Origin of the sequence: Sphingomonas sp. 2R-10, from assembly GCF_030062225.1 — a bacterium.
Classification (GTDB): domain Bacteria; phylum Pseudomonadota; class Alphaproteobacteria; order Sphingomonadales; family Sphingomonadaceae; genus Sphingomonas.
The window spans coordinates 1-55,679 of sequence record NZ_JASCXF010000018.1 but is presented as its reverse complement, the minus strand read 5'-3'; the positions used below and the strand labels follow the sequence as shown (position 1 = coordinate 55,679).

Sequence of the window (55,679 nt, the reverse complement as noted above, 5' to 3'; positions counted from 1 at the left end):
TGCGGACCGGACAGCCCATGTTGATGTCGATGATCGCCGCGCCCTTGTCCTCGGCAAGTTTCGCGGCTTCGCCCATCTCGACCGGCGTGCAACCGACGAGCTGCATCGACACCGGTTCCTCCGCCGGGTCCCACATCGCCTTCTGGATCGACTGGCGCGTCTCGCGGATCGCGGCCTGGCTGGCGATCATCTCGGTGACGTTCAGTCCCGATCCGTGCCGCCGTACCATCTTGCGGAACGGCAGGTCGGTGACGCCGGTCATCGGCGCGAGGATAACCGGCGTGTCGATCACGACGCCGCCGATGCGGATGGGAGCTAGGGTCATGGAATGTGCCTGAAAATCGGGCAGCCTCTACCGCAAAGCGGCGTGCAGGGCAAGGCTGGCGGGGGCAGTCGGCTTAGGCTAGGCGAGCGGCCATGCAGACCGGACCCACAGTCGCGCTGATCGTCGCCGCCGGCCAAGGCACGCGATCGGGCAGCGCCACCCCGAAGCAGTTCACGCCCGTCGCCGGGCGGCCGATGATCGCCCACGCCCATGCCGCGCTGGCCGCGCATCCCGGCATCGACCGGGTGGTCGTCGTGATCGGCGACACCCAGGCGGACGCGCTGCACGCGGCGGTCGGTGAGGTCGATCACGTGTTCGGCGGCGCGACGCGGCGCGAGAGCGTGGCGGCGGGTCTCGCCGCGATCGGCGACGCGGCACGGGTGCTGATCCACGATGCCGCGCGGCCGTTCGTGCCGGTCGCGGTGGTCGAGCGGCTGCTTGCCGCGCTCGACGGGACACCGGGTGCGGTGCCGGCCTTGCCGGTGGCGGATACGCTGGCGCGCAGCGGCGCGGCGCTTGGCGATATTGTGCCCCGCGACGCGCTGGTCCGCGTCCAGACGCCGCAGGCGTTCGACGTGGCGGCGATCCGCCGGGCCCATGCCGACTGGGACAACAGCGTCGAAGCGACCGACGACGCGCAGATGCTGCGCGCGATCGGGCTGGACGTGGCGATGGTCGAAGGAGACCCGATGCTCGACAAGATCACCTATCCCGCCGACTTCGCGCTGGCGGAGGCGCGTGCCCTGCCCGCGCTCGTATCGCGCAGCGCCACCGGCTACGACGTCCACCGGCTGGAAGCGGGCGAGGAATTATGGCTGGGCGGCGTGCTGATCCCGCACGACCGCGGCCTGTCCGGGCATAGCGATGCCGATGTGGCGCTGCATGCGATCACCGACGCGCTGCTCGGCACGATCGGCGCCGGCGATATCGGCACCCACTTCCCGCCCAGCGACCCGCAGTGGCGCGGGGCCGAATCGGGACAGTTCCTTGCCCATGCCGCGACGCTGGTGCGCGCGGAGGGCGGCATCATCGATTTCGTCGACCTGACGCTGATCTGCGAGGCGCCCAGGATCGGCCCGCACCGCGCGGCGATGCGCAGCCGGATCGCCGCGCTGCTGACGATCGCGGAACGGCAGGTCAGCATCAAGGCGACAACCAGCGAGCGGCTGGGCTTTACCGGGCGTCAGGAAGGGATCGCGGCACAGGCGATCGCGACGATCCGGGTGCCGGCATGAAGCGCTTCGCCCCGCTGCTAGCGCTGCTGGCCTGTGCCAATGCCCCGGCGCAGACCACGCAGCCGTGCGTGACGCCGGCCGAGGCGGAGGCGCTGGTGCTGTTCGTCGCGCCCGAGCTGATCCGGCAGGCGGGCGCGCGCTGTGCCAATGCCCTGCCCCCGTCGGCGCTGCTGCGGCGGACGGGTGGATCGTTCCTCGCCCGCTACGAAGCAGAGACCGACGCGGCATGGCCGCAGGCGAAGGCGGCGCTGTCGCGACTGACCGCGCCGCAGGCGATCCAGCTGCTCGATTCGTCGTTCGCGGCACCGATCGTCGCATCGCTGATCGCACCGATGGTCGTCGGCAACATCGATGCCGCCGACTGCCCGCGGATCGAGCGTGCCGCCAACCTCGTCCAGCCGCTGCCCCCGCGCAACGTCGCCGGCCTGATCGTGCTGTTCGCGCAGGTTGATGCCGACCGTCCCAACCCCCAGATGCGGTTGCCGCTATGCCGGCAAGCACCCCGGAATTGATGTAATGGATCACCTGCTCCCCCCCGAACTGGTCGATGCCGCGCGCCGCGTGGTCGAGGCCAACCGCACCGCCGGACGCCGGATCGCGCTGGCCGAAAGCTGCACCGGCGGGCTCGTCGCCGCGGCGATCACCGAGATTCCCGGCTGTTCCGATGTGTTCGAGGCAGGGTTCGTGACCTATTCGAACGATGCCAAGGTCGAGCTGGTCAAGGTAAGCTCCGACGTGATCGAGACGTTCGGCGCGGTATCAATCGCGACGGCGTGGAGCATGGCGCAAGGCGCGCTGGAAGCGACGCAGGCCGATGTCGCGGTCGCGATCACCGGTGTCGCCGGACCCGGCGGCGGGAGCGAGAAGAAGCCGGTCGGCACCGTCGTATTCGCACGCGCCGAAAGGGGTGGCGACCCGGCGAAGGTCGTCGCCGACCTGCGCCAATTCGGCGACCGTGGGCGCGGCGCGATCCGCCTTCAGGCGGCGTTGTGCGCGCTCGAACTGCTGCTGCCGCCCGAGGCGTCGGCGGACGAACCGGTCGCCGAATCGCCGTAGAGCCGGGCGGCGCGATCCTCGAACGCGCCGATCATCTTGCGCAGCGCCCGGTCGAACACCTGCCCGGCGAGCATTTCGAACACGCGGTTCTTGAACTGGAAATCGACGACGAAGTCGACATAGGCGCCGCCTTGCCCATCGGGGCGGAAGCGCCAGTCGTTGTTGAGATATTTGAGCGGCCCGTCGAGATAGTCGACGCGGATATGGTCCGGGCGCTCCTTCTGCACCTTCGACGTGAAGCTCTCGCGCAGGCCCTTGAACCCGACGATCATGTCGGCGACCATTTCGGTATCGCTGTTCGAGCGCACCCGGATCGCGCTGACCCACGGCAGGAATTCGCCATAGCGGCCGACATCGGCGACCAGATCGAACATCTGTTCGGGGGTGTAGGGCAGATGGCGGGTTTCGGTATGCTTTGGCATCAGGCGCGGACAACGCCCAGCTTCGCATCGCGGTTCGCCCGCATCCGTTCGAAATCGTCGCCGGCGTGGTAGCTCGAACGCGTCAGCGGAGACGATGCGACCAGCAGGAACCCCTTGGCACGGGCGATCGCGGCGAAGCCGTCGAACGCCTTGGGCGTCACGAAGTCGATGACCCTGGCGTGTTTCGGAGTCGGCTGCAGATACTGGCCCATCGTCAGGAAATCGATGTCGGCGGAGCGCATGTCGTCCATCACCTGATGCACTTCCAGCCGCTCCTCGCCCAGGCCGAGCATGATGCCCGACTTGGTGAAGATCGACGGGTCGAGCTTCTTGACGCTCTCCAGCAGCCGCAGCGAGGCGTAGTAGCGCGCACCCGGACGGATCGTCGGATAGAGCCGCGGGACGGTTTCGAGATTGTGGTTGTAGACGTCGGGGCGCGCCGCCACGATCATCTCGACCGCCGCCTCGTGCTTGTTGCGGAAATCGGGGGTGAGTATCTCGATCGTCGTCGTCGGGTTCGCAGCGCGGATCGCCTCGATCACCTTCACGAACTGCTTCGCGCCGCCATCGGGCAGGTCGTCGCGGTCGACCGAGGTGATGACGATGTGGTTCAGCCCCATCGCCGCCGCCGCTTCGGCGACATGCTGCGGCTCCAGCGGGTCGACCGCGCGCGGCATGCCGGTCTTCACGTTGCAGAAGGCGCAGGCGCGGGTGCAGGTGTCGCCGAGGATCATGACGGTCGCATGCTTCTTCGACCAGCATTCGCCGATGTTCGGACAGGCCGCTTCCTCGCACACCGTCGTGAGGCTTTTCGAGCGCATCAGCGCGCGGGTCTCGGCGACGACCTTGCCGGTCGGGGCCTTTACGCGAATCCAGTCGGGCTTGCGGGTACGCTCTGGGCGGGGCAGCGGCGTCATCTCGTTCATGGGCGTCAGATAGCGATGCGCGGGCAAACGAACAACCGCTTGCAACATTCCCCCCGGTCGTGCGTCCTGTCGCGCGAGGGAAAAGTATAATCTTGTGATGGAGAATCTTCGATGCACTTCAGCGACCTCAAGGAAGGCTATTACCGCTTCCGGGGCACCGAATGGCAGCAGGAGCGCGAGCGCTGGAACGAGCTAGCCACCGGTCAGAGCCCCAAGGTGATGGTGATCGCCTGTTCCGACAGCCGCGTCGATCCGGCGACGATCTTCGGTGCGGGGCCCGGCGAGATCTTCGTGGTGCGCAACGTCGCGAACCTCGTGCCCCCGTTCGAGGATGACGGCGGCCGCCACGGCGTGTCGGCGGCGCTGGAATTCGCGGTGACCAAGCTGGAGGTCGAGGAAGTCCTCGTCCTCGGCCACGGTGCCTGCGGTGGCGTGAATGCGTGCCTGACGCAGGCGCTGGCCAATACCAGTCCGGGCGAAGGCGGGTTCGTCGCCCATTGGATCGATCTGCTCGACGAGGCGCGCGAGAAGGTCGTGGCGACGCACGGCACCGGTCCCGAGGGGCAGAAGGCGCTGGAGCAGGAGGGCGTGAAGGTCTCGCTCAGGAACCTGATGACCTTCCCGTTCGTCAGGGAACGCGTCGAGGCCGGCAAGCTGAAGCTCCACGGCGCGGTGTTCGCGATCGACGACGGGCGGCTGCGCGTGCTCGAAGGCGAGACGTTCGAGAACGCCTGACGGCATGAGCGGTGGTGGAGCCGTCGGGCTCCACCATCGTGTCGTGCGGGGCCACGCCCCTCCCCCAGCCTGCGGCTGGTTTCCCTCCCCGCCTTGTGGAGTGGGCTTATTCCTTCGGGCCGTCGGCGGTCACGCGGATGTTGAGTTCGCGGAGTTGCCTGGGCGTCGCGTAGTTCGGCGCGCCCATCATCAGGTCTTCAGCCTTCTGCGTCATCGGGAAGGTGATGACCTCACGGATGTTCGGCTCGTCGGCCAGCAGCATGACGATGCGGTCGACACCTGGTGCCGAGCCGCCGTGCGGCGGGGCACCGAACTTGAAAGCGTTGATCATGCCGGCGAAGTTCGTGTCGACGTCTTCCTGCGTATAGCCCGCGATCTCGAACGCCTTGTACATGATCTCCGGACGATGGTTCCGGATCGCGCCCGACGACAGCTCCACGCCGTTGCAGACGATGTCGTACTGATAGGCGAGGATATCGAGCGGGTTCATCGTCTCCAGCGCTTCCATCTCGCCCTGCGGCATCGAGAAGGGGTTGTGGCTGAAATCGACCTTCTTCGCGTCCTCGTCATATTCGAACATCGGGAAGTCGACGATCCAGCAGAATTCGAACCGCTTGTCATCAATCAGGCCCAGCGTTTCCGCGACGCGGGTGCGGGCGAGGCCGGCGAGCTTGGCCGCCTGCGCTTCCTTGCCCGCGGCGAAGAACACGCCGTCGTCGGGGCCGAGGCCAAGGGCTTCGGCGATCTTCGCCATGCCGTCCTCGCCATGGTTCTTGGCAATCGGCCCGCCCCATTCGCCGCCCTTGCGCGTCGCATAGCCGAGGCCGGCGAACCCTTCGGACTGGGCCCAGGCGTTCATGTCGTCGAAGAACTTGCGGCTCCTGTCGGCGGTCTTCGGTGCCGGCATCGCGCGGACGACGTCGCCCGCCTCGACGATCGAGGCGAAGCGGCCGAAGCCCGACCCGACGAACAGACCCGACACGTCGGTGATGACCAGCGGGTTGCGCAGGTCGGGCTTGTCGTTGCCGTATTTCAGCATCGATTCGCGGTAGGGAATGCGCTGGAACGGCAGCGGCGACACGGTGCGGCCCTTACCCTGCCAGTTGGCATATTCCTCGAACACGCCGTGCAATACGGGTTCGATCGCGGCGAAGACGTCCTCCTGCGTGACGAAGCTCATTTCGAAGTCGAGCTGGTAGAATTCGCCGGGCGAGCGGTCGGCGCGGGCGTCCTCGTCGCGGAAGCAGGGCGCGATCTGGAAATAGCGGTCGAAGCCGGCGACCATCAGCAGCTGCTTGAACATCTGCGGCGCCTGCGGCAGCGCGTAGAACTTGCCGGGATGGACGCGGCTGGGGACCAGATAGTCGCGCGCACCCTCGGGCGACGACGCGGTCAGGATCGGGGTCTGGAACTCGGTAAAGCCCTGGTCGATCATCCGGCGGCGCAGCGACGCGATGACGTTCGAGCGCAGCAGGATGTTCGCGTGCAGCCGCTCGCGACGCAGGTCGAGGAAGCGATAGCGCAGGCGGATGTCCTCGGGATACTCGGCCTCGCCGGCGACCGGCATCGGCAGTTCCTGCGCCGCCGACTGGAGCGTCGCGGCGCGGGCATAAATCTCGATCGCGCCGGTCGCGAGGTTCGGGTTCTTCGTCGCCTCGCTGCGCAGCTTCACGCTGCCGTCGATCGTCAACACCGATTCGGTGCGGGCCGAATCGAGCAGCGCGAGTGCCGGCGAATCGCCGTCGGCGACGATCTGGGTAATGCCGTAATGGTCACGCAGGTCGATGAACAACACGCCGCCATGGTCGCGCTTGCGATGCACCCAGCCCGACAGGCGGACGGTATCGCCGTCGTTCGCGTCCGTGAGCTGGCCGCAGTTATGGGTGCGATAGGCGTGCATCGTTCAGACCTTATTTGCCTCGTCGATCCCCGCGGGTGCGGGGGAGCCGGTGCTCGATCGCGCAGGACGCTATTCCATAGGCTTTCATCGCCGCAGCTGCGCTAGAGCGCCGAAGCGATCCCCGCGGGTGCGGGGGAGCCTAAAGTCGTTCCACGCTAATCAGTTCGCATCGCCCCCCGCGAATGCAGAGACGACGGATTAATCCGTAGCCGCGCGCTTCCCCTTCCATCCCCCTTTTGTCAAGGCGCGGAACCTTGCTATGCGGGCGTAATGCACATCCATCCGTTGATCGAGGACAGCGCGACGCTCGCCGCCCTCTGTACCCGCCTCGCCAAGTCCGACTTCGTCGTCGTCGACACCGAGTTCATGCGCGAGAACAGCTATTGGCCCGAGCTGTGCCTGATCCAGATCGCCAACGCCGAGGAAGCGGCGGCGATCGATCCGATGGCGCCGGGGATCGACCTGACCCCGCTGCTCGAGCTGATGACCGACAACGAGGACGTGCTGAAGGTCTTCCATGCCGGCGGGCAGGATATCGAGATCGTCTACAACCTGACTGGCAAGACCCCCTTTCCCCTGTTCGATACGCAGGTCGCGGCGATGGCGCTGGGCCAGGGCGAGCAGGTCGGCTATTCGAACCTCGTCGACGCCTATCTGGGGATCACGGTCGACAAGGGCGCGCGGTTCACCGACTGGTCGCGACGGCCGCTGGACGACCGGCAGATCGACTATGCGATCGCCGACGTCACCCATTTGTCGGTGATCTTCCCCAAGATGCTGGGCAAGCTGCGCAAGACCGGGCGCGGGCTGTGGCTGGACGAGGAGATGGAGCGGATCGCCGATCCGGCCAACTACTTCAACGATCCCGAGACGGTGTGGCAGCGCGTCCGCGTCAACAGCCGCAAGCCCGAGGTGCTGGGGCGGCTGAAGGCGCTGGGCAAGTGGCGCGAGATCGAGGCGCAGGGCAAGAACCTGCCGCGCGGGCGGATCGTCAAGGACGAGACGATCGCCGACCTGGCGGGCAACCCGCCGCGCAGGCAGGGCGATCTGGCGAAGGTGCGCGGGCTGTCGGCGGCTTGGGCGCACAACGATATCGGCGGCCGGATGATGGAGGCGCTGGCGGGCGCCACGCCGCTGACCGGCGACGACCTGCCCGGGCGCGACGATCGCAAGCCGTCGCTGGGCAAGGAGGGCGCGCTGGTCGCCGACCTGCTCAAGCTGCTGCTCAAGATCCGGGCGAACGAGATCAAGGTCGCCTCACGGCTGCTGGCGCGATCGGACGATCTGGAGGCGCTGGCGGCCGGGCAGCGCGACGGGCTGGCGATCCTGTCGGGATGGCGGTTCGAACAGTTCGGGCGCGACGCGCTGGCGCTGGTCGAGGGTCAGCTGGGGTTTACCGTGCTGGGTGGAAAGCTGAAGATGACCCGAGCGGAGGTAATCGAATGAAGTTCCTGTCGATCATCGTGACGACGCTGGCGCTGGGCGCCTGCACCACGCCGCAGCAGGCGCAGTCGGAGGCGGGCGCTCCGCCCGAGCTTCCGGGCGATTGCGGTGCGGGCGCGGTGGCGGGGCTGGTCGGCAAGCCGTTCAGTGCGGCGCTGGAGGCCGAGGCGAAGCGCCGGACGAGCGCGCGGACGATCCGGGCGATCCGGCCGGGCACGGCGGTGACGATGGATTTCCAGCCCAACCGGCTGAACATCGACATCGACGAGAAGAACGTCGTGACCGGATTCCGCTGCGGCTGAGGCGCGGAAGTTGGCGAAGTTTGCGGGGCGTTATCGTTCCGCGGCGGACAATGTTCCGGCATTGCAGTAGCTTGATCGGTCCTTGCGCTTCGGAAGTTGGCGCGGGGCTGGCGTTTCGTTTCGTAACGGCGAGATACCGGGCTTCGCCGGGATGACGTCCGGCGGTGTTCGGCGGGTCGGCGAAATCAAAGAACGCCGCGAGCTTCGCAGATCGTCGCCCAGCAGGAAAGCAATCGGTCAGCGGCTGACGAGCGACGCTTCCATGCCCAGTGCCGTCGCCAGCGCGCGGTGGCGTTTCTGGACCGCCTCGCCATAGAGCGCGGCGTCAGCCGGCGGGACGACCAGTTCGACCTGCGCACGCTTGCGGCGCAGGTCGGTACGTTGCAGCGGGGTAGCGACGCCGCCGCTCAGCCGCTGCCCCAGACGCATGGCGAGCCCCCAGCGATGCGCGGCGTGGAGCGCGGCGGCGGGCGCGAGCTTCGCCAGCGGATCGGGACTGTCGCCATTGCCGCCGCACAGGCAACTGTGCAGCGCCTGCGCCACGATCGCGCGGCCGGTCGCGTCGATCGCCACCCAGTTGCCGTGCAGCGCGATCTCGACGCCGCGTTCGGCGCGGAATTCGGGATTGGCGTGCCATCCGACATCGGCGAGCAGGCACGCGGCATGGCGCAGCCGGACGGCGGCGGGAGCCTCGTCGGGAAAGAGCGGCGCGATCCATTTGTGGAGCAGGTCGCCATGTTCGACGAAGCGGCCCTGCCGGACGCCCTCGTCATGCGCCGCGACCAGCAACGGGTCCTGGCTGCGTACCGCGGGGGGAAGTGCGGCGTAGAGCAGCCCTTCGCGCAGGCCATAGGCGGAGATCATCGTCGTAGCGCTGTCCAGCTGCCGCGCCATGGCGGCGAGCAGCGCGGTGGCGTTGTCGAGCGTCGGCACGCGCCCGCCCGACAGGTTCGGCACCGCCTTCAGATCGGCGCGCGGGGTTTCGGCGATGATCCGCCGCAACTGCGCGATCCGGTCGAGCGACATGGTGTAGCCGTGCGCGATCGGCAGCGGATAGCCGGTCAGGTGCATGTCGAGCCGGGCCAGCGTCCGCCACGATCCGCCGACGAGGTAGAAGGGCAGCCCCCTTCCCCGCCCGGTCCAGCCGGCATCGGCGACCAGCCGCTGCACGACGCGGTCGAGTTCGCCCGGACGGCGGTCGCGGATCGCACCGATGCGCAGCACGCCCAGCGGGAACGAGACGCGATCGCCGATCTTGCCGTTCCGGACGCGCACCAGTTCGAGGCTGCCCCCGCCCAGATCGCCGACGATGCCGTCGGCGTCGGGAATGGCGGACAGGACGCCATAGCCGGCGGCCTGCGCCTCTTCCTCGCCGGTCAGCGTCTCGACCGTCAGGCCGAGCGATTCGGCCAGCGCGACCAGTTCGTGGCCGTTGGCGGCGTCGCGGACGGCGGCGGTGGCGACGGTGCGGATCACATCGGCCTGCATCTCGCGCGCCAGCCATGCGAAGCGGCGCAGCGCGGTGCCGGCGACCGCCATCGCCTCCGCATCGATCGTGCCCGTATCGGCCAGCGAGCGGCCGAGCCCTGCCAGCACCTTCTCATTGAACAGCGTCGCCGGCATCCGGTCCGGACCGCCATAGACGACCAGCCGGATCGAGTTCGATCCGATGTCGATGATCGCACTATGCGCGGCGGTGACCGGCCGGCTGCCCCATGGCAGGCGGATCAAGCCGCGCCGTCCCGGGCCGCGCGCCATGCGCGCAGCGACAGTTTCTGCGGCACGGTGGCCGATCCGCCCTCCATCGCCGCACCGCGCCCGGACAGCGACGGATTGGTCATGAAATAGCGGTGGAGGTTGAACGGCTTGTCGCCCTTCGCCATGCGGCGATAGCTGCCGTCGGGACCGAGGTCCCAGCTTTGTTCGGTATCGAGGAGATTTGCGACCATCACCTGGTCCAACACCTGATCGTGGACGGTCGGGTTCGTGATGGGCAAAAGATATTCAACGCGGCGGTCGAAATTGCGCGGCATCCAGTCGGCGGACGACACGTAGACCAGCGCATCGTCGTTGGGCAGCGCCTGTCCGTTGCCGAAGCAATAGATACGGCTGTGTTCAAGGAAGCGGCCGACGACCGACTTCACGCGGATGTTGTCCGACATGCCGGGAACGCCGGGACGCAGGCAGCAGATGCCGCGGACGATCAGGTCGATCTGCACGCCAGCCGCCGACGCTTCGTAGAGCTTGTCGATCAGCGCCGGGTCGACCAGCGAGTTCATCTTTAGCCAGATCGAGCCTTCGCCGCCCGACCGCGCGCTCTGGATTTCGCCCTCGATCAGCGCCTCCAGCCGGTCGCGCAGGTCGCGGGGCGAAATGGCGAGCTGTTGCAGCGACTGCGGTTCGACATAGCCGGTGATGTAGTTGAACACCTGCGCCGCGTCGCGCCCGATCACCGGATCGGCGGTGAAGAAGCTGAGGTCGGTATAGATGCGCGCGGTGATCGGATGATAGTTGCCGGTGCCGAAGTGGCAATAGGTGCGATAGCCCTGTTCCTCGCGCCGGACGACCATCGAAATCTTCGCGTGCGTCTTCCATTCGATGAAGCCGTAGACGACCTGCACGCCGGCACGTTCGAGGACCGAGGCGAGGTTGAGATTCTGTTCCTCGTCGAAACGGGCCTTCAATTCGACGACGGCGGTGACCGACTTGCCCGCCTCGGCCGCGGCGACCAGCGCGGCGACGACCGCCGACTGTTTCCCGGCGCGGTACAGCGTCTGCTTGATCGCGACCACGTCGGGGTCGGCGGCGGCCTGTTTGAGGAAGGCGAGCACCACGTCGAAGGTTTCGTAGGGGTGGTGGACGACGATGTCCTTGGCCCGGATCGCCGCGAAACAGTCCCCGCCATATTCGCGGATGCGTTCGGGAAAGCGCGGGCTGAACGGCGGGAATTTCAGGTCGGGGCGATCCTCCGCCACCAGCATCGACAGGTCGCCGATGCCGAGGAACCCGCCGGTTTCGGTGATGAGCGCGTCGCTGCCGCCCATTTCGTCGCGCAGCAGCTGGACCAGTTCGTCCGAAATGCCCGATTCGATCTCCAGCCGGATGATCCGGCCGCGGCGGCGGCGCTTGATGGCGGTGCGGAAATAGAGGACGAGATCCTCGGCCTCTTCCTCCAGTTCGATGTCGCTGTCGCGGATCACGCGGAACGCGGCCGAGGCGCGCACGGTGTAGCCGGGAAAGAACAGGTCGGAGAAATGGCGCAGGATCGTCTCGATCGCGACGTAGCGCGCGGCCTTGCCCGGCAGGCGGACGAAGCGCGGCATCGCCGGCGGAAGCAGCACGACCTCGCGCACCTCGACCTCGTCCGAACGGCGGATCAGGTCGAACAGCATCGCCGAGCCGAGGTTGGGGATGAAGGGGAACGGGTGTGCCGGGTCGAGCGCCTGCGGCGTCAGGACCGGAAAGACCTGTTCGCGGAAATGGCGGGCAAGCCATGTCTCGGTCTCGCCATGGATTTCGTCCGCGCCCAGCACGAAGACGTCGGCGGTGGCAAGGTCGGCGGCGATGTCGCGCCAGATGCGCTGCTGGCTGTCGACCAGCCCGGCGGCATCGACGGTGATCGCGGCAAGCTGTTGTGAGGGCGTCAGGCCGTCGACCGATTCATGGCCGACGCCCTGGTTCTGCTGCCCCTTCAGCCCCGCCACGCGGACCATGAAGAATTCGTCGATGTTGGTCGCCGAGATCGACAGGAAGCGCAGCCGTTCGAGCAGCGGATGATCGGGATTGCAGGCTTCGTCCAGCACGCGGCGGTTGAACGCCAGCCACGACAGTTCGCGGTTGAAATAGCGGGCCTCCGGCGCGGCGGCGACGGTGGTGCGGGCGGAAGGGACGGGATCGTTCACAGCAGGCGGTCCAGCAACAACGGGCTGTCGGAAAGCGCGGCGCGCGCGGTCGGGATCGTCAAACGGCGCGTCGAGCGCAACATCGCATCTTCCTCCAGAGCTTCGACGATGCGAAGCACCGCAAGGTGGCTCCGTTCGACGCGGCGGGCAAGCCAGCGCACCAGATCGGGCGCGGCGACAAGCTCCTTCCTGTCGAACAGATATTGCAGCAGCGTGTCGATGAGCAGGTCGTCGGGCGCCTCCAGCCGCAAAACCGGCGTCGCGCCGATGCGCGAGCGCAGGTCGGGCAGCCCGATCCGCCACAGCGGCGGCGGCGCGTCGGCGACGATCAGCAGCGGGCGTTCCTCCGCTTGCGCACGGTTCCATGCGTGGAACAGGTCGGTCTCGCCCCAGCGTTCGGCGTCGTCGGCGATCATCCCCCCGCTGCGCGCGGCGAACGACCGGGCGAGCAGCGTGCGGCCCGACTTGCGTGGGCCGACCAGCAACGCCGCCCGGACCGGCCATGTCGGCCAGTGATCGAGATGGTGGACGGCGGCTTCGTTCGACGGCCCGACGAGGAACAGGTCCTGCCGGGCACCGGCGGGAAGTTCGAGGGGAAGGGCAAGCTGAACCGAACCGCGGGATGGCAAGGTCATTCGCCGGGCGCACTCGCAGGCGGCGGCGTGGCAGGCGCGCGGCGGCGGATGCGCAGCACGCCGTCGGCCTGCTGCACCTGCCACCCGCGCGCCTCCAGCGCGGCGGCGAGGATCGCGGCGTCGCCGTCGAAGGTCACGCGCAGCACCGATACGCCGCCCAGCGCCAGGCTGGACGTCGCGGCCGAGCGGACGCCGGGGACGCCGCGCAGCGCCGCTTCGGTGGATTCGACGGCGGCGGCGGTCGGCGTATCGGCCTGCACCGACACGGTGACGCTTTCGGCCACCGCGCCGGGCGGCGGCGTGGCGGCGGGGTCGAGCGTGGCGGGATCGAGCACCAGTTCCTCGACCGGCGCGACCGGCGTGCCGGGCGGCGGCGCGGCGAGGACGGTGTCGGGACGGAGCTGTCCGGTGCGCAGCGCCTGCTGGTACAGGGCGTCGATCCGGCGGACGCCTTCGTCGAGGAGCGCGGGCACGGCATCACCCTGTTCGACGCGGAGCGAGAAACTACCGAGCAGGCGGTTGTCGGGGCCATAGCCGGCGGTGAAGGTGCCGATCACCGGTCCGCCGGGCCATTGGCGGTACAGTCGGACCTGCGGGATCAGCACGTCGGACGCGCCATACTGGTTCAGGACGGTGCGCCACCAGCCGCGCCCGCGCCGCGTCACCTGTCCGGCGTTGAGCAGCAGCCCGTCGGCGCCGGTCCCGCTGGGGCGGACATAGTCCATCACGCTGCCGCCGGTGCGGAAGCGGGCCCATGCCGCCTGCCACGGCGTCGCGCGTTCGAACACGGTGCCGGTGCCGCCGTCCCAGATCAGCGGCACGACCAGCATCGCGGGCGAGCGTTCGGACACCCCGGCGATGCCGAGGATCGACGCCGCACGTCCGCGATTGAACAGGACGCCCAGCCGGGCGATGTAGCGTTTTGGCCCGATCTGTTCGCTTTCAACGACGATGCCGGTCACCAGCGAATCGAGCGTGCCGTCGGGCAGCGAGCGGGCCTGCCCCGTCAGTCGCTGCGACAGCATCTGCCAGCCCCTGCGCTGGGCGATGCGCCAGCCGGCGGTGCGCGCGGCGTCGGCCGAGGGGCCGGCGACGTCGACCCGGACGCCGTTCACCTCGAAACTGCCCGATCCGTCGACCGCGGCGACACCGCCCTGTTGCGCCACGACCGCACCGGCGGCGACCGCGCCGAGAGCGACGGCGGCAAGGATGCGGCGGGGGCGGGAAAAGGTCATGCGCGCCTTTTGACGAAGCAGGCGTGGAAATCCAAGCGCGATGTGGCTAACCGGGCATCCATGAGCAACGAAGCGGACCGCGGCGGCGGCTATACCTACGCACAGGCAGGCGTATCGATCGCGGCGGGCAACGCCCTGGTCCGCGCCATCGGGCCGCTGGCGAAGTCGACGCGGCGGCCGGGGGCGGATGCCGAACTGGGCGGGTTCGGCGGGGTGTTCGACCCCAAGGCCGCCGGGTTCAGGGATCCGTTGCTGGTCGCCGCCAATGACGGCGTCGGCACCAAGCTGAAGCTGGCGATCGAGCATGACGCGCATGACGGGGTCGGCATCGACCTGGTCGCGATGTGCGCCAACGACCTGATCGTGCAGGGTGCCGAGCCGCTGTTCTTCCTCGATTATTACGCTTCGGGCAAGCTGGTCGCCGACACCGCCGAGCGGGTCGTCGCGTCGATCGCCGAGGGGTGCCGGCAGGCGGGCTGCGCGCTGATCGGCGGCGAGACGGCGGAAATGCCGGGCATGTATGCCGATGGCGATTACGACCTCGCCGGCTTCTGCGTGGGCGCGGTCGAGCGCGAACAGTTGCTGACCGGCGACAAGGTGGCGGTGGGCGACGTCATCCTCGGCCTGGCGTCGTCGGGGGTGCATTCAAACGGTTTCTCGCTCGTACGGCGGCTGGCGGCGGACAAGGGGTGGAAGATGGCGCGCCCCGCCCTGTTCGATCAGGACGTGCTGCTGATCGATGCGCTGATGGCGCCGACGAGAATCTATGTGAAATCGCTGCTGCCGCTGTTGCGCGAGGGGCGAATCCATGGGCTGGCGCATATCACCGGCGGCGGATTGCTGGAGAATATCCCGCGCGTGCTGCCCGAGGGTGCCCATGCGCAGGTCGATGCCGATGCGTGGGAGCAGTCGCGGTTGATGGCGTTCCTGCAGGCGCAGGGCAATATCGAGCCGGGCGAGATGGCACGGACGTTCAATTGCGGGATCGGCATGGCGGTGCTGGTCGCCGCCAATGAAGCCGATGCCGTCGCCGCCGCACTGATGGAGGCGGGCGAGACGGTGGTGCGGATCGGCACGGTCGAGACGGGCGAGAAGGGCTGCACCGTCCGGGGCAGCGCGGAGACGTGGAGCGCGCGGGCCGAGTGGAGCGCGACGCATCTTGGCTAGGCACCGCGTCGGCGTCCTGATTTCGGGGCGGGGTTCGAACATGGCGGCGCTGGTCGCGGCGGCGCGGGCGGCCGATTGTCCGTACGAGGTCGCGCTGGTCGCGTCGGACAAGCCCGATGCCGCCGGGCTGGTCCATGCGGCCGGACAGGGCATCGCGACCTTCGCCCATTCGCCGAGGGGAATCCCCAAGGCGGAATATGAGGCGGCGATCGACGGCGCGCTGCGCGAAGCCGGGGTCGAGACGATCGCGCTGGCCGGCTATATGCGGTTGCTGTCGGGGGACTTCGTCGCGCGGTGGCGCGACCGGATCGTCAACATCCATCCCTCGCTGCTGCCGGCGTACAAGGGGCTCGATACCCATGCGCGGGCGATCGCGGCGGGGGACCGGGAGGCCGGCTGTTCGGTGCATGTCGTCACCGAGGAACTTGACGCCGGGAGCGTATTGGCGCAGGCGCGCGTTCCGATCCTGCCCGACGATACCGCCGACAGCCTGGCGGCGCGGGTGCTGGTGGAGGAACATCGCCTCTACCCGCAAACGCTGGCGGAGTATGTGACGCGAAGACCGAGATGCTCGACCTGATCCGTGAAGCCGTGAAGGTGTTGCCGGCAACCGAGGAGCGCGACGCGGGCGAGGCGACGGTCTTCGCGGTCGAGGGCAATGATTTCGTGCGGATCGTCGGCGACGGCGCGACCGTGCGCAGTGACGATGGCTGGCAGGAGATCGACGCCGATGGCGATCCCGTCGGAATCGAGGACGCGGTCGCCCACGCATGGGAACTGGCGGCGCCGCGCGCGCTGCTGGAGGCCGGCGGGCGGTGAGCGAGGCGGAGGAAGCGCGGGCCGAGCGGCGGCGCTGGATCACGCTGGCCGAAGGCGTGGCGGTGGCCGGGGTCGTGATCGGCGGACTGACGCTTTGGAACAACGTGTCCGAACGGCGCAGCGCCGAGGCGGAACGGATCGCCGAGCGCGCATCGTCGGCGCAGGCGAAGACGGCGCTGGCGATCGTCGCGACGCCGGAGGGCGGTGGCGAACGGCTGGTGCTGAGCGCGCCCGACCGGCGGATCGAGCGGATCGAGGTGACGTTCCCGCCGGTGCTGAAGGTCGCGCCGAAATCGGCGGTCGGCGACGTGGCGATCGCGGCGGACTGGGTTCGTGCGCCGGTGCTGGCGATTACCGACGGCGGGGCGGACGCGCTGGAAGGACGGCTGCCGGTCGCGATCACCGCGACGTGGTGGGACGGCGACCGGCAGCTTCGGTCGAGCGCGATCTACGACCTGGTGTTCGCGACGCACGGGCGGCTGGTCGGCGGGCGGGCGCTGGAACTCAAGGCGCTGGCGCGACGGGAAGCGGCGACCGGCGGCGTCGCGCGGCGGCTGGATACGCTGTGGGGGCAGGAACTGGGGCGGCTGGCGGGGTAGGGTCTGCTACCCTCCCCCTCCGTTTGCTTCGAGCGCAGGTTCGAGCCTGTCGAGAACCGTAGTCGAGAAGGGGTTGCCCCGGACGACCCGTTCTCGACGGACGCTTCTCGACAAGCTCGAAGCTGCTCGAACCGAACGGGTAGACGGATAGGAAAAAGGCCCGCCTCCTTGTCGGAAACGGGCCTCTTCACATCGGGCTATTCGATCAGCCGACGATCTCTTCCGGCTTGAAGAAGAAGTCGATCTCGATCTTCGCATTCTCTTCCGAATCCGAACCGTGGACCGAGTTCGCCTCGATCGATTCGGCCAGTTCCTTGCGGATCGTGCCGGCATCGGCGTTCGCCGGGTTGGTAGCGCCCATGATGTCGCGGTTGGCCTGGACGGCGTTCTCGCCTTCCAGCACCTGCACGACCACGGGGCCCGAGATCATGAACGACACCAGGTCGTTGAAGAACGGACGCTCGCGGTGGACGCCGTAGAAGCCTTCGGCCTGTTCGCGGGTCATCTGGATGCGCTTCGAGGCGACGACGCGCAGGCCGGCTTCCTCCAGCATCTTCGTGACGGCGCCGGTCAGGTTGCGACGGGTCGCGTCGGGCTTGATGATCGAAAAGGTACGGGTAGCGGCCATGGCGGTCGCGGCTCCTGCGTTTCAAGGTTGTTGGAAGGATTGTCGCCGGTCCCCCTAGTCGGGCGCCGCGCGACAGGCAAGCGCTACGCCGCCTGCTCCCAGCCGCCATCCCCCTGCCGCCAGTAGCGCCGCTCGACGTCGTCGCGCTCGGCCAGCCCTTTCCACGCGGCGCGGGCGGCGGCGATGTGGTCCTCGCCGAAGAAATGGAACGCGCGGTCGAAGGCCAGCGCCGCGTCGCGCCAGCGGCCGTCGACGATCGCGACGTTGCGCGCGGCGTTCGCGTCGGTCGGTTCGGGGGCGATCAGCACCGATTGCAGCGCATCGTCGCCCGCCCCCGCCTCTGCATGGGGCAGGAAGCTGTCGGGCGCATAGGTCCATAGCAGCATGTCGAGTTGTCGACGCTGTTCGGCATCGTCGGACAACAGCAACAGCCGCTCGCCATCGTCGTGAAGCCGCTGCGCGATGCGCGGCAGGACGCGGTCGAGCGGGCTGCGGGTCAGGTGATAGAAGTCGACTTTCATGCGCATTCGCCTTCGTCATCCCGGCGCAGGCCGGGATGACGGGTGAGGGACGTCTCCGTCAGCCTTCGAAATTATCCGCGACGAACCGGTCGAGCAGGCGCACGCCGAAGCCGGTTGCGCCCTTGTCGTGATGGATGCCGGGCTTGTCGGCCCAGACCATGCCGGCGATGTCGAGATGCGCCCAGCGGACGCCGTCCTCGATATAGCGCTTGAGGAACTGCGCCGCGGTGATCGATCCGGCGCCGCGCGGGCCGATGTTCTTCATGTCGGCGATCGGGCTGTCGAGCAGCTTGTCGTACGCGGGCGACAGCGGGAAGCGCCACAGCAGGTCGCCCGATTCGCGCGACGCGGCGAGCAGCTGGTCGGCCAGCGAATCGTCGTTGGCGAACAGGCCGCCATGTTCGCTGCCAAGCGAGATTATCATCGCGCCGGTCAGCGTCGCCAGATCGACGATCGTCTTCGGGCCATGCGTCTTCTGCACCCAGGTCAGCACGTCGCACAGGACGAGACGTCCTTCGGCATCGGTGTTGAGCACCTCGATCGTCTGGCCCGACATGCTGGTGACGACGTCACCGGGGCGCATCGCCTTGCCATCGGGCATGTTCTCGACCAGCCCGACCACGCCGACCACGTTCGCCTTCGCCTTGCGCGTGGCGAGCGCCTTCATCGCGCCGGCGACCGCGCCGGCACCGCCCATGTCCCACTTCATGTCCTCCATGCCGGGTCCGGGCTTGAGCGAGATGCCGCCGGTGTCGAAGGTCACGCCCTTGCCGACCAGCGCGAGGTCGACATCGCCCTCCCCCTTGCCGTTCCAGCGCATGGCGAGCAGCCGCGCTTCCTTTTCGGAGCCGAGGCTGACGCCCAGCAGCGCGCCCATGCCGAGTTCGGCCATCTGGCGATCGTCGAGCACCGTCAGCTCGACGCCGAGCGATTCCAGTTCGCGGCACTTCTCGACGAAGCTGACCGGATAGAGGATGTTCGGCGGATCGGTGACGAGCGTGCGGGTCAGGTCGAGCCCCCGGGTCAGCGCATCGGCCGCGACGAAGGCGTCGTCGATCCCGTCGGGCGCGCCGACGATGGTCAGGCCGGTCAGCGTCGGCTTCGACTTTTCGGGCAGTTTCGTGCGATAGCCGTCCTGCCGCCATGCCCGCTGCGCGGCGGTCGCGGCGAAGCGGGCGACCGATGCCGCCGACACCGCCGTGCCGGTGAAGTCGACGGTCAGTTCGGTCAGGCCCGAGAGCAGGAAGCGGCCGGTCAGCGCGCCGCCAGCCTTCTCCAGCGCCGGCCCCGCGCCGTCGCCGATGCCGAGCAGGATCACGCGATCGGCGCTGTCGCCTTCGCCCGCGACGAAGATTTCCGCCATCGACCCGGCCTCGCCATCGAAGCGGCCGGCCCTTGCCGCGCCCGCGACCAGCGTGGCGACCGCCCCGTCGAGGCCCGCACCGCCGATCCGGTCGAGCCCGCCGGTGGCGATGGGCAGCACGAGGGCGTTGGCGGTTCCCCGGTCGGGGGCGAAACGGATCGAGATCGACATGAGCATCCTTTGGTGTTGCCGCGCGCGGCGCGGACGTCTTCTAGGCCCGGCGTGACGGGCAGGTAAAGCGGCCCGAGGGCGATTGCGGTTCCCGCCGCGCGGTGCAATAGCGCGAAGCGAACGTCCGGCAGCGGGCGGCAACGGTTTGGGGAAGCGAAACTAGTGAAGCGTTCGTTCGGGTCGCTTGCCCTTGGCCTGACGCTGGCGGTCGCGGGCCCTGCCCTGGCGCAGGACCTGCAGGATCGTGTCGCCCCGCCCCCGCCGCCGGAAAGCGCGCTGCCGACGCCCGCGACCGGGGACCAGATCGATTTCTCGTCCGACCTGCTGGAATATGACAGCCGGGGCGAGGTCGTGACCGCGTCGGGCGAGGTGCGGCTGCTGCGCGACGGCAACCGCCTGCGCGCCGACCGGGTGACATGGAACCGCAAGACCGGACAGGTCGTCGCCGACGGCAATATCGCGGTCACCAACCCGCAGGGCGACATCGCCTATGGCGACCGCATCGAGCTGACCGACAGCCTGAAGGACGGCGTGGTCGACAACATGCTGGTCGTGCTGGACGAGGGCGGGCGGATCGCGGCGAAGCGCGGCACGCGATCGGACAATGGCGTCGTCACGGTCGAGAGCGCGGCCTACACGCCGTGTTCGGTCACCAATTCGGCCGGGTGCCCCAAGGAACCGTCGTGGAAGATCACCGCGCTGCGCGTCCGCTACGACCCGACGCGCAAGCGCATCCGCTATACCGGTGCGGGCCTGACCATCTTCGGCCTGCCGACGATCCCGCTGCCGTCCTTTTCGCATTCGATCGGCGACGGCAGCGATTCGGGGTTGCTGGCGCCGTCGATCCGGCTCGACCGGGTCAACGGGCTGGAAGTCGCCGTCCCCTATTACGTCAGCCTCGCGCCCAATCGCGACCTGACGATCACGCCGCACGTCTTCACCGCAGTACTGCCGATGTTGCAGGCGGATTACCGGTCGCTGTCGAGCAAGGGCGCGTACCGGGTACAGGGCTATGCCACGGTCAGCCGGCGCAGCGACGACCTGGTGCTCGGCGCGTCGCCGACCGGCACCGAACAGTCGTTTCGCGGCTATATCGACACGGTCGGCCGGTTCCAGCTGAACCCCAACTGGGCCGTGTCGGGATCGCTGCGCTACGCCACCGACCAGACGTTCCTGCGCCGCTACGACATTTCGCGCGACGACCGGTTGCGCAACAATGTGACGGTCGAGCGGATCGACCGGGATTCGATGCTGACGATCAGCGGCTGGGCGGTGCAGACGCTGCGGGTCGGCGACGATCAGGGGATGCAGCCGATCGCGCTGCCCGAGATCGACTATCGCCGTCGCTTCAACGGGTTGCTGGGCGGCGTGGCGCAGGTGCAGCTCAACACGCTGGCGATCAGCCGGAGCGAGGGGCAGGATACGCAGCGCGCCTTTGCCGCCGCGCGATGGGACCTGACACGCTACACGCCGCTGGGGCAGGAAGTGACGTTCACCGGCTATGCCCGCGCCGACGCCTATAACGCGCGCGATACGATCGATACGGCGGTGCTGAGCTATCGCGGCGACGAAGGCTTCACCCCACGCGGGATCGCGGCGGTGGCGGTCGATGTGCGCTGGCCCTTCGTCGGTGCGATCGGGCGCGGCACGCAACGGATCAGCCCGCGGGTGCAGCTCGTCGCGTCACCGAAGATCGCCAATCTGGCTGTCCCGAACGAGGATGCGCGCGCGGTCGACCTGGAGGATTCGAACCTGTTCGCGCTCAACCGCTTCGCCGGATACGACCGGTTCGAGGATTCGTCGCGCGTCACCTATGGCCTCGACTATGCGCTCGACCTGCCGGGCGTGGCGGTGCTGGCGACGGTCGGGCAGAGCTACCGCGCGAGCCAGCGCGCCAGCATCCTGCCGAGCGGCACCGGGCTGGACGACCGGTTTTCCGACATCGTCGGGCGCACCGACATCCGGTTCCGCGAATTCGTGACCTTCACCCACCGCTACCGGCTGGACAAGGACGGGGCGAAGCTGCGCCTCAACGAGCTGGACGCGACGGTCGGCAGCCGGCGGACCTATGTCCAGGTCGGCTATCTGCGTCTCAACCGCGATATCGCCGAGCTGGAGGATTTGCAGGACCGCGAGGAAGTGCGCGTCGCCGGTCGGGCGGCGTTCGGGCCGTTCTGGTCCGCCTTCGCCTCCGCCACGGTCGACCTGACCGACAAGTCGGAGGATTCGCTGTCGATTTCGGACGGGTTCGATCCGATACGCCACCGGGTGGGTTTCCAGTATGAGGACGACTGCCTGCGGCTGGGCCTGACGTGGAAGCGCGATTACCAGCGCATCGGCGACGCGCGCAACGGCAGCAGTTATCTGGTAACGCTGGCATTGAAGAACCTGGGGCGATAAGGCTCTGTTCAGGCGCGGCGGGCCATGAATTTGCCCGAATGATGCGGCACCGCCCCGATCACGCGCGCATGGGATATGACGACCAAGTGACCAAGAACATCGTGACTATCGGCCGCATCGGCCGTTCGATCGCCGGTTTCGCCGCCGTTGCCGCCGCCGCCACGCTGGCGGCCCAGACGGTCGGCGATGCGCAGGAGGTGCCGGGCGCCAACCTGAACCTGCCGGGCAACCCGACGATCTTCGGCAAGCTGGACCCCAATATCCGCAAGCCGACGGCGATCGTGAACGACACGGTGCTGACTGGCACCGACGTCGACCAGCGCATGGCGCTGATCGTCGCGCTGAACGATTTCAAGCTGAGCGACGCCGATCGCGAAGTGCTGCGCGCGCAGGTCGTGCGGCAGCTGATCGACGAGACGCTGCAGATCCAGCAGGCCAAGGCCAAGGACATCACCGTGACCACCGCCGAGTTGGGGCAGAGCTTCAACCGCCTGGCCAAGCAGCGCTTCAACCAGACGCCGGAGCAGCTGCGCGCCTATCTGCGCACGGTCGGGTCGTCGGACCGTTCGCTGCGCCGCCAGATCGAGGGCGAACTGGCGTGGAGCCGATTGCTGCGCAAGCAGGTCGAGCCGTTCGTCAACGTCGGCGAGGAGGAAGTCGCCGCGGTGATCGCGCGCATGGAAGCGTCGAAGGGCACCGAGGAATACAGCCTTCGCGAAATCTACATGGCGGCAACGCCCGATCGCGCGCCCGAGGTGCAGGCGGGCATGCAGAAGATGATCGAACAGATCCGCCAGGGTGCGCCGTTCGAATATTTCGCACGCAATTTCTCCGAAGCGTCGACCCGCGCGGTCGGTGGCGACCTGGGCTTCGTGCGGCTGAACATGCTGCCCGACCAGTTGCAGCGTGCCGCGACGCAGATGCAGGTCGGCCAGATCGCCGGACCGATCGAGGTGCCGGGCGGCTATTCGATCCTGTACCTCGCCGACAAGCGGCAGGTGCTGATGGCCGATCCGCGCGACGCCAAGCTGGCGTTGCGCCAGCTGTTCCTGCCCTTCCCCGCCGGCACGACCGAGGCGCAGGCGAGCGCCAAGGTCGCCGCCTTCACCGAAGCGACGCAGGGGATTCGCGGCTGCGGCGACGCGACCAAGATCGCGCAGGCGCAGAAGGCGGAGATCGTCGACAATGACGCGGTAGTGCTGCGCAGCCTGCCGCCGGCATTGCAGGATATCGTCCTGAAGCTGAACGTCGGACAGGCGACCCCGCCCTTCGGATCGCCCAAGGACGGCGTGCGCGTGCTGGTGCTGTGCGGTCGCGAGGACCCGCGCACCGCGGGCATCCCGTCGGCGCAGCAGATCCAGCAGGGGCTGGAGCAGGAGCGCGTCAACCTGCGGGCGCAGCGGATGATGCGCGATCTGCGGCGTGATGCGGTGATCGAGTATCGTTGAGGCAGCGGGCGCGGTGCGGCCGATCGCTCCCCTCGCCCTGTCGATGGGCGATCCCGCCGGGATCGGGCCCGAGATCATCGCCAAGGCATGGGCGCGGCGCGACAGCGACTCGCTGCCCTGTTTCTTCGCGGTCGGCGACGTGCGCGCGGTCTCGGCAGTGTGGAACGGCCCGGTCGAGCGGATCGACGACCCGCGCGACGCGATGCGCGTGTTCGGGCGGGCGCTGCCGGTGGTGGCGGTGGTCGACGGCGACCCGATCGTGCCGGGGCGGCCCGATATCGGCGGGGCGCGCTGTGCGTTGCAGTCGCTCGAACTCGCCGCCGGGCTGGCGCGGTCGGATGCCGCATCGGGGCTGGTGACGGCGCCCGTGTCCAAGGCGGAACTGTACCGCATCGGCTTCGACTATCCCGGGCAGACCGAGTTCGTGGCCGAACGCTGCGGCGTGGCACGCGAGAATGCGGTGATGATGCTGGCCGGGCCGACGCTGCGCGTGGTGCCGATCACGATCCACGAACCGCTGGCGCGGGTGCCGATGGCGCTGACCACCGACCTGATCGTGTCGCGCGGCCGGGCGACGGCGCGCGGGCTGACGCGCGACTTCGGGATCGACGCCCCGCGCCTCGCGCTGGCGGGGATCAACCCCCATGCTGGCGAAGGCGGCGCGATCGGGCGCGAGGAGATCGAGGTGATGCTGCCCGCGGTCGAACTGTTGCGGGCCGAGGGGATCGATATCGTCGGGCCGCTGGCGGCCGACACGATGTTCCACCCGCGCGCGCGGGCGCGCTATGACGCCGCGCTGTGCGCCTATCACGACCAGGCGCTGATCCCGATCAAGACGCTGCATTTCGACGACGGGGTCAACATCACGCTGGGGCTGCCGATCGTGCGGACCTCGCCCGATCATGGCACCGCGTTCGATATCGCCGGGCAGGACAGCGCCGAACCGGGCGCGATGATCGCCGCGATCCGCATGGCCGGGGCCGCCGCCGCGCGTCGCGCCGCGGCATGAGCGTCGCGCCCGTCACCGACCTGCCGCCACTGCGCGAGGTCATCAAGCGCCACGACCTGTCGGCGAACAAGGCGCTGGGACAGAATTTCCTGTTCGACCAGCAACTGCTCGACCGGATCGCGCGGGTGCCGGGCGACCTGCACGACCAGGACGTGCTTGAGGTCGGGCCGGGTCCGGGCGGGCTGACGCGTGCGCTGTTGCTGGCGGGGGCGAAGGTCACCGCGATCGAGCGCGACCGGCGGTGCATCCCGGCGCTGGAGGAACTGGGCGCGGCGTTTCCGGGCCGGCTGCGCGTGATCGAGGGCGATGCGCTGGAGATCGATGCGCCGTCGCTGTTCGACGGGCGGCCGCATATCGCGTCGAACCTGCCGTACAATGTCGGCACCGCGCTGTTCGTCGGGTGGCTGTCCGCCGACTGGCGGCCATGGTGGCAGAGCCTGACGCTGATGTTCCAGCGCGAGGTCGCCGACCGGATCGTGGCGCAGGCGAACGACGACGCCTATGGCCGGCTGGCGGTGCTGGCCCAGTGGCGCAGCAGCGCGCGGATCGCGATGCCGGTACATCGCAGCGCGTTCACCCCACCGCCCAAGGTCATGTCGGCGGTGGTCCATGTCGTGCCGACCGGCGCGCCGGAGGGCGCTCCGCTCAAGGTGCTGGAGCGGCTGACCGCGGCGGCATTCGGGCAGCGGCGCAAGATGCTGCGGCAGAGCCTGAAGGCGGTGCCCGGCGCAATCGAGGCGGCCGGAACGATCGGGATCGACGTGACGCGGCGGGCGGAAACGGTGTCCGTCGCCGAGTTCGTGGCGCTGGCGCGGATGCTGGGGTAGGCGCGCCGATCAGCGCGCGATGGCGAAGCGGGCGTTGACGCGGGCCTGGGTCTGGATCGGGCGCGGCGTCACGGCGATCGGAACAGCCGTCGCCAGCATCGCGGGCGGCGCCGCGAGGTCGTTCATGATGCGGCGTCGCACGCCCGCGTCGTTGACTTCGTCATTCGAGGCGTTCGGATCGTTCAGGGCGATCAGTTCGCCGAGCCGGACGCCCGCGCCGGTCGCAAGCGCTTCGGCCCGGGCACGCGCATCGGCCACGGCCGCCGCCGTTGCGCGACGCAACGCCGCGCTGCGGTCGCCCAGTTCATATGCCTGTATCCGCGCGTCACGCGCGCCCAGCCGGGCGACGAGGCCGACGGCCGTGGCGGCCTTGTCGACGACGGCGGTCCTTATGTGGCCCTGCAAGGTTGCAACATGGCCGATGACCGCACACGGCCCCTCGCTCAGTCGGGGCGTATAGCCGCCCTGCCGGTCGCAGTCGGGACCACGAACCTGGGTCACGCTGACTTCGCTCGCGGTAACCTCGGCACCGCGCCCCAGCAAGGTGCGGACACCATCGACGACGGCCGTGTTCCGGGCAGCGAGGGCGGCGCTGGCCGCGTCGGCGGTCTTGCCCTCGCCATTCACCCAATAGCTGATGCGGGCGCGATCGGGTGGCGTCTCGACGGTGGCGGTACCAAGCACCTGGATCGTCGGCGCACGTTCGGCAGCGTCCTGCGCCGGGGCGGATATGGCGAACAACGTGGCGATCGGCAGCATCGACATCGACATTCGTGGCGCTCCCTGATGAAATTATTGCGGCGTGGCAGGTTTCGGGGCGCCAGGGACGACGGCCGGGGTCTGTTGCGCGGTCGCGGTGACCGGCGGCCCCCTGGCGATGACGGCCGCGAGTTCGTTCGCCGCCGGACAGGTCGCGCCGCAGACGGTCTTCAGCTTGGCCAGCGTGTCGCGGGCGCGGGTCACGGCGCCTTTCTGCACCAGTGCCTCGCCCTCGCCCTTCAGCGCGACGACGTCGTTCGGCTCGAGGCTCAGCGCCTCGCGGTACAGGCGGATCGACTTGCCGGGCAGGCCCTGCGTGCGGGCGATGTCGGCCAGCGTGATATAGGCGGCGCGGTTGCGCGGATCGACGACCAGCGCGCTTTCGATGAAGCCGGTCGCGGCCGTGGTGTCGCCAGCGGCCTGTGCGGCGCGACCCTGTTGCAGCAGCGCCATCGAGCGCGGATCGACCTGGTTATCGGGACGCTGGCCGCTGAGCGAGGTCGACGCGCATACCAGCGCGAGCGCGCCCGCGACCGAAACCGAGGTGAACCGCATCAACTTCTCCGACCAGGCGACAGGCGTGCTCATCCCCGGCCGAGGCGTGCGACGAAGAAACCGTCGGTGGAATCGGATGCCGGGGTCAGGCGCATGCCCGGACCGTGGACGCGCCCGCGCGGCAATGCAAGCGGCAGCGCATGCCAGCCCGCGTTGCGCGCCAGAAACGCATCGACCTGTTCCCGGCCCTCGGCATCGAGTAGCGAACACACGACATAGGTGATCGTGCCTGTCGCCGACGTCAGGCCGGCGGCGATGTCGAGCAGCCGCGCCTGCGTCGCCACCACCCGGTCGAGCCGGTCGGGGGTCAGCCGCCAGCGCGCCTCCGGATTGCGGCGCCACGTGCCGGTGCCCGAACAGGGGGCATCGACCATCACCCAGTCGGCCTGTCCCGCGACATCCGCCAGCATCGCCGATTCCTTGCCGGGATCGAGCAGACGCGGTTCGGCGATGGTCACGCCGGCGCGCGCGGCGCGCGGCGCGAGGCGCGACAGGCGCGGGCGGTCGGTATCGGTGGCGAGGATGCGCCCCTCCCCCGCCATCTGCGCCGCGATCGCCAGCGTCTTGCCACCGCCGCCCGCGCACAGGTCGACCGCGAAACCGCCGGGTTCGGCGCAGGTGGCGAGCGACACGATCTGGCTGCCGAAATCCTGCACCTCAGCCCGGCCGTCGCGCAGCACCTCGCTGTCGGGCAGTGTATCGGCGGGCAGGCGGATCGCGTCGGGCAAGTCGGGCGCGGGATCGCCGCCCAGTTCGGCCAGCACCGCCGCCCGGTCGGCGCGCAGCGGGTTGACCCGCAGGTCGAGCGGCGCGCGGTCGAGCAGCGCGGCCAGTTCGCCGTCGTCGAGGCCCGAGGCGTGGAACGCCTCCACCAGCCATGCCGGGGCCAGCCCCGGTTCGGCGCGCGGTTCGTCGGCAAGGATCGGTGCCGGACCATAGGACGATCCGTCGAAGGTCGCGGCAAGATCGGCATCGGCGTCCGCCAGCGCGACGATCGCCGAGCGCGCCGTCGCGGGCACCGGACCGAAGCGACGGACCGCTTCATAGGCCAGCGTGCGGATCGCGCGGCGGTCCTTCGACCCGGCATAGCGGCGCGCCGCGAAAAACCGCTTCGCGATCTGGTCCGCCGCCGCCCCGCCGGTACGGGCGCCATCGAGGATCGCATCGACCAGATCGATCGCTGCCTGGGTACGCGCAGCCGGATTCATGCACACATCTTCCGAAAAACCATGCGCGACGCTAGCAACATAACGTAGATCAATCCAGCGGTGCAGAAATACCCGTCCGCCATGGTCCAGCACCGCATCCGGCAAGGATGACGGCGCGGACACGTCGGCGCGCCGGCCGGATGCCGGGCCGCGCCAGCGCCTTGCCCGGTCAACGGGTCGGGTAGTTCGGCGCCTCGCGCGTGATCGTCACGTCGTGGACGTGGCTTTCGCGCAGGCCCGCATTGGTGATGCGGACGAAGCGCGCGCGGTCCTGCAGTTCGGCGATGGTGTGCGATCCGGTATAGCCCATCGCCGCCTTCACGCCGCCGACGAGCTGGTGGATAACGTCCTTGGCCGGACCCTTGAACGCGACCTGCCCCTCGATCCCCTCGGGAACGAGCTTGAGCTGGTCCTTGATATCCTGCTGGAAATAGCGGTCGGCCGACCCCTTCGCCATGGCGCCCACCGACCCCATGCCGCGATAGCTCTTGTACGCCCGGCCCTGATACAGGAAGGTTTCGCCCGGCGCTTCCTCGGTGCCGGCCAGCAGCGATCCGATCATCACCGCCGACGCACCGGCGGCCAGCGCCTTGGCGACGTCGCCCGAGGTGCGGATGCCACCGTCGGCGATCACCGGCACGCCGGTTCCCGCCGCCGCCTTCGCCGCGTCCATGACGGCGGTCAGCTGCGGCACGCCGACGCCGGCGACGACGCGGGTGGTGCAGATCGATCCCGGACCGATGCCGACCTTGATGCCGTCGGCCCCGGCATCGATCAGCGCGCGGGTGGCGTCGCCGGTCGCGACGTTGCCGGCGATGACCTGTACGTGCGGGGCGATCGCCTTCACCCGCCTGACCGCTTCGGCGACCTGCCGGTTATGGCCGTGCGCGGTGTCAATGACGATCAGGTCGCACTCCGCCTCGATCAGCGCCTCGGTGCGTTCATATCCCTTGTCACCGACGGTGGTGGCGGCGGCGACGCGAAGGCGGCCGGTGCCGTCCTTGGTCGCGTTGGGATAGGTCACCGCCTTTTCAATGTCCTTGACGGTAATCAGGCCGACGCAGTGATACGCGTCGTCGACGACCAGCAGCTTTTCGATCCGGCGCTGATGGAGCTGGCGGCGGGCTTCCTCCTGCGACACGCCGATGCGGACGGTCGCGAGATTTTCGTGCGTCATCAGTTCGGCGACGGGCTGGTTCGGGTTCTCGGCGAAGCGGACGTCGCGGTTGGTCAGGATGCCGACCAGCTTCCCCGACCCCTCGACCACCGGGATGCCGCTGATGCGATGCCGTTCCATCAGCGCGCGCGCCGCGGACAGCGGGGCGTCGGCAGCGATGGTGATCGGGTTGACGACCATGCCGCTTTCGAAGCGCTTGACCGCACGCACCGCCGCGACCTGTTCCTCGATCGTCAGGTTGCGGTGGAGCACGCCGATCCCGCCCAGCTGCGCCATGACGATCGCCATGTCGGCTTCGGTCACGGTGTCCATCGCCGACGACAGGAACGGGATGTTGAGGGCGAGGTCGCGGGCGACGCGGGTGCGCGGGTCGGCCTGGCTGGGCAGCACGTCCGATTCCTGCGGAACGAGCAGTACGTCGTCGAAGGTCAGGCCGAGGGTGATATCCATGGGAAGCGTCGTCTCGTCTTCAGTTGGCGGGGTAGCGGATGGGGTCGGCGAGCGCACGGGCCAGCGCGACGTGCAGGTCGGCATCCTCGGCAGCGCCCGACAGGTCGATATGCGCGAGGTCGTCGTTCGGCTTGTGGTAGGGGCCGTCGAGATAGGCGAACAATCGCTTCATGTCGCTGACCGAACCGGTCGCCATGACGGCGGGGATGCCGCGCTTGCCGAACGCCCAGCCGTCCTGCCGCTTGATCATGATGTTGGCTTCGGTATCGGTATCGACCTTGCGGCCGATCGCGCGGGCGGTGGCATCGACGATGGCGTCGATCCTGGGATAGTTGCCGCGCCCGACCATCGCCACCGGCATGCCGGTCGGCACGATCGCGGCGGTATCGATGTTGAGGTTCGCGACGACCTTCAACGGAGTGTCGGCGATCGCGGCGGCATAGGCGTCGGCGCCGATCAGGCCCTTTTCCTCGGCCGTGGTCGCGACGAAATAGATGCTGCGTGCCGGGCGCGGCCCCTTGGCGAGGACCTTGGCGACCTCGATCAGGATCGCGGTGCCGCTGGCATTGTCCGCCGCACCGTTGCAGATGCGATCGGGTGCGCCTTCGGGACGGCAAATGCCGATATGGTCCCAGTGCGCCGAGAGCAGCACCGCTTCGTTCGGGCGCGTCGTGCCGGGGATCATGCCGACGATGTTGGCGGTGGTGTAGCGGCGGGTGATACCGGTCGCCGCGATGTCGATCGTTGCCTTCGCCCGGAACGGGCGGAAGTCCGGCGCGATCGCCGCCTTGCGCAGATCGGCGGCGGAACGCCCGAGCAGCGTCTCGGCGACGCTGGCCGGCACGACGCCGCTGAAATCCGGGCGGCGCGGTGTGCCGGCGATGGTCGCGGTCGAATAGCCGTGCGCGATATCGGTCCACGGCGCCTGCGCCGGCGCGATCAGCAGGACGCCGAGCGCACCCGCCGCCAGCAGCGCTGCGTTGCGATCGGCGGTGGGTACCGCGGGTGCGTCGGGCGCGGTGCCGCCGATGACGACCGCGACCGCGCCGTTCAGCTTCGCGCCCTGCATCTGGTCCGGCGCACCGCGGCCGACGAAGACGAGCGGCGCGCGGCGGATCGTGGTGGTGGTCGACAGGCCGAGGCCGGCGATCTGCTGCGCGGTCAGCGTCGTCTCGCGCGATCCCTGGCGCACCACGGCGGTCAGCGTCGCGGCCTTGTGATCGGCCATCGCCACTTCCTGCCGCCAGCGGCCGTCGGGGGCGCCGGGCTTCAGGCCGGCATCGGCAAACGCCTGCAGCACATAGGCTTCGGCACGATCGCCGCCGGGGGTGCCGGGTTCGCGTCCTTCATAAGCATCGCTGGCGAGGATGGCGACGTGATCGCGCAGCATCTTCGGACTGATCGACTGGGCGAAGGCCGGCGTCGTGCTGAACAGCAGGACGGCGAGTCCGAGGATCGGGCGGAGCGTCATGCGCCCCACTATCGATCCCGAAGGTTACGGGCAAGCGTCAACGCGCGCGCTGGATCACCCGGCGCGCCATTTCGACATGCATGTCCTCGATCATGCGATCCTGGAACCGTTCCGCCCCGCCCCCGGCGGCGGCGATCATCGCCGCCGCTTCGGCCAGTTCGTCGGAGGTGGGGGAAAAGGCGGTGTTGGCGGTCGCGATCTGGTTGGGGTGGATCAGCGACTTGCCGTCGAACCCCATCGCCCGCCCCGCGGCACATTCGCGCGCCAGCCCGTCGGGATCGGCCAGCGCGTTGAACACGCCGTCGAGTGCCCAGCCCCCCGCCGCCCGCGCCGCCAGCACGATCAGGTGCAGCGCGGTGGTCAGCGGCCCCCGCCCCGCCCCCGGCGGCAGGCGCAGCGCGGCGGCAAGGTCGTTGGTGCCGACCAGCAGGCCGACCACGCCGGGCGCGGCGGCGATCGCCGCGGCGGCCATTACGCCCGCCGGAGTCTCGATCATCGGCAGCAGCGCGCGACCGGCCAGCGGGGCGAGATCGGCCGGCGACTGCACCTTCGGTACGACGACCAGCGTATCGGCGGCATGGCCGAGCACTGCCAGATCGCCGGCGAAATGCGGACTGTCGGGCGCGTTGATCCGCACCGCCGCGCCCCGGCCGTGGAGCAGTTCGAGCGATACCGGCAACGCTTCGCGCGCCGCCGCCTTGTCGCCGTCGCGCACCGAATCCTCGAGGTCGAGGACGATCAGGTCGGCGTCGAGCCCGGCGGCCTTGGCGATCATGCTGGGGCGGACCGCCGGCACGAACAAAAGGCTGCGCGGCGCTGGGGTATTCGCTGGTTCCATGGTGCGATCATGCTAGGGTCCGGTGGTCAAAACACAAGCAGGGGACGGTCGATGGTGTTGGGCGTGATCGCGGCGATCGTGTTGCTGGTATTGTTCTATCTGTTCGCCAGCGTGAAGATCGTCACGCAGGGCCATCAATATACTATCGAGCATTTCGGCCGCTTCACCGCGGTGGCGAAGCCCGGGTTCAACTTCTATCCCGCCTTCTTCTATCGCGTCGGCCGCAAGGTGAACATGATGGAGCAGGTGATCGACATTCCCGGGCAGGAGATCATCACCCGCGACAATGCGATGGTGTCGACCGACGGTGTCGTGTTCTTCCAGGTGCTCGACCCGGCCAAGGCGGCGTACGAGGTGTCGGACCTGTATATCGCGCTCCAGCAGATCACGACGACCAACCTGCGCACGGTCATGGGGTCGATGGACCTCGACGAGACGCTGTCGAAGCGCGACGAGATCAACGCGCGGCTGCTGGGCGTGGTCGATCATGCGACCAACCCGTGGGGCGTGAAGATCACCCGCGTCGAGATCAAGGACATCCGCCCGCCCGCCGACATCGTCAACGCGATGGGCCGCCAGATGAAGGCCGAGCGCGAGAAGCGCGCCAACATCCTCGAAGCCGAAGGTACGCGCGCGTCGGAGATCCTGCGTGCCGAGGGGCAGAAACAGGCCCGCATCCTCGAAGCCGAGGGGCGCAAGGAATCGGCGTTTCGCGATTCAGAGGCACGCGAACGCGCGGCCGAGGCCGAGGCGAAGGCGACGCAGGTCGTCAGCGACGCGATCGAGGCCGGCGGCACGCAGGCGATCAACTATTTCATCGCGCAGAAATATGTCGAGGCGGTCGGCAAGTTCGCGACCAGCCCCAATGCCAAGACGATCCTGTTCCCGGTCGAAGCGACGCAGCTGATCGGGACGCTGGGCGGGATCGGCCAGCTCGCGAAGGAAGCGCTGGCCGAGAGCAAGCCTGTCGCGCCTGCCGCTGCCCCACGCGAACGTCCGGCCGGTCCGTTCGAGCCGCCCGCGCGATGATCGAGGGCGGCTATGCCTGGCTGTTGCTGGCGGTGGCGCTGGGCGCGGCCGAGCTGGCGGTGCCGGGCGTGTTCCTCGTCTTCGTCGCGATCGCGGCGGCGATCACCGGCGTGCTGGCGCTGCTGTTCCCCGCGCTGACGCTGCCCGCCGAACTGGCGGTGTTCGGGGCGTGGAGCGTGGTGGCGGTGGTGATCGGGCGACGCTGGTATGCCGACTATCCGGTCGACAGCGACGATCCGCTGCTCAACGACCGCGCCGGACGGCTGATCGGGGAACGGGTGGTGGTGGTCGAACCGATCGTCGGCGGCATCGGTCGCGTGCGGCTGGGCGACGGCGAATGGATCGCGCGCGGACCGGCACTGGATGCGGGCAGCCGGGCACGGATCGTCGGGGTCAGCGGATCGACGCTGACCGTCGCACCCGACGATTGACGCACGCGGTCGGTCGCGGGACACAGGGCCCGACATTTTCGAAGGAACCGCCATGGACCTCACCCGCCGCGACTGGATCGCCGGTGCCGCCGCTACCACGCTGACCGTCGGACTGCCTGCGAAGGCGCAGACGGCGGCGACCGGCGCGGACAAGGCAGCGGAAGTGAAGCTGGCGACGATCGCCGAGGCGATGCTGGTCGATTCGCCAGAATCCGCCAGCGGGCTCGGCATCGATACCGGCGCGCGGGCGGCGCTGAAGGCGCGGCTGGGCGACCGCTCGGCGGCGGGGCAGCGCCGGATCGCCGATCACCTGCGCGCGCATGTCGCGACGTTGCAGGCGATCGACACCAGACCGCTCTCCGCCGCGACGCGCACCGATATCGACGTCGCGCGCACCGCGTTCGAAACCGCGATCGACGGGTTCGCCCTGCCCTATGGCGACGTCGCGGTCGGCGGGTGGCGCAACACGCCCTATGTCGTGATCCAGAATGTCGGCGCGTATCTCGACGTGCCGCGCTTCCTCGACAGCGACCACAGCATCGCCGGGAAGGCCGATGCCGACGCCTATCTGGCACGGCTGGAGAGCTATGCGACGCAGCTGGACGGCGAGACGCAGCGGGTACGCGCGGCATCGGCGCAGGGCGTCGTCGCGCCCGACTTCCTGCTCGACAAGACCATCCGGCAACTGACCCAGTCGACGAGCGGCGATCCGGCGACGTGGGACGTGGTCACCTCGCTCGCCGGGCGGACGAAGGACATTCCGGGCGACTGGACCGCGCGGGCGACCGCCATCGCGCGTACCAGGGTGAAGCCCGCGCTGGAGCGGCAGCTGGCCGCGATCCGCGCGGACCGGGTGAAGGCGACGGCGGACGCCGGCATGTGGGCGCGGCCCGGTGGCGATGCGTGGTACGCATGGGCGTTGCGCGCCTCGACCACCACGACGATGACCCCCGACGAGGTCCATGCCCGCGGCAAGGAGGAACTGGCCGGCTTGCAGGGACAGATGGACGTGATCCTCAAGTCGCTGGGCTATACGCAGGGCAGCGTCGGCGCGCGGATGACCGCGCTGGGCAAGGACCCGCGCTTCACCTTCCCCGACGACGATACCGGCCGGGCGCAGATCATGGCGCTGGTGCAGAACCGGCTGCGCGACATCCGTGCCCGCATGCCACGCGCGTTCAACACCCTGGCCCCGGGCAATGTCGAGGTGCGGCGCATCCCGGTGGTCGAGGAGGCCGGCGCGCCGGGCGCCTATGGCGGAGCGGGTTCGATCGACGGCAAGGTGCCGGGCAAGATGTGGATCAACCTGCGCACCACCGGCCTGTGGACGCGATATTCGCTCCCGACCCTGGTCTATCACGAGGCGATCCCGGGACACGTATGGCAGGGCGAATACACCTTCCGCCTGCCGCTGATCCGCTCGCTGTTGCAGTTCAACGCCTTTTCGGAAGGCTGGGCGCTGTATGCGGAACAGCTGGGCGACGAACTGGGGGCGTATGGGGGCGATCCGGTCGGTCGGCTGGGCTATCTCCAGTCGATCGCGTTCCGCGCGTGCCGGATGGTGGTCGATACCGGGCTGCACGCCAAGCGCTGGACCCGGCAACAGGCGATCGACTGGTTCGCCAGCACCAACGGGTCGAGCGTCGAGGAAGTGTCGGGCGAGGTCGACCGCTATTGTTCGTGGCCGGGCCAGGCATGCGGATACAAGGTCGGCCATTCGGAGATCAACCGCCTCCGCGATCGGGCCAAGACGGCGCTGGGTCCGCGCTACGACTTCAAGGCGTTCAACGATGCGGTCGTGCAGGGCGGCGGGGTGCCGATGACGGTGCTCGGGCGGAATATCGATGCGTTCGTGGCGGCGCGGCGGGGGTAAGCCGCTCCTGCCCTACCGGCCGCAAAGGTCATTCCAGCGAAGGCTGGAATCTCCCGCGGCTCCTGCCCCGCGCTAAGTGCGGGAGACCCCAGCCTGCGCTGGGGTGACGTTCGTCGTGGAGGGGTAGCCGTCCGACCCATCCACCGCCACCCGCCGCCGCGGCAACGCTTCGGGCATCTCGTCGCGAATATACGCCAGCACCCCCTCCCGCAGCGAACAGCGCAGGTCGAACGCGCGGGCCGCGTCGGAAGCGGTGGCGAGGATGCGGACCTCGATCGCGTCGGGCTTGGTGTCGGTCACTTGCAATACGTATGCCCGCCCGTCCCACAGCGGATCGGCCTTCACCAGCTCCTCGAACTTCTCGCGCAGGCGCGGGATGTTGGTGGTGGGATCGAGCCAGAAGAACGCCGACCCCAGCAGCCCGCTGGTCGTTCGCGTCCAGTTCTGGAAGCTCGATTCGAGGAACTTGGATACCGGCACCACCAGCCGCCGTTCGTCCCACAGGCGGACGACGACATAGGTCAGGCGGATCTCCTCGATCCGGCCCCATTCGTTCTCGATGATGACGACATCGTCGATGCGGATCGGTTCGGTGAACGCCATCTGCACGCCGGCGATGATGTTCTTGAGCGCGGGCTGCGCCGCCGCACCCACCGCGAGGCCGGCAAGGCCGGCAGAGGCCATCAGCGTCACGCCGATCGAGCGGATGCTGGGGATCGACAGCAGCATCAGGCAGACGGTTACGAAGCCGATGGCGATGATCGCGATGCGACCGAGGATCGCGCTGCGCGTCCGCCGCCTCCGCGCGCGCAGATTGTCGGCGACGGTGATGTCGGTCGCGACCTCGATCGCCTTCACCGATGCGCGGATCATTGCGATCGCGAACCATCCCATCAGCAGCGGCACGATCAACCCCGCCATCTGCGTCCACAGATCGTCCCAGCGATCGGGCAGCCGCAGCGGACGGCGCACGCTCGCCAACGCCATCGCGACGAGGATCCAGCGCATCGGCCGCCAAGCATGATCGACATATACGTCGTCGACCGATCCCGGCGTCCGGGCGGCGAAGCGCCGCAGCACGCGAAACGCCACGGCGTGCAGCAGCAGCGCGGCCAGCAGCGACAGCGCGACGGTCGCAAGGTCGATCGCCATCGGCGGCAGCGTATCGAGGAGTCGTTGAAGGTCCCGCATCGCCCAGGCCAACACGCCGCGCCGCAGCATGTTCCGCTCGGGCGCCGGCGCGGTCGCGAGACTTGGCTTTCGCCCCCCGACCAGCTAGGTTGTCGCCCAACCGAAACATTCCCCGAAAGCATCGAACTTTGACAGACGCGACGCTGATCGCCGACCCATCCGATATCGCCCCCATCTCGATCGTGGACGAGATGCGGTCGAGTTATCTCGACTATGCGATGAGCGTCATCGTTTCGCGCGCGTTGCCCGACGTGCGCGACGGGTTGAAGCCGGTGCATCGCCGCATCCTGTATTCGGCGCAGGAAAGCGGCTTCGTGCCGGGCAAGGCGTATCGCAAGTCGGCGCGTATCGTCGGCGACGTGATGGGTAAATATCACCCCCATGGCGACACCGCGATCTACGACGCACTGGCGCGCATGGCGCAGCCATGGTCGATGCGGCTGCCGCTGATCGACGGGCAGGGAAACTTCGGGTCGATGGACCCCGATCCGCCCGCGGCGATGCGCTATACCGAGGCGCGGCTCGCCAAGTCGGCGATGGCGCTGCTCGACGATCTCGACAAGGATACCGTCGACTTCGTGCCGAACTATGACGGGTCGGAACGCGAGCCTGCGGTCCTTCCCGCGCGCTTCCCGAACCTGCTGGTCAACGGCGCGGGCGGGATCGCGGTCGGCATGGCGACCAACGTGCCGCCGCACAATCTGGGCGAGGTGGTCGACGCCTGCCTCGCCACGATCGACCGCCGGGTCGAGGGCGGCGAGCCGCTGACCCACGAGGAACTGTGCGAGATCGTGCCCGGGCCGGATTTCCCCACGGGTGCGATGATGCTGGGCCGGGCCGGCGCGCGTGCCGCCTATGCCGGCGGGCGCGGGTCGATCATCCTGCGATCGCGCCACATCGTCGAGGCACGCGGCGAGCGACGCTCGATCGTGCTGACCGAAATCCCGTTCCAGGTCGGCAAGTCCGGGCTGGTCGAAAAGATCGCCGAGGCCGCGAAGGACAAGCGGATCGAGGGCGTCAGCGACATTCGCGACGAATCGAACCGCGAAGGCGTGCGCATCGTCATCGACCTGAAGCGCGATGCGACCCCCGACGTCGTGCTCAACCAGCTGTGGCGCCACACGCCGGCGCAGTCGAGCTTCGCCGCGAACATGCTGGCGATCCGCGGCGGCCGCCCCGAACTGCTGAACCTCGGCCAGATCATCGACGCGTTCGTCGGCTTCCGCGAAGAAGTCATCACCCGCCGGTCAAAATACGAACTGGCGAAGGCACGCGAGCGGGCGCACCTGTTGCTCGGCCTCGTCATCGCAGTCACCAATCTCGACGAAGTGGTGCGGATCATCCGCGGGTCGGAAAGCCCCGCCGCCGCGCGCGCCGCGCTGCTGGCGCGCGAATGGCCGGTGGCGGAGATCGCGCCGTATCTGAAGCTGGTCGAGGCGGTCGAGTCGGATACGACCGGCGATTTCTATCGCCTGTCCGACCTGCAGGTCCGTGCGATCCTCGACCTGCGGTTGCATCGCCTGACCGCGCTCGGCCGCGACGAGATCGGTGGTGAACTGCAGACGCTTGCCAATTCGATCGGCTATCTGCTCGACATCCTCGGCAACCGCGCCAAGCTGTACGCCGTCATGCGGCAGGAGCTGGTCGACGTCCGCGCCGAGTTCGCGACGCCACGGCGGACCGAAATCGCCGGTGCCGCCGACGGCATCGACGACGAGGACCTGATCGAGCGCGAGGACATGGTCGTCACCGTCACGGTGCAGGGCTATATCAAGCGCACGCCGCTCGATGCCTTCCGCGCGCAGAAGCGCGGCGGCAAGGGGCGCGCCGGCATGGCGACCAAGGACGAGGATGCGATCACGAACCTGTTCGTGACCAGCACCCATACCCCCGTCCTGTTCTTCTCGACCGCCGGCAAGGTGTACCGCATGAAGGTGTGGCGCCTGCCCGAGGGCGGACCTGCCACGCGCGGCCGGCCGATGGTGAACCTGCTGCCGCTGGCCGCCGGTGAGACGATCTCGACGGTGCTGCCGCTACCCGAGGACGAGGAGCGGTGGAGCGACCTGCACGTCATGTTCGCCACCGCGAACGGCACGGTGCGGCGCAATTCGATGGATGCGTTCGCGAACATCCCGACGGCGGGCAAGATCGCGATGCGCTTCGAAGCCGACGAGAATGGGGACAGCGCCGATCGCCTGATTGGCGTCGCGCTACTGACCGAGACCGACGACGTGCTGCTCGCGACCAGGGCGGGCAAGGCGATCCGCTTCGCCGCGACCGACGTGCGCGAGTTCCAGAGCCGGACATCGACCGGCGTACGCGGCATCTCGCTCGGCAAGGACGACGAGGTCATCTCGCTGTCGATCCTCGGCGGGTTCGACGCAACGGCCGACGAGCGCGAGGCGTATCTGAAGGCCGCGCCGTGGAAGGAAGGCGAGCGCGAGGTCACGCTGACGCCCGAACGCATGGCCGAGTTCGAGGCGGCGGAGGAGTTCATCCTGACCGTTACCGCCAACGGCTTCGGCAAGCGTACGTCGGCCTATGAATATCGCCGGACCAATCGCGGCGGTCAGGGGATCACCAACATCGTCACCTCCGACCGCAACGGCGCGGTCGTGGCGAGCTTCCCGGCACATAATGGCGAACAGCTGATGCTGGTGACCGATCAGGCGAAGCTGATCCGCACCACCGTCGGGTCGATCCGCGTCGCGGGCCGCAATACGCAGGGGATCACGATCTTCCGCGTCGGCTTTGGCGAACAGGTCGTGTCGGCGGCGAAGATCGACGAGGACGAGAGCCCCGAGAACGACGCGGAAGCGATCGTCGCCGAGGAACTGGCGGCGAACCCGCCGGCCGAGGGCGATATCGTCCTCGACGACGGCACCGGTCCCGACACGATCAGCGAATCGAACCCCGAGGAATGACACCCGCCACCGCGTTCAAGGTGCTGACCGGCGAACAGATGGCGGCGCTGGAGCGCGACGGCAGCTTCGCCGGTGCGCCGGTCGATCTGGCCGATGGCTATGTCCATCTGTCGACGTTCGATCAGCTGACCGAAACGGTCGACAAGCACTTCGCCGGCCACGACGACCTGCACGTGGCGGAGGTCGATCTCGACGCGCTGGGCGATGCGGTGAAGTGGGACGAGTCGCGCGGCGGACAGCTGTTCCCGCACCTCTATGCGCCGCTGCCGCTGGATGCGGTGGTGGCGTATGGGCCGCTGCACCGGGACGATGCCGGTCGGGTGAAGCGGCCGATCACGGGCTGAACATCCTCCCCGTGCCGGGGAGGATTTAGAGTTTGATCCATCCGTATTGAAACGGGCGTCATCCCGGCGAAGGAAGGGATCTCCCGGTGGTAGCGCGCAGCAGGAGCCGATGAAGACCCCGGCCTTCGTTGAGGTGACGCTTCCCTCTAGACGTACAGTTCCACCACCTCCGCGCCCTGCCCGACCGCTTCGAGCAGCAGCGTCCGGTGGCAATGTTGCGGGTCGCGCTCGAAACACAGCAGCGCCGACGGCAGTTCCGCCGCCAGTCCCAGCATGATCGCCGCCTGCGCCTGTGCCTCGGGCAGTTCGAGTTGTTCGTCATACACCGCGCGCAGCGTCGCGACGTCGCCCTTCTTCGCCGCGTCGCGCCCGCGCTTGGGCGTGCCCAGCGCTTTCAGATGGACATAGTCGATATCATGGCCCGCCAGTTCGGCGGCGAGTGAGGTTTTGGAGAAACCCGGCCGCCGCGACAGCGGGAGCGCACGAACGTCGATGACCCGGCGAACTCCGGCCCGTTGCAGGGCGGCGACGAATTCCGCCATGGTTACCGCCTCATAGCCGATCGTGAAGATCTTCATCGTCCGCATCCTTCCACCGCGATCGTACCGCGCCCTGCCGGTTAAAACGACGGTACGGTCGGGACGTTCATTGCCCGTTTCCCTTCGCCCGCCTAGGACGCGGTGCATGCAATATGACGTCCACATCATCGGCGGCGGGCTCGCCGGGTCCGAAGCCGCCTGGCAACTGGCACAGGCCGGCGCGAAGGTGCGCCTGTCCGAAATGCGCGGCGGCGGCGATACCACGCCGGCGCATCAGGGCGACGACCTCGCCGAGCTGGTCTGTTCGAACAGCTTCCGCTCCGACGATGCCGAATCGAATGCGGTCGGGCTGCTGCATGCCGAGATGCGCGCGCTGGGCTCGCTCATCATGGCGAAGGGCGATGCGCACAAGGTGCCGGCGGGATCGGCGCTGGCCGTCGATCGCGACGGGTTTTCGGCCGGGGTCACCGCGGCGCTGGCGGCGCATCCCAACATCACGATCGTGCGCGAACGGGTAGACGTGCTGCCCGACAGCGGCCCGACGATCGTCGCCACCGGCCCGCTGACCGCACCGGCACTGGCGGGCGATATCGGCGGCGCGACCGGCGCGGAGGCGCTGGCCTTCTTCGACGCGATTGCGCCGATCGTCCATTTCGATTCGATCGACATGGAACAGGCATGGTTCCAGAGCCGGTGGAACAAGGGCGAGGGTAAGGATTACATCAACTGCGCGATGAACCGCGAACAGTATGAAGCCTTTCATGCCGGACTGATGGCGGGGGAGAAGGCCGAGTTCCGCGAATGGGAGAATGTCCCCTATTTCGAAGGCTGTATGCCGATCGAGGTGATGGCCGAGCGGGGGCTGGATACGTTGCGTTTCGGACCGATGAAGCCGGTGGGCCTCGACGATCCGCGCACCGGGCGGTGGCCGCATGCCGTCGTCCAGCTGCGGCAGGACAATGCCACCGGCACGCTGTGGAACATCGTCGGGTTCCAGACCAAGCTGAAACATGGCGAGCAGGTGCGGCTGTTCCGGACCATTCCGGGGCTGGAGAATGCCGAGTTCGCGCGGCTGGGCGGGCTGCATCGCAACACGTTCATCCGCTCGCCCGAACTGCTCGACCCGACGCTGCGGCTGAAAGCGCGGCCGCATCTGCGCTTCGCCGGTCAGATGACGGGCTGCGAGGGCTATGTCGAGAGCGCGGCGGTCGGGCTGATGGCGGGCCGCTTCGCCGCCGCCGAACTGGCGGGGCGCGACCTCAGCCCGCCGCCGGTCGAGACGGCGCTGGGCGCGCTGCTCCACCACATCACCGGCGCGGCGGTGGCCGAGACCTATCAACCGATGAACGTCAATTTCGGGCTGATGCCGCCGATCCCCGGCCGGACCAAAAAGGCCGATCGCAAGAAGATGTACACTGCGCGGGCGCGCGATGCCTTCGAACCCTGGGCGGCGGCGCTCTGACGACTGGTTCTTCCACCGGGCCTGGTCCTCCGGCGCAGGCCGTGACCTCCCGGTTGCAGCGCGTGACAGGCGCCGCTTGTCGGCCGGCTGCTAGAGTTTGATCCATCCGCATGGAAACGTCACCCCAGCGAAGGCTGGGGTCTCCCTCAGCTCCTGCTGCTACCACCGGAGATCCCGGCCTTGGCTAGGATGACGCCCGTTTCAATAGGAGTGGATCAAACACCTAACGCCGGGTGAGGTTCAGCGCCAGAAAGCTGACGCCGGCGGAGAACATCAACAGCCCGGTCGCGCCGATCGCGCCATAGACCGGCCCCCACGCGGCGAAACCGGCCGCGAAGGTGACGATCACCAGCGCCCAGCCCGCCAAGCGGCGCCAGCGTGGATCGGCACCCTGCCAGCGGTCCCGGTGACGGTCGCTGGCCAGCGCCAGCAGGGCGAAGGCGCCGAGCGCCGACAGGAGCGCGACGAGCATCATTCCGCCGGTGCCCACCCGGCAGCGGGCGCAGCCGTCCGGGCGGGGCGGCGGCGATTCTTCGGCCGGAAGCAGTGGACGCGCCATGCCGCTAAACCGAACCCCGCGCCCAGCGCGAGGAAGGTCAGGTCGACGCCGGCCAGCACCCAGTCGCCCTGCGCGATCGTCGCGGTCAGTCCGGTCGGCAGCGCGACGAGGTTGTAGAGCGGCAACAGCACCAGCAACGCCGCCTGCAACGTCAGCAGTTCGACCCATGCCCGTGCCGGACGGCGGGCGAGTGCATAGAGGAACACTATCGCCCAGCCGGCGAACATCGTGTTGACCTCCTGATCGGCGCGCCGCTCCAGCGTGAACGACAGCAGGCGGTTGGCCCAGAGATAGACGGTCATCGCGATCGGGAAGCCGGCGACGAAGCCGATGTTCAGCCGCTCGACCACCCGGAAGCCGAACGGCGGGTGTGCCGGATCGGGCAGCCGCTCGCGCCGCTTGACGGTCCAGAGCACGAGGCCGCTGGCGACCATCAGCGATCCGGCGATGCCGCACAGGAAATACAGCCAGCGCATCGGATAATCGCCGAAGCGTCCCGCGTGCAGCCCGACCATCACCCCCTGCGTCTCCACCGCGCCGCCGGGTGGCGGTGCCTGCCACAGCATCCGGCCGGTGACGCCGTCATAGGCGATGCCGGGCGTCCGCGCCGACAGCATCGACGTGCCCGACCGGGTCAGCGTGATGCGCGCCGCCGCGTCGCCGGGGTTGAAGACGGTGACATAGCCGACCGACCCGCCGATCCGCCGCTCGGCATCGTGGACGACGGAGGCGAGGTCGACCAGCGGCGCTGCCCGACCGGTCCGTTCGACCACCGGTGCCTGCGGAAAGACGGCGTCGTAGAGCTTCGCCTCGTCGCTGTAATTGGCGACGATCGCCCATGGCATCAGCATCGCGATCAGCGTGACCAGCCCGGTATAGGTAATCATCAGGTGGAACGGCAGCGCCAGCACCGCGGTGGCATTGTGCCCGTCGAGCCACGACCGCTGCCCCTTCCCCCGCCGCAGCGTGAAGAAGTCGCGGAATATCTTCTTGTGGGTGACGATGCCGGTGAAGATCGCGACCAGCATGAACATCGCGGCAATGCCGACGATCCAGCGCGCCCAGAAGACCGGCATGTAGTCCAGGTCGAAATGAAAACGGTAGAAGAACTCGCCGCCGCGGGTCTCGCGCGCGGTGCCCGCCTGCCCGTCGCTGCCGATGAAAGCGCGGGTATCGCGGCGCCCGCGCCGGCCACGGCCTTCCTCGACGGGCCTGGCGGCGGGGACCCAGAACAGGTCGGCACCCGCGCTCTGCGGTGTCGGCACGGTGATGAACCAGCTCTGTGCGTCGGGTGCCTTGCGCGACAGGTACGCGACCGCACCCTGCACGACCCGGTCGGTGCTCTCGACCCGCGCCAGCTCGGGTCGCGACCAGCGGTTCAGCGCCTCGCGCCAATAGGCCGCGGTGCCGGCGACGAAGATCGCGAACAGCAGCCAGCCGAGCAGCAACCCCGACCAGGTATGCAGCGTCGATTGCGACTGGCGAAACCCCTTGCTCATATCCGTCCCCAGATCGCGACCGATCCCCAGCAGATCGCGCCGGCCACGCCGCCCGCGACGACCAGCGTCCACAGGGCCCGCCAGCCGCTGCGTGCGGCATAGGCCCACATCGCGGCGCCGACGCACAGCACCAACGCGATCAGCGCGGCGGCGATCGTCGCCTGTGCCCGCTCCCCCGGCAGGATGCGCGCCAGCGCCATCGACCATAGCGACGCGACCGCATAGCCGACCGGCAGCGCCGCGATCAGGCGCAGGGCATTGTCGCCCAGCCGGTGCCACAGGATGTGGCGCTCCTGCCGGGCCGCCTTCACGGGAAGGTTGCCCGGATCGTGGCGAACACGGTGCGCGGGCTGCCATAGTAATTGCCGCGACCGGTCGACGAGATGCGCGCGAAATAGTTGCGGTCGAACAGGTTGTTGACGTTGACCGCGACCGACAGTGCGTCGGTCAGCTTGTAGCCGGCACGCAGGTCGGCAACGGCATAGGCGCCTTGGCGCACGATCGTCGAACGCGTGCGGATCGTTCCGTTGGCGTTGAACGCCGCGGGATTGCCGCTCCACGTCGCGTCGAACCACGTCACGCCCGCGCCGACGCTGGCCCCGGCCAGCGGACCGTCGGTGGGTTCGTAGTTGGTGAACAGCTTGACCATATGCTCGGGTATCACCGGCAACAGGCTCAACCCCTCCAGCACCGGATTGGCCTCCTCCAGATACTTGGTCCGGGTGAAGGTATAGCCGCCGTTGACGCGCCAGCCAGGCAGGATCTCGCCGCTCGCCTCCGCCTCGACGCCGCGCGCGCGGACCTTGCCGATCTGGTAGACGATCGTGTCGAGATTGGGGTCGTTGAAGACGCGATTGTTCTGCGTGATCTGATACACCGCCGCCGACAGCAGGAGGCGCTTGTCCATCAGCGACAGCTTGCTCCCCGCCTCGTACTGCTCGCCGATCAGTGGGTCCAGCGCGCGGCCGTCGGGACGCACCCGGCCGCCAACCGGGGCCTGCGGCGTGAAGCTGTCGGCATAGCTTGCATAGAGGTTCAGGTCGTCGGTCACGTCCCACACCACCCCGGCATAGGGGGTGAACCGTTCGTCGAAGCTGTAGGTCGACGGCGTTCCGCGCACCAGTTGCGCAGAGGTCAGCGTGATCGTCGTATCCCACCACGTCATGCGGCCACCGCCGACCAGCGTCAGCCCGGCGAACGGGCTGAGCCGCAATTGTCCGTACAGGCCATATTGCTCGACATCGGTCAGGCTGCCGCCGACCACCTTGCCGGCGGCCAGCGCATAGGGATCGAGATCCGGTTCGGCCGGCGACACGGGCGCGAAGACGTTGATCGTGGCATAGTTCGACCGGCGCGCATTGGCGGAGGTCGATCTGCTCGCCTGGTAATCCGCGCCGACGATCAGCGTCTGTTCGCGTCCGAACGCAGGAAAGCTCCCTACCCCGTTGAAATCGAATGACCGGGTCTGCATCGCGCTGTCGCCGCGAAACGCGATATGGCTGGTGACGCCATTGGTCGGCGTGACCGGCTGGTTGCCGATATAGCTGTAGACGTCGGTGCGATCGACATCGGTCACCATGCCCGTGGCGCGCAGCGTCCAGCGGTCGCTGACCCGGTGCGCCAGTTCGACGAAGCCCGACCAGCTTTCCGAGCGGAAGCGGTTCCAGTCGGCGCCGAGATAGGTGGCGCGGTCCACGTCCAGCAACTGGCCCTCGCTGCCGTCCGTCCCGCCGATGATGCCGGGAAGCCCGGACTGGATCGCGGGCTTGAACAGGTCGTAATTGCCGCCGACGGTCAGCGTCGTATCATCGCCGATCTTCGTGTCGGCCACGCCGAACGCGGCGAAGCGATAGCGGTGGGCGACGTCGAAGAACTGGTCCTGATCCTGTACCATCGCGCCCAGCCGCACGCCCGACCGGTCGTCGAGCGGGGTCGACACGTCGAGTTCCGCGCGCAGGTTCCGATAGCTGCCATAGCCCGCCAGCGCGCTGACCGAGCGTTCGGCCAGCGGCCGCTTGCGGACCAGGTTGATGCTGCCCGCCGGATTGCCCGCACCGCTGAACAGGCCGGCGGGGCCGCGCAGGACCTCGACCCGGTCGTACAGGAACAGGTCGGGCACGACCGCCGGGAATCCGAAGGCGAAGGTCGGGACGCCGTCGACGAGGTAATTGTTGATGGTGAAGCCGCGCGAGAGAAAGGACGGGTCTTCGCTGCTGATCCCGGTCACCGTGACGCCGTTGGTGACGGTCAGCGCATCCTCCAGCGTGAACAGGTTGCGCTGTTGCAACTGTTCCTGATCGATCACGGTGATGGTGTTCGGCACGTCCTTCAGCGGCGTGACGGTTTTGCCGACCGCCTGGCCGTAGCTCTTGCCGACGACGACGATGCCGTCCTCGCGCTGGGTATCGTCGTCGGCCGTCGTCACCGGTTCGGCGGCAGCGGGAAGGACGGGCAACAGCATCGCGAGCAGCGCAGCCAAAGTCTTGTGTCGTACCGAAGGCCGCATCCCGTTCCCTTTTGCGAATCGCTTTCAATACGGCGTGCCCTACAAGGCATATGAGCGGATTGCAACGCTATTGCGAGCGACTATCATTACTATATACAGACCGGTGAACGACGGATGTCGTCGAACCGGGAGATGAATATGCGAAGCCTTGCCCTGTTGATCGCGCTGGCCATGCCGGCGATCGCCGATGCGCACGAAGTCTGGGTCGAACGCGACGGCAACGGCCCGGCGCGCATCTATCTGGGTGAGCCGGCCGAACCGCTGCCGCCGGGCGGCGATCCCGAATTCAAGCGGTTGCAGGCGCCGAAGGTCGTCGACCAGCCCATGGCGCGACAGGTCCGCCGTGCCGGCTTCATCGAAGCGGAGGTCGCGCCGGGCGACGTCCGGGTCGTCGACAATTCGGTGTTCGAGCCGTGGGGCGATGCCGGCGCCAAAGAGGGCGTGATCTATTACGCCCGTGCCGGTCGCAGCGGGACCGCCGCGAAGATGCCTTACGAAATTGCGCCGACGACCGCGAACGGCACCCGCTTCGCGCTGCTGCACGACGGCAAGCCGGTGCCCGCCGCCAAGGTGACGCTGATCACCCCGGCGCGCAAATCGGTCGAACTGGTCGCGGCGGCGGACGGGAGCATCGCGGTGCCGGCGGAGGGCAAGGGGCGATATCTGCTGACCGCGGCGCAGGTCGAAACCGGCAAGCTGAACGTCGCCGCCGGTCCGGTCGACAAGCTGCACCACATCGCCACCACGACCTTCGTCGTCGAATGAACCGGTCGGCGGCGGGGCCCCCCGCCGCCGAAACCGTTACCGCAACGGCAGGGTGAACGGCGCGGCCGGCAGGTCGGCGCCGTCGAACAGGTTCACGAACGGCGCGTCGGACCATGCATAGCGGATCGCGGTCACCTCCGGTCGGTTGGCGCCGGGCAGGATGACCGTATCGCCCTGCACCACGCCGTCGACGAAGCTGCACGTCGTGCCGGCGCAGCGTTCGAAGCCGATCGCCCCTGCCCCGCCATAGCGCTGTAGCCCGCCGGTTACGTTGCGGAACCGGACGACGACGTCGCTTCCCTGCCGGATCGCACCGACCGCCTCCGGACCGCTGCGCAGCCCGGTCCGGCCATAGGCGACGACGCTCGCCAGCCGGGCGAGGCGTTCGCCGACGATCTTCTTCTGCGCCGGGTGGATGTCGAACCGGTCGCCGACGTCGAGCGTCACGGCTAGGCCGGCATGGCGGTCGGCGGCAACGGCCTCGGCCTGCGCCTGTCGCAGCGCCGCCCAGCCCGAATCGGTCGGTGCGGTCTGCGCCTTGCCGAACGCGGTCAGTTGCACGACGAAGAACGGCAGCTCGGGTGCGGCGAAGGTGTGGCGCCAGTCGGCCATCAATCCGCCCAGCAACGCACGATAGGTGCCGGGTTCGCCGGCATTCGACTCCCCCTGATACCACGCGGCGAGCTTCAGCCCATAGCCCGCCAGCGGCGCGATCATGCCGTTGTAGAGCGTGGTCAGGCTGTTCGGCACCTCCCACGGCGCCGGTGCGATGCGGACATCGTCGCCGATCGGGGAACCGATGCGATAGCGCCACGGCCCCGACAGCGGCACCACACCGCCATCGGCCAGCCCGATCAGCCGGTTCGACACGTTGCCGAACGCCATCCGGCCGTTCGCCCTTACCGCGCGGATCGCGACGACGTTGCGGCCGGCACGCAGTACGCCGGCCGGCAGGTCGTAGTTGCGCCATGCCCAGTCGACGCTACCGCCGCCGACATAGCGACCGTTGATATAGGTTTCGTCGAACGCCCCGATCGGCCCGAGCTGGATCCGCCGCCCGCCCGCCGCCTGTTCGGGCGTCAGGTCGACTGCGGTACGCAGCCAGACCGCGCCGCCCAGCCCCGCGCGATCGGACGCGGGCAGCTGGCCGTCATCCGCCGGCACGGTAGCCCAGCCCCGATCGTCGAACGTCGCGCTCCGAAACGCGCGCTCGGCCTTTGCCGCGGGGTCGATGCCGTCCCACACCCGTTCGCGGCGGGCACCATCGGCGGTGATCGCGGCCGCCGGATCGCGGCCATAGGTCGCGACCGCCGTCAGCCCCTCGGCGAAACCCGGCAGCTTGCCGAGCGTGGACGCGCTGATCCAGCTTTCGATCCGCGTGCCGCCCCATTCGGAAGCGATGAAGCCCATCGGCACCTTCTCGGTCGTCCGCAGCTGCCGCGCCATGAAGTAACAGACCGCCGATGCCTCGCCGACCGTTTCCGGCGACACCTGCCGCCACTGGGCACGTGCCGGCAGGTCGGCGGCAGGCGCCGCGCGGCTGGTATCGGGTATCGTCACAAAACGCAGATCGGCGTCGTTGGCCGCCGGGATCACTTCCAGCCCGGTGGCATGCTTGACCTGAAACTCCATGTTCGACTGGCCACCGCACAGGAACACGTCGCCGATCATGATGTCGGACAGTTTCTGCGCGGCTGCAGCGGAGCCGGCCACTTCCAGCGTATAGGGACCGCCCGCCTGCATCGCCGGCAACGTCGCGCGCCAGCGGCCATCGGCCCCGGCAACCGCCGTCGTGCTGCGATCGCCGAGCCGTATGGTCACCGTTTCGCCCCCGCTGGCCGTCCCCCACAGGGTGATCGGCCGGTCGCGTTGCAGCACGCCATGATCGGCAAAGATGTTGGCGAAGCCCGGCACCACGCCCTGCCCCGCCACCGGTGCCACGCCTGCCAGCAGCGCGGCCGTGACGCCGCCCATCCATCCCGCGATCGAACCCATATTCCCCCCTCCGATGTGTGACCGCTACCATGGCGCAGCAGGCCGCCGCGCGCCAGCCCTGCGGACGGTGGCGGCGATCGTCACATCGCGGTGCGAGTATCCTCCAGCGCAAGCGAAACCAGCGCGGTCATCGCTTCTTCCGCGGCGCGCGGATCGCCCGCCACCACTGCGTCGAACACGCGGCTATGGTCGGGCACCGGGTCGCGCGGCAGGGCGCGTTGCCGCTGCTTGAACTGCGTGGTCCAGTTCACCGCCGCACCGATGCTGGCGCTGAGCGCGACGAAGGTCTCGTTATGCGTGGCGTAGAGCAGCGCGTCGTGGAAATCGCGGTCGGCGGCGCGGCCGGCTTCGGTGGCCAGCGTGTAGCGGCGCATACCGGCAAGTGCCTGTTTCAGCGCCTTGATATCGTCCTTGTCGCGTCGTTCGGCGGCAAGGCGGGCGACGGCGGGTTCGACCACCGCGCGCAGTTCGAACAGGCCACGGACGAAGGCGATGTTGGGTTCCCCGTCGAACGCCCAGGCCAGCACCATCGGGTCGAGGAAGTTCCAGCGCCGGCGCGGCAGCACGCGCGTGCCGATCTTCGGCCGGCTTTCGACCAGCCCCTTGGCGGTCAGTACCTGCACCGCCTCGCGATAGGCGCTGCGCGACACGTCGAGCGCTTCGGCATTGGCGACCTCACCGGTCAGCAATTCGCCCGGCTTGATCCGGCCCGATACGATCGCGGTGCCCAGATAATGCGCCACCGCACCGCGCAGTCGTCGCCCGGACCCCTTGCGGGTCGCCCCGCCGGTTTCGGCCAGGGCCGCTTCGCCGGCGGGATCGATATCGGCGGTCTTGTCCTGCCCGTCCTTCGTGGTCACGCGGCTTCCTCTTCCATGGGCGGTGCGGGCCGCCTGTCCCGATCGGGTAATGTAGTGGTAATATGGCACGTCCGATGGCCCGCGGCGATGGCGTACGATGCTATGCAGCAGCGCGCGTCGGGTCAAACAGGGGCAGGACCGGCAAAGGGGACGCCGCGATCAACCCGACTAGAATTTGATCCATCTCTATGGAAACGGACGTCATCCCGGCGCAGGCTGGGATCTCCCGGTGGTAGCGCGCAGCGGGAGCCGATGGAGACCCCCAGCCTTCGCCGGGGTGACGGTTCCATACGGATGGCTCAAACTCTGATGCCGCGGGACACCGCAGGGGACGCACGTTCCCGCCATACGGGGCGGCGGAGTGGTCGGTGGTGCGGTTTGGGGGAGAATGGCGCGCCCGGAACGATTCGAACGTCCGACCCTCAGATTCGTAGTCTGATGCTCTATCCAGCTGAGCTACGGGCGCATTCTCAGTCATGTCGACCTGGTTCCACTGGTGCGCCCGGAACGATTCGAACGTCCGACCCTCAGATTCGTAGTCTGATGCTCTATCCAGCTGAGCTACGGGCGCGCTGTGGAGGCCGCCTGCTAGAGGGGGAAGCGGATGGTGGCAAGCCCGTTGTGCGAATTTTTTTGGATGCGTATCGAGGGTGCATGACCCGCGTCCCCCTTTCCCCCGTCCTGTTCGCCGCCTTGTTGTCGGCCTGTGCCGCACCGGCGGGGGACTATCCGTCGCTTCTGCCACGTCCGATCGAAAGGATCAGCCTGGCCGAGCCGAACCGCCCGGTCCCGGTGGCGACGCCCGACGCGACGCTGGATGCGAGGATCGCGGCGCTGGGCCGCGACGTGGCGGGTGCGGCCCGCGCGTTCGATGCGGCGATTGCCAAGGCGCGACCGACGGTCGAGACGGCAAGGAGCAGCGGCGAAGGCAGCGAGCGATGGCTGGGGGCGCAGGTCGCGCTGGCGCAGCTCGACGTGGCACGCACCGCGATCGACGCCCCGCTCGGCGACCTCGAACGCCTCGCGATCGATCGCGCCGCGACCGGTGCCCCGCCCTACCCCGCGCTCGATCGGGCAGTCGCGCAGGCGACGGCGGCCGCCGCGGAACAACGTACCGCCATCGCCACGCTCAACGCGACGCTCCGCTAGGTGTTTGATCCATCCGCATGGAAACGTCACCCCGGCGAAGGCTGGGGTCTCCATCGGCTTCTGCTCCGCGCCATCACCGGGAGATCCCAGCCTTCGCCGGGATGACGTCCGTTTCAATATGAGTGGATCAAGCTCCAGTCACTTGAGGGCACGCAGCGCCGGCAGGATCGACGCATAGTCATCGGTCCAGGGTTCGGCGTCGGTGATCGGCAGTGGTTCCCACGCATCGCCATCGGCCAGCAGCGTCGCGAGCACTTCGGGGTCGCGGGTCAGCGCGATCCACAGCGATCCGGTTTCCGGGCCGAGCGACGAGGCCGGTTGATAGGGCAGCTGTGCCGCCATCCACCCGCTCGCGGTGCGCGCCACCACCGGCGGCAGGTCGAGATAGCGGTTGGAGACATGCACCAGCAACAGCCCGCGGCGCCCGAGCACCCGGCCATAGGTGTCGAACGCCTCGCGCGTCATCAGGTGCATCGGCACCGCGTCCGACGAGAACGCGTCGAGCGCCAGCAGGTCGAGGCTGCCGGCCGGCTCCTCCGACAGGCTCAGCCGCGCGTCGCCCATCACGATCTGCGCATCGGGGGCGCAGCGCTTCAGGAAGGTGAAGGCGCCCGAATCGCGGGCGATGCGGACCACGACCGGGTCGATCTCGTAGAAGCGCCATAGCTGGCCCGGCTGCGCGTAACAGGCGAGCGTACCGGTGCCCAGACCGACGATGCCGATCCGGGCGGCGCGGCCGTAGATCGCCGGGGCGGCGCGCAACGCCTCGCCCACGCCCGATTGCGGGACGTAATAGGTGGTCGGCGTTCGCTCGCGCTCGGGCGTACCGGTCAGCTGGATGCCGTGCAGCGTCGTGCCGTGCTGCAACTCGTTGACGTCCTTGCCACGGATGATCGTGTAGACGCCGAAATAGCTGCGGGTGCGGGCACCGGGCTCCAGCGACAGGGTCAGCGCACGATAGCCACCGAACAGGAACAGCGCGCCGGCCAGCGCGAAGACGAACGGGATGCGCGATCCGATCGCGATCAGGCCGATCGCGACGATTCCGAAAAAGGCGATCGGCTCGGGCTTGGGCCCCAGCATCGCGCCGGGATTGACCAGCCCGATCGCGACCAGCCCCGCCACCGCCAGCAGCGCGGCGATCCGCAACGTCGCGCCGCCCGACTGCCAGAGCCGCTGCGTGGCGGGCAACAGATAGGGCAATGGCGCGAGGATGCCGGCGGCGAGGATCAGCAGCGGATATTCATAGGTCCAGTCGAACAGCACCGGCGCGATCAGTCCGGCGAACACGCCGCCCAGCGCACCGCCGACCGACATGGCGAGGTAGAAGCCGGTCAGCCGTGCCGGCTCGGGCCGCAGCGCATACATCCGGGCATGCAGCGTCACCGACACCGCAAACAGCAGCGTCAGCGCCGCCAACGCGCTCAGCAGCGGATAGTCGTGGTGTCCGCCGATCATCATGCCGCCGAACACCAGGATCGTGATCGGCGCATAGGTGGTGATCGCATTCGCCAGCCCGCGCCGGTCGGCGAAGGCGACGGTGAAGCTGAGCAGGTACAGCCCCAGCGGCAACACCCACAGCAGCGGCACCGCGACGATGTCGGTCGTCAGGAAGGTCGAGGTCGCGAGCATCAGGCCCGAGGGCACCAGCGCGAGTACGATCCAGTGCAGCACCCGCCACCGCCCCGGCGCTTCGCCGGCGTCCGGCGCCGCCGCCTGTTCGCGCCGATGCGGCAACAGCCACCCGCAGCCGATCACCAGCACGAACACCAGCGCATAGCCGATGCTCCAGCCCCAGCTCTGTCCCCGCAGCGGCAGCAGCGGTTCGACCAGCAACGGATAGGCGATCAGCCCGGCGAAACTGCCGACGTTCGACGCGGCATACAGCGCATAGGGGTCGCGCCCCGGACAGATGAATGCGAACCAGCGCTGCAACAGCGGCGCCTGCGCCGAAATCGCGAAGAACAGCGGGCCGATCGACGCGGCGAGCAGCCACGGCGTCCACAGCGCCGGCTCCACCCCCGCCGGGGTCGGCGTGCTGTTGACCCCGATCGGCAGCCAGACCGCGGCGCACAGCAGCAGCAGGATATGCACCGCCGCCTGCGCCTTGGGCATCAGCTTGCCCAGCAGATGGGCATAGGCATAGCCGCCGAGCAGCAGCGCCTGATACACCAGCATCGCCGAATTCCACACCGCCGGCGCCCCGCCCAGCTGCGGCAGCGCCATGCGCGCGACCATCGGCTGGACGAGGAACAACAGGAACGACCCCGTCAGGATCGTCGCGACGAAGATCCAGCGAATCGGCCAGCCCGCGGTACGTTCGGGACCGCTCACGGACGCGCCTTCCAATGGGTGATGTGGCGCTTGAGCGGACTGTCGTCGGGCACGGCCGGATGATCGAAATCGCCATCGGGGTCGCGGACCATGCCGATCCGTTCCATCAGCCCCCAGCTGCGCGTATTCGCCAGCACGGTGATCGCACCGATCCGGGCGTCGGGCAGGTTGTCGAAGCCCCATGCCAGCGACGCCGCCGCCGCTTCGCGGGCGAAGCCCCGCCCCCAATGCGCGCGGCCGAAACGCCAGCCGATCTCGACCGATCCTTCGAGCGGCGTGCCCGCCGCGCCCGGCTTCAGCCCGCATACCCCGACGAGCGCGCCGCCGGCCCGTGCCTCGACGCTCCAGAAACAATAGCCGAGATCGCGCTGATACCCATTCTGCCGCGCGATCGCCGCGTCGACATCCGCGTCGGTCGGCAACGGCGTCAGGAAGCGCATGACCTCCGCGTCGGCGACATGCGACAGGATCGCCGCGCGATCGCCGACCGCGTACGGGCGCAGGACCAGCCGTTCCGTGCCGATCATGCGCCGAGCAGCCGCGCCGCGTGCGCCGCGTGATAGGTCAGCACGCCCGAGCATCCGGCGCGCTTGAACGCCATCAGCGTTTCCAGCACCATCGCGTCGCGATCCGCCACGCCCGCTGCCACGCCCGCCTCGATCAGCGCATATTCGCCAGATACCTGATAGGCGAAGACCGGCACCTCGAACGCCGCCTTCACCCGCGTGATGATGTCGAGATAGGGCATGCCCGGCTTCACCATCACGCTGTCGGCGCCCTCGGCGATGTCGAGCGCGACCTCGCGCAGCGCCTCCTCGCTGTTGGCCGGGTCCATCTGATACGTCTTCTTGTCGCCTTTCAGCAGGCCATGCGTGCCGACCGCGTCGCGGAACGGGCCATAGAAGGCGCTGGCATATTTGGCGGCATAGGCCATGATCTGGACGTTGTGATGCCCGTCGCCCTCCAGCGCGTCGCGGATCGCGGCGACGCGGCCGTCCATCATGTCGGATGGAGCGACGATATCGCTCCCCGCCTGCGCCTGCACGATCGCCTGCCGCACCAGCGCTCCGGTCGTCACGTCGTTCAGGACATAGCCCGCCGCGTCGACGATGCCGTCATGGCCATGCGCGGTATAGGGGTCGAGCGCGACGTCGGTCAGCACGCCGATATCGGGCACCGCATCCTTGATGGCGCGGATCGCGCGGCACATCAGATTGTCGGGATTGAATGCCTCCGCCCCGTCGCCGCTGCGCAGCGCGGGCGGGGTGTTGGGGAACAGCGCGACCACCGGGATGCCAAGGTCGCGCGCCTCGCGCGCGCGATCGACGATCCCGGCGAGGTTCCAGCGCGAGACCCCCGGAAGGGCCCCGACCGCCTCGTTCTCGCCCTCGGTCACGAACAGCGGCCAGATGAGATCGGCGGGCGTCAGGATGGTTTCGGCGTGGAGCCGGCGGCTCCAGCCGGTGGCTCGGGTGCGCCGCAGGCGGAGCGCAGGATAAGCAGCGGACATGGCACGGCTTGTGGGCCAAGCGGTCAGGGCGATCAACCCAAAGTCGCGTGGCTCCATTTTCGTTACGGATCGTTACCGACCGCATGAACCGCATCCGCTCCGCCGCCATGATCGTCAATGCCCGGTCGCGCAGCGGGCAGGCACAGTTTGCCGAGGCGTGCCGCGCGCTGCAAGGCGCCGCGTTCGAGGTCGACGCCCATGCGGTCGAGGACCCCGACGACCTCGTCCCGACGCTGGAACGCGCGCTGGCGGCCAAGCCCGACCTCGTGATCCTCGGCGGGGGCGACGGCACGATCAGCAGCCTCGTCGACCATCTGCTGGGCCATGACGTCATCCTCGGCGTGCTGCCTTTCGGTACGGCCAACAGCTTCTGCCGCACGCTCGGCATCCCGCTCGACATTCCCGGCGCGGTAGAGGTGCTGAAGACCGGCAGGCCGAAGCGGATCGACCTCGGCATGGTCGATGGCGACTATTTCGCCAACTGCGCCGCGATCGGCCTGTCGCCGCAGATCGCCAAGACCGTGCCGCACGGCGTCAAGAAGCTGTTCGGGCGGGTCGGCTATCTTGCCTGGGCCTCGCTGCAATTCGCGAAGTTCCATCCGTTCGAGCTGGTCGTCGGCGAGGGCGCAACCGCCAAGCGGATGCAGGCGACCGAGGTCCGCATCTCCAACGGCCGCTTCCACGGCGGCACCGAACTGGTCGAGGAAGCACGGCTCGACAGCGGCGAGATCATCGTTCAGGTCGTCGCGGGGAAGGGCAAGCGCAGCCTCGTGCGCAACTGGGCGGCCGGGTTCTTCCGCCTCGATTCACGCCGGGTCGATACGGTCACGTTCCACGGGCAATCGATGCGGATCGAAACCATCCCGCCATTACCGATCTCGATCGATGGCGAGGTGCTGGCGAAGACCCCGGTGATGGCAAGGATCGCGGCGGGGATCATCGAGGTGATGGCGCCGGTCGAGGGGTGACGGGGCATTCGCGGTGTCCGGGCGCGGGGGCCTTCCCTGCGCAGGCGAACAAGACATTGAGCCGTTCCGGGCGGACTATGGGCGTCTTAGAGCCCAACCGGAAATTAGGTTGAGCGATTTCAGCCAGTTGTGATTCACCGAGGGTTGCGAAGACCACGGGGATCATATGGGCTGGACCGAAACCGCTCGCCGCGAGCATGACAGAAGAAGGCTGC

Annotated in this window: 51 protein-coding genes and 2 tRNA genes (1 of these 53 running past the window's edge); 23 read left to right on the top strand and 30 right to left on the bottom strand. The window is 68.6% G+C overall.

Annotated elements, in window-relative coordinates; genetic code table 11:
* Positions 1–325: the start of a tRNA dihydrouridine synthase DusB gene (gene dusB / locus QLH51_RS10130; protein ID WP_125657222.1), read on the bottom strand. It extends 671 nt beyond the left edge of the window; only the first 325 of its 996 coding nucleotides appear in the window; the start codon lies at positions 323–325; its stop codon lies beyond the left edge, outside the window.
* A 92-nt stretch (positions 326–417) separates the two neighbouring features.
* Here dusB and QLH51_RS10125 point away from each other — a divergent pair, with 92 nt between their 5' ends.
* The 3 genes from QLH51_RS10125 to QLH51_RS10115 are packed head-to-tail and all read left to right on the top strand — an operon-like array spanning position 418 to position 2,616.
* Positions 418–1,560 carry a bifunctional 2-C-methyl-D-erythritol 4-phosphate cytidylyltransferase/2-C-methyl-D-erythritol 2,4-cyclodiphosphate synthase gene (locus QLH51_RS10125; protein WP_125657219.1) on the top strand — a complete coding sequence of 381 codons (1,143 nt, stop codon included), beginning with the start codon at positions 418–420 and terminating at the stop codon, positions 1,558–1,560.
* Complete coding sequence (locus QLH51_RS10120; RefSeq protein ID WP_125657216.1) at positions 1,557–2,072, top strand: hypothetical protein; 516 nt, start codon at positions 1,557–1,559, stop codon at positions 2,070–2,072. The genes QLH51_RS10125 and QLH51_RS10120 overlap by 4 nt, the downstream gene beginning before the upstream one ends.
* A 4-nt stretch (positions 2,073–2,076) precedes the next feature.
* Complete coding sequence (locus QLH51_RS10115) at positions 2,077–2,616, top strand: CinA family protein (protein WP_125657214.1); 540 nt, start codon at positions 2,077–2,079, stop codon at positions 2,614–2,616.
* Here QLH51_RS10115 and QLH51_RS10110 read toward each other — a convergent pair.
* Both QLH51_RS10110 and lipA read right to left on the bottom strand, forming a co-directional pair.
* Entirely contained in the window at positions 2,538–3,038 is a 501-nt protein-coding gene (locus QLH51_RS10110) for a type II toxin-antitoxin system RatA family toxin (protein ID WP_125657212.1), read from the bottom strand. The genes QLH51_RS10115 and QLH51_RS10110 overlap by 79 nt on opposite strands.
* A complete protein-coding gene (gene lipA, locus QLH51_RS10105) occupies positions 3,038–3,964 on the bottom strand; it encodes a lipoyl synthase (RefSeq protein ID WP_125657209.1) in 927 nt (308 codons plus the stop codon). Before lipA ends, QLH51_RS10110 begins: the two co-directional genes overlap by 1 nt.
* Positions 3,965–4,075: 111 nt before the next feature.
* Between lipA and QLH51_RS10100 the strand changes: the two genes are divergently transcribed.
* A complete protein-coding gene (locus QLH51_RS10100) occupies positions 4,076–4,699 on the top strand; it encodes a carbonic anhydrase (protein ID WP_125657206.1) in 624 nt (207 codons plus the stop codon).
* A gap of 106 nt (positions 4,700–4,805) precedes the next feature.
* On the opposite strand, the gene aspS is transcribed toward QLH51_RS10100, so the two are convergent.
* The gene (aspS, locus tag QLH51_RS10095; RefSeq protein ID WP_125657203.1) at positions 4,806–6,599 is read right to left on the bottom strand and encodes an aspartate--tRNA ligase; all 1,794 of its coding nucleotides are present in this window, start codon (positions 6,597–6,599) and stop codon (positions 4,806–4,808) included.
* A gap of 270 nt (positions 6,600–6,869) precedes the next feature.
* On the opposite strand from aspS, the gene rnd reads away from it, so the two are divergent.
* Both rnd and QLH51_RS10085 read left to right on the top strand, forming a co-directional pair.
* Positions 6,870–8,045 (top strand): ribonuclease D, encoded by a 1,176-nt coding sequence (gene rnd, locus QLH51_RS10090; RefSeq protein WP_125657200.1) that lies wholly within the window; start codon positions 6,870–6,872, stop codon positions 8,043–8,045.
* Positions 8,042–8,344, top strand: coding sequence for an I78 family peptidase inhibitor (locus QLH51_RS10085; protein ID WP_164516134.1), 303 nt, complete (start codon positions 8,042–8,044; stop codon positions 8,342–8,344). The genes rnd and QLH51_RS10085 overlap by 4 nt, the downstream gene beginning before the upstream one ends.
* Positions 8,345–8,581: 237 nt before the next feature.
* On the opposite strand, the gene QLH51_RS10080 is transcribed toward QLH51_RS10085, so the two are convergent.
* The 4 genes from QLH51_RS10080 to QLH51_RS10065 are packed head-to-tail and all read right to left on the bottom strand — an operon-like array spanning position 8,582 to position 14,116.
* On the bottom strand, positions 8,582–10,102 hold the full coding sequence (locus QLH51_RS10080) for a Ppx/GppA family phosphatase (RefSeq protein ID WP_125657194.1): 1,521 nt from the start codon (positions 10,100–10,102) through the stop codon (positions 8,582–8,584).
* A complete protein-coding gene (locus QLH51_RS10075; RefSeq protein ID WP_125657191.1) occupies positions 10,072–12,246 on the bottom strand; it encodes an RNA degradosome polyphosphate kinase in 2,175 nt (724 codons plus the stop codon). Before QLH51_RS10075 ends, QLH51_RS10080 begins: the two co-directional genes overlap by 31 nt.
* Positions 12,243–12,881 carry a chromosomal replication initiator DnaA gene (locus tag QLH51_RS10070; RefSeq protein WP_125657188.1) on the bottom strand — a complete coding sequence of 213 codons (639 nt, stop codon included), beginning with the start codon at positions 12,879–12,881 and terminating at the stop codon, positions 12,243–12,245. Before QLH51_RS10070 ends, QLH51_RS10075 begins: the two co-directional genes overlap by 4 nt.
* Positions 12,878–14,116 carry a heavy-metal-associated domain-containing protein gene (locus QLH51_RS10065; protein WP_125657185.1) on the bottom strand — a complete coding sequence of 413 codons (1,239 nt, stop codon included), beginning with the start codon at positions 14,114–14,116 and terminating at the stop codon, positions 12,878–12,880. The genes QLH51_RS10070 and QLH51_RS10065 overlap by 4 nt, the downstream gene beginning before the upstream one ends.
* A gap of 60 nt (positions 14,117–14,176) precedes the next feature.
* Between QLH51_RS10065 and purM the strand changes: the two genes are divergently transcribed.
* From purM to QLH51_RS10045, 4 genes are read left to right on the top strand one after another with little or no spacing between them, the layout of a single operon-like run.
* Positions 14,177–15,283, top strand: a complete 1,107-nt coding sequence (purM, locus tag QLH51_RS10060) for a phosphoribosylformylglycinamidine cyclo-ligase (RefSeq protein ID WP_125657182.1) — start codon at positions 14,177–14,179, stop codon at positions 15,281–15,283.
* A gap of 40 nt (positions 15,284–15,323) precedes the next feature.
* Positions 15,324–15,863: a phosphoribosylglycinamide formyltransferase gene (gene purN / locus QLH51_RS10055; protein ID WP_283514543.1), complete on the top strand. Its 540-nt coding sequence runs from the start codon at positions 15,324–15,326 to the stop codon at positions 15,861–15,863.
* Positions 15,851–16,102 carry a hypothetical protein gene (locus QLH51_RS10050; RefSeq protein WP_125657176.1) on the top strand — a complete coding sequence of 84 codons (252 nt, stop codon included), beginning with the start codon at positions 15,851–15,853 and terminating at the stop codon, positions 16,100–16,102. Before purN ends, QLH51_RS10050 begins: the two co-directional genes overlap by 13 nt.
* Positions 16,099–16,701, top strand: coding sequence for a hypothetical protein (locus QLH51_RS10045; RefSeq protein WP_125657174.1), 603 nt, complete (start codon positions 16,099–16,101; stop codon positions 16,699–16,701). The genes QLH51_RS10050 and QLH51_RS10045 overlap by 4 nt, the downstream gene beginning before the upstream one ends.
* A 205-nt stretch (positions 16,702–16,906) precedes the next feature.
* On the opposite strand, the gene ndk is transcribed toward QLH51_RS10045, so the two are convergent.
* From ndk to QLH51_RS10030, 3 genes are all read right to left on the bottom strand, one after another.
* Complete coding sequence (ndk, locus tag QLH51_RS10040) at positions 16,907–17,329, bottom strand: nucleoside-diphosphate kinase (RefSeq protein WP_055756278.1); 423 nt, start codon at positions 17,327–17,329, stop codon at positions 16,907–16,909.
* 83 nt (positions 17,330–17,412) lie between these two features.
* Positions 17,413–17,850 (bottom strand): DNA polymerase III subunit chi, encoded by a 438-nt coding sequence (locus tag QLH51_RS10035; RefSeq protein WP_125657171.1) that lies wholly within the window; start codon positions 17,848–17,850, stop codon positions 17,413–17,415.
* A 58-nt stretch (positions 17,851–17,908) separates the two neighbouring features.
* Positions 17,909–19,378 (bottom strand): leucyl aminopeptidase, encoded by a 1,470-nt coding sequence (locus tag QLH51_RS10030; RefSeq protein WP_443018826.1) that lies wholly within the window; start codon positions 19,376–19,378, stop codon positions 17,909–17,911.
* A 168-nt stretch (positions 19,379–19,546) separates the two neighbouring features.
* On the opposite strand from QLH51_RS10030, the gene QLH51_RS10025 reads away from it, so the two are divergent.
* The 4 genes from QLH51_RS10025 to rsmA all read left to right on the top strand — a co-directional run bounded on the left by QLH51_RS10025 (position 19,547) and on the right by rsmA (position 25,068).
* The gene (locus QLH51_RS10025) at positions 19,547–21,784 is read left to right on the top strand and encodes an LPS-assembly protein LptD (RefSeq protein WP_125657165.1); all 2,238 of its coding nucleotides are present in this window, start codon (positions 19,547–19,549) and stop codon (positions 21,782–21,784) included.
* 68 nt (positions 21,785–21,852) lie between these two features.
* Entirely contained in the window at positions 21,853–23,232 is a 1,380-nt protein-coding gene (locus QLH51_RS10020) for a peptidylprolyl isomerase (RefSeq protein ID WP_125657331.1), read from the top strand.
* Between the two features lie 13 nt (positions 23,233–23,245).
* On the top strand, positions 23,246–24,241 hold the full coding sequence (pdxA, locus tag QLH51_RS10015; protein ID WP_206428983.1) for a 4-hydroxythreonine-4-phosphate dehydrogenase PdxA: 996 nt from the start codon (positions 23,246–23,248) through the stop codon (positions 24,239–24,241).
* On the top strand, positions 24,238–25,068 hold the full coding sequence (rsmA, locus tag QLH51_RS10010; protein ID WP_125657162.1) for a 16S rRNA (adenine(1518)-N(6)/adenine(1519)-N(6))-dimethyltransferase RsmA: 831 nt from the start codon (positions 24,238–24,240) through the stop codon (positions 25,066–25,068). Before pdxA ends, rsmA begins: the two co-directional genes overlap by 4 nt.
* Positions 25,069–25,077: 9 nt before the next feature.
* On the opposite strand, the gene QLH51_RS10005 is transcribed toward rsmA, so the two are convergent.
* The 6 genes from QLH51_RS10005 to QLH51_RS09980 form a co-directional block, all read right to left on the bottom strand.
* Positions 25,078–25,839 carry an SIMPL domain-containing protein gene (locus QLH51_RS10005; RefSeq protein WP_125657159.1) on the bottom strand — a complete coding sequence of 254 codons (762 nt, stop codon included), beginning with the start codon at positions 25,837–25,839 and terminating at the stop codon, positions 25,078–25,080.
* 21 nt (positions 25,840–25,860) lie between these two features.
* Complete coding sequence (locus QLH51_RS10000; RefSeq protein ID WP_125657156.1) at positions 25,861–26,382, bottom strand: tetratricopeptide repeat protein; 522 nt, start codon at positions 26,380–26,382, stop codon at positions 25,861–25,863.
* A 29-nt stretch (positions 26,383–26,411) separates the two neighbouring features.
* The gene (locus QLH51_RS09995) at positions 26,412–27,590 is read right to left on the bottom strand and encodes an RsmB/NOP family class I SAM-dependent RNA methyltransferase (protein WP_125657153.1); all 1,179 of its coding nucleotides are present in this window, start codon (positions 27,588–27,590) and stop codon (positions 26,412–26,414) included.
* A 169-nt stretch (positions 27,591–27,759) separates the two neighbouring features.
* A complete protein-coding gene (gene guaB, locus QLH51_RS09990) occupies positions 27,760–29,217 on the bottom strand; it encodes an IMP dehydrogenase (RefSeq protein WP_125657150.1) in 1,458 nt (485 codons plus the stop codon).
* A 19-nt stretch (positions 29,218–29,236) separates the two neighbouring features.
* Positions 29,237–30,688, bottom strand: a complete 1,452-nt coding sequence (locus tag QLH51_RS09985) for a M28 family peptidase (RefSeq protein ID WP_125657148.1) — start codon at positions 30,686–30,688, stop codon at positions 29,237–29,239.
* A 37-nt stretch (positions 30,689–30,725) separates the two neighbouring features.
* Positions 30,726–31,526, bottom strand: a complete 801-nt coding sequence (locus tag QLH51_RS09980) for an HpcH/HpaI aldolase/citrate lyase family protein (RefSeq protein WP_125657146.1) — start codon at positions 31,524–31,526, stop codon at positions 30,726–30,728.
* A gap of 51 nt (positions 31,527–31,577) precedes the next feature.
* On the opposite strand from QLH51_RS09980, the gene QLH51_RS09975 reads away from it, so the two are divergent.
* The 3 genes from QLH51_RS09975 to QLH51_RS09965 are packed head-to-tail and all read left to right on the top strand — an operon-like array spanning position 31,578 to position 34,859.
* A complete protein-coding gene (locus QLH51_RS09975) occupies positions 31,578–32,555 on the top strand; it encodes an SPFH domain-containing protein (RefSeq protein ID WP_125657143.1) in 978 nt (325 codons plus the stop codon).
* Positions 32,552–32,986 carry an NfeD family protein gene (locus tag QLH51_RS09970; protein ID WP_125657141.1) on the top strand — a complete coding sequence of 145 codons (435 nt, stop codon included), beginning with the start codon at positions 32,552–32,554 and terminating at the stop codon, positions 32,984–32,986. Before QLH51_RS09975 ends, QLH51_RS09970 begins: the two co-directional genes overlap by 4 nt.
* 52 nt (positions 32,987–33,038) lie before the next feature.
* Entirely contained in the window at positions 33,039–34,859 is a 1,821-nt protein-coding gene (locus QLH51_RS09965; protein WP_125657138.1) for a DUF885 domain-containing protein, read from the top strand.
* 72 nt (positions 34,860–34,931) lie between these two features.
* Here QLH51_RS09965 and QLH51_RS09960 read toward each other — a convergent pair whose 3' ends face one another.
* Positions 34,932–36,011 (bottom strand): mechanosensitive ion channel family protein, encoded by a 1,080-nt coding sequence (locus QLH51_RS09960; RefSeq protein ID WP_241217914.1) that lies wholly within the window; start codon positions 36,009–36,011, stop codon positions 34,932–34,934.
* 167 nt (positions 36,012–36,178) lie between these two features.
* Here QLH51_RS09960 and gyrA point away from each other — a divergent pair, with 167 nt between their 5' ends.
* Both gyrA and QLH51_RS09950 read left to right on the top strand, forming a co-directional pair.
* A complete protein-coding gene (gyrA, locus tag QLH51_RS09955; RefSeq protein WP_125657131.1) occupies positions 36,179–38,974 on the top strand; it encodes a DNA gyrase subunit A in 2,796 nt (931 codons plus the stop codon).
* A complete protein-coding gene (locus QLH51_RS09950; RefSeq protein ID WP_125657128.1) occupies positions 38,971–39,318 on the top strand; it encodes a DUF952 domain-containing protein in 348 nt (115 codons plus the stop codon). The genes gyrA and QLH51_RS09950 overlap by 4 nt, the downstream gene beginning before the upstream one ends.
* 146 nt (positions 39,319–39,464) lie before the next feature.
* Here QLH51_RS09950 and QLH51_RS09945 read toward each other — a convergent pair whose 3' ends face one another.
* Positions 39,465–39,896, bottom strand: a complete 432-nt coding sequence (locus tag QLH51_RS09945) for a DUF488 domain-containing protein (RefSeq protein WP_125657125.1) — start codon at positions 39,894–39,896, stop codon at positions 39,465–39,467.
* Between the two features lie 106 nt (positions 39,897–40,002).
* Here QLH51_RS09945 and trmFO point away from each other — a divergent pair, with 106 nt between their 5' ends.
* Positions 40,003–41,319, top strand: coding sequence for a methylenetetrahydrofolate--tRNA-(uracil(54)-C(5))-methyltransferase (FADH(2)-oxidizing) TrmFO (trmFO, locus tag QLH51_RS09940; protein WP_125657122.1), 1,317 nt, complete (start codon positions 40,003–40,005; stop codon positions 41,317–41,319).
* 223 nt (positions 41,320–41,542) lie between these two features.
* Here trmFO and QLH51_RS09935 read toward each other — a convergent pair whose 3' ends face one another.
* The 4 genes from QLH51_RS09935 to QLH51_RS09920 are packed head-to-tail and all read right to left on the bottom strand — an operon-like array spanning position 41,543 to position 45,856.
* Complete coding sequence (locus QLH51_RS09935; protein WP_206428981.1) at positions 41,543–41,791, bottom strand: DUF3325 family protein; 249 nt, start codon at positions 41,789–41,791, stop codon at positions 41,543–41,545.
* Positions 41,791–43,377: a PepSY-associated TM helix domain-containing protein gene (locus QLH51_RS09930; RefSeq protein ID WP_125657116.1), complete on the bottom strand. Its 1,587-nt coding sequence runs from the start codon at positions 43,375–43,377 to the stop codon at positions 41,791–41,793. Before QLH51_RS09930 ends, QLH51_RS09935 begins: the two co-directional genes overlap by 1 nt.
* The gene (locus tag QLH51_RS09925) at positions 43,374–43,688 is read right to left on the bottom strand and encodes a hypothetical protein (protein WP_206428980.1); all 315 of its coding nucleotides are present in this window, start codon (positions 43,686–43,688) and stop codon (positions 43,374–43,376) included. Before QLH51_RS09925 ends, QLH51_RS09930 begins: the two co-directional genes overlap by 4 nt.
* On the bottom strand, positions 43,685–45,856 hold the full coding sequence (locus QLH51_RS09920) for a TonB-dependent siderophore receptor (protein ID WP_206428979.1): 2,172 nt from the start codon (positions 45,854–45,856) through the stop codon (positions 43,685–43,687). The genes QLH51_RS09925 and QLH51_RS09920 overlap by 4 nt, the downstream gene beginning before the upstream one ends.
* Before the next feature lie 165 nt (positions 45,857–46,021).
* On the opposite strand from QLH51_RS09920, the gene QLH51_RS09915 reads away from it, so the two are divergent.
* Positions 46,022–46,648, top strand: coding sequence for a hypothetical protein (locus QLH51_RS09915; RefSeq protein WP_206428978.1), 627 nt, complete (start codon positions 46,022–46,024; stop codon positions 46,646–46,648).
* Positions 46,649–46,684: 36 nt separating this feature from the next.
* On the opposite strand, the gene QLH51_RS09910 is transcribed toward QLH51_RS09915, so the two are convergent.
* The 4 genes from QLH51_RS09910 to QLH51_RS09895 all read right to left on the bottom strand — a co-directional run bounded on the left by QLH51_RS09910 (position 46,685) and on the right by QLH51_RS09895 (position 50,074).
* The gene (locus QLH51_RS09910) at positions 46,685–48,643 is read right to left on the bottom strand and encodes a sialate O-acetylesterase (RefSeq protein WP_125657107.1); all 1,959 of its coding nucleotides are present in this window, start codon (positions 48,641–48,643) and stop codon (positions 46,685–46,687) included.
* 80 nt (positions 48,644–48,723) lie between these two features.
* Positions 48,724–49,467, bottom strand: a complete 744-nt coding sequence (locus QLH51_RS09905) for a FadR/GntR family transcriptional regulator (RefSeq protein WP_125657324.1) — start codon at positions 49,465–49,467, stop codon at positions 48,724–48,726.
* 425 nt (positions 49,468–49,892) lie between these two features.
* Positions 49,893–49,969: transfer RNA gene (locus QLH51_RS09900), tRNA-Arg, on the bottom strand.
* 28 nt (positions 49,970–49,997) lie between these two features.
* Positions 49,998–50,074 (bottom strand) — tRNA-Arg (locus QLH51_RS09895).
* An 83-nt stretch (positions 50,075–50,157) separates the two neighbouring features.
* On the opposite strand from QLH51_RS09895, the gene QLH51_RS09890 reads away from it, so the two are divergent.
* A complete protein-coding gene (locus tag QLH51_RS09890) occupies positions 50,158–50,652 on the top strand; it encodes a hypothetical protein (protein WP_125657104.1) in 495 nt (164 codons plus the stop codon).
* Positions 50,653–50,790: 138 nt separating this feature from the next.
* On the opposite strand, the gene QLH51_RS09885 is transcribed toward QLH51_RS09890, so the two are convergent.
* The 3 genes from QLH51_RS09885 to hemB are packed head-to-tail and all read right to left on the bottom strand — an operon-like array spanning position 50,791 to position 54,496.
* The gene (locus QLH51_RS09885; RefSeq protein WP_206428976.1) at positions 50,791–52,986 is read right to left on the bottom strand and encodes a fused MFS/spermidine synthase; all 2,196 of its coding nucleotides are present in this window, start codon (positions 52,984–52,986) and stop codon (positions 50,791–50,793) included.
* Entirely contained in the window at positions 52,983–53,513 is a 531-nt protein-coding gene (locus QLH51_RS09880; protein WP_125657101.1) for a GNAT family N-acetyltransferase, read from the bottom strand. The genes QLH51_RS09885 and QLH51_RS09880 overlap by 4 nt, the downstream gene beginning before the upstream one ends.
* Positions 53,510–54,496 carry a porphobilinogen synthase gene (hemB, locus tag QLH51_RS09875; RefSeq protein WP_125657098.1) on the bottom strand — a complete coding sequence of 329 codons (987 nt, stop codon included), beginning with the start codon at positions 54,494–54,496 and terminating at the stop codon, positions 53,510–53,512. Before hemB ends, QLH51_RS09880 begins: the two co-directional genes overlap by 4 nt.
* Before the next feature lie 83 nt (positions 54,497–54,579).
* Between hemB and QLH51_RS09870 the strand changes: the two genes are divergently transcribed.
* The gene (locus QLH51_RS09870; RefSeq protein WP_125657095.1) at positions 54,580–55,464 is read left to right on the top strand and encodes a diacylglycerol/lipid kinase family protein; all 885 of its coding nucleotides are present in this window, start codon (positions 54,580–54,582) and stop codon (positions 55,462–55,464) included.
* The last annotated feature ends 215 nt before the right edge of the window (positions 55,465–55,679 follow it).

What these genes read in the sequence shown, in the direction of transcription:
- QLH51_RS09985 (WP_125657148.1), bottom strand. Translation starts at nt 30,688, where the DNA reads ATGACGCTCCGCCCGATCCTCGGACTCGCCGTCCTGCTGTTCAGCACG.
- guaB (WP_125657150.1), bottom strand. Translation starts at nt 29,217, where the DNA reads ATGGATATCACCCTCGGCCTGACCTTCGACGACGTACTGCTCGTTCCG.
- QLH51_RS10070 (WP_125657188.1), bottom strand. Translation starts at nt 12,881, where the DNA reads ATGACCTTGCCATCCCGCGGTTCGGTTCAGCTTGCCCTTCCCCTCGAA.
- trmFO (WP_125657122.1), top strand. Translation starts at nt 40,003, where the DNA reads ATGCAATATGACGTCCACATCATCGGCGGCGGGCTCGCCGGGTCCGAA.
- QLH51_RS09965 (WP_125657138.1), top strand. Translation starts at nt 33,039, where the DNA reads ATGGACCTCACCCGCCGCGACTGGATCGCCGGTGCCGCCGCTACCACG.
- QLH51_RS10085 (WP_164516134.1), top strand. Translation starts at nt 8,042, where the DNA reads ATGAAGTTCCTGTCGATCATCGTGACGACGCTGGCGCTGGGCGCCTGC.
- rsmA (WP_125657162.1), top strand. Translation starts at nt 24,238, where the DNA reads ATGAGCGTCGCGCCCGTCACCGACCTGCCGCCACTGCGCGAGGTCATC.
- QLH51_RS10065 (WP_125657185.1), bottom strand. Translation starts at nt 14,116, where the DNA reads ATGACCTTTTCCCGCCCCCGCCGCATCCTTGCCGCCGTCGCTCTCGGC.
- QLH51_RS09950 (WP_125657128.1), top strand. Translation starts at nt 38,971, where the DNA reads ATGACACCCGCCACCGCGTTCAAGGTGCTGACCGGCGAACAGATGGCG.
- QLH51_RS09935 (WP_206428981.1), bottom strand. Translation starts at nt 41,791, where the DNA reads ATGCTCGTCGCGCTCCTGTCGGCGCTCGGCGCCTTCGCCCTGCTGGCG.
- QLH51_RS09980 (WP_125657146.1), bottom strand. Translation starts at nt 31,526, where the DNA reads ATGGAACCAGCGAATACCCCAGCGCCGCGCAGCCTTTTGTTCGTGCCG.
- QLH51_RS10035 (WP_125657171.1), bottom strand. Translation starts at nt 17,850, where the DNA reads ATGAAAGTCGACTTCTATCACCTGACCCGCAGCCCGCTCGACCGCGTC.
- QLH51_RS09910 (WP_125657107.1), bottom strand. Translation starts at nt 48,643, where the DNA reads ATGGGTTCGATCGCGGGATGGATGGGCGGCGTCACGGCCGCGCTGCTG.
- QLH51_RS10115 (WP_125657214.1), top strand. Translation starts at nt 2,077, where the DNA reads ATGGATCACCTGCTCCCCCCCGAACTGGTCGATGCCGCGCGCCGCGTG.
- QLH51_RS09915 (WP_206428978.1), top strand. Translation starts at nt 46,022, where the DNA reads ATGCGAAGCCTTGCCCTGTTGATCGCGCTGGCCATGCCGGCGATCGCC.
- aspS (WP_125657203.1), bottom strand. Translation starts at nt 6,599, where the DNA reads ATGCACGCCTATCGCACCCATAACTGCGGCCAGCTCACGGACGCGAAC.
- purM (WP_125657182.1), top strand. Translation starts at nt 14,177, where the DNA reads ATGAGCAACGAAGCGGACCGCGGCGGCGGCTATACCTACGCACAGGCA.
- QLH51_RS10120 (WP_125657216.1), top strand. Translation starts at nt 1,557, where the DNA reads ATGAAGCGCTTCGCCCCGCTGCTAGCGCTGCTGGCCTGTGCCAATGCC.
- QLH51_RS09870 (WP_125657095.1), top strand. Translation starts at nt 54,580, where the DNA reads ATGAACCGCATCCGCTCCGCCGCCATGATCGTCAATGCCCGGTCGCGC.
- purN (WP_283514543.1), top strand. Translation starts at nt 15,324, where the DNA reads ATGGCGGCGCTGGTCGCGGCGGCGCGGGCGGCCGATTGTCCGTACGAG.
- QLH51_RS09880 (WP_125657101.1), bottom strand. Translation starts at nt 53,513, where the DNA reads ATGATCGGCACGGAACGGCTGGTCCTGCGCCCGTACGCGGTCGGCGAT.
- ndk (WP_055756278.1), bottom strand. Translation starts at nt 17,329, where the DNA reads ATGGCCGCTACCCGTACCTTTTCGATCATCAAGCCCGACGCGACCCGT.
- lipA (WP_125657209.1), bottom strand. Translation starts at nt 3,964, where the DNA reads ATGAACGAGATGACGCCGCTGCCCCGCCCAGAGCGTACCCGCAAGCCC.
- QLH51_RS10000 (WP_125657156.1), bottom strand. Translation starts at nt 26,382, where the DNA reads ATGCGGTTCACCTCGGTTTCGGTCGCGGGCGCGCTCGCGCTGGTATGC.
- rnd (WP_125657200.1), top strand. Translation starts at nt 6,870, where the DNA reads ATGCACATCCATCCGTTGATCGAGGACAGCGCGACGCTCGCCGCCCTC.
- QLH51_RS09945 (WP_125657125.1), bottom strand. Translation starts at nt 39,896, where the DNA reads ATGAAGATCTTCACGATCGGCTATGAGGCGGTAACCATGGCGGAATTC.
- QLH51_RS10080 (WP_125657194.1), bottom strand. Translation starts at nt 10,102, where the DNA reads ATGGCGCGCGGCCCGGGACGGCGCGGCTTGATCCGCCTGCCATGGGGC.
- QLH51_RS09960 (WP_241217914.1), bottom strand. Translation starts at nt 36,011, where the DNA reads ATGGCGATCGACCTTGCGACCGTCGCGCTGTCGCTGCTGGCCGCGCTG.
- QLH51_RS09890 (WP_125657104.1), top strand. Translation starts at nt 50,158, where the DNA reads ATGACCCGCGTCCCCCTTTCCCCCGTCCTGTTCGCCGCCTTGTTGTCG.
- QLH51_RS09995 (WP_125657153.1), bottom strand. Translation starts at nt 27,590, where the DNA reads ATGAATCCGGCTGCGCGTACCCAGGCAGCGATCGATCTGGTCGATGCG.
- QLH51_RS09975 (WP_125657143.1), top strand. Translation starts at nt 31,578, where the DNA reads ATGGTGTTGGGCGTGATCGCGGCGATCGTGTTGCTGGTATTGTTCTAT.
- QLH51_RS09970 (WP_125657141.1), top strand. Translation starts at nt 32,552, where the DNA reads ATGATCGAGGGCGGCTATGCCTGGCTGTTGCTGGCGGTGGCGCTGGGC.
- QLH51_RS10050 (WP_125657176.1), top strand. Translation starts at nt 15,851, where the DNA reads ATGCTCGACCTGATCCGTGAAGCCGTGAAGGTGTTGCCGGCAACCGAG.
- QLH51_RS10110 (WP_125657212.1), bottom strand. Translation starts at nt 3,038, where the DNA reads ATGCCAAAGCATACCGAAACCCGCCATCTGCCCTACACCCCCGAACAG.
- hemB (WP_125657098.1), bottom strand. Translation starts at nt 54,496, where the DNA reads ATGTCCGCTGCTTATCCTGCGCTCCGCCTGCGGCGCACCCGAGCCACC.
- QLH51_RS10005 (WP_125657159.1), bottom strand. Translation starts at nt 25,839, where the DNA reads ATGTCGATGTCGATGCTGCCGATCGCCACGTTGTTCGCCATATCCGCC.
- QLH51_RS10125 (WP_125657219.1), top strand. Translation starts at nt 418, where the DNA reads ATGCAGACCGGACCCACAGTCGCGCTGATCGTCGCCGCCGGCCAAGGC.
- QLH51_RS09930 (WP_125657116.1), bottom strand. Translation starts at nt 43,377, where the DNA reads ATGAGCAAGGGGTTTCGCCAGTCGCAATCGACGCTGCATACCTGGTCG.
- QLH51_RS10100 (WP_125657206.1), top strand. Translation starts at nt 4,076, where the DNA reads ATGCACTTCAGCGACCTCAAGGAAGGCTATTACCGCTTCCGGGGCACC.
- QLH51_RS10020 (WP_125657331.1), top strand. Translation starts at nt 21,853, where the DNA reads ATGGGATATGACGACCAAGTGACCAAGAACATCGTGACTATCGGCCGC.